Here is a 56,609-nt window from a genome sequence, read left to right on the forward strand (position 1 = left end):
CGGGTCGGCAACCCCCCGTTCGGCGTCGGCGCGGGCGCCCCGCCGTCGCGGCCCCCGGGGCCGCGACCCGGTGGCGGTGGCCCTGGTGGCCCCGGCGGCGACCGTGCGGCCCGTCCCGGTGACGCGCGGCCGGCACCCGGCCCGCGCGGCGGCGGCAACGCGCCGTCCGGCGGCGGCAACCGGCCATCGCCGGGCAACATGCCGCCCCGGCCCAACCCGGGCATGATGCCGCCCCGACCGGCTCGTCCGGCCGGTGGTGGCCGCGGTGGTCCCGGCGGCGGCCGTGGCGGTCCCGGTGGTCCCGGCGGCGGTGCGCGTGGTGGTCCCGGCGGCCCGCGCGGTGGCGGCGGCGGTGGCGGTGGCTTCCGCGGTGGTCCCGGTGGCGGCGGTGGCGGCGGTGGCGGTGGCTACCGCCCCGGCGGTGGCGGTGGCCCCGGCGGTGGCGGTGGCTTCCGCGGTGGCGGTCGTCCCGGTTCCGGCGGCGGTCGCGGCGGTGCCGCGGGCGCGTTCGGTCGCCCTGGTGGGCCGTCCAGGCGTGGTCGCAAGTCGAAGCGGCAGAAGCGCCAGGAGTACATGGAGAACATGCAGGCGCCCAGCGTCGGCGGCGTCCGCCTGCCCAAGGGCAGCGGCGAGACGATCCGGCTGCCGCGCGGTGCCTCGCTGACCGACTTCGCCGAGAAGATCAACGCCAACCCGGCGTCGCTGGTGCAGGTGCTGTTCCACCTCGGTGAGATGGTCACCGCGACCCAGTCGGTCTCCGACGACGTGCTCGAGCTGCTCGGCACCGAGATGAACTACAAGGTGCAGGTGGTCAGCCCGGAGGAGGAGGACCGCGAGCTGCTGGACTCCTTCGACATCACCTTCGGCGAGAACGCCGGTGGCGAGGAGGCGCTCCAGGCCAGGCCGCCGGTCGTGACCGTCATGGGTCACGTCGACCACGGTAAGACCCGCCTGCTGGACACCATCCGCAAGACGACCGTGCACGAGGGCGAGGCCGGCGGCATCACCCAGCACATCGGCGCCTACCAGGTCGCGGTCGACGTCGAGGGCAACGAGCGGCTGATCACCTTCATCGACACCCCGGGTCACGAGGCGTTCACCGCCATGCGTGCCCGTGGTGCCAGCTCCACCGACATCGCGGTGATCGTGGTCGCCGCCGACGACGGTGTGATGCCCCAGACGGTGGAGGCGATCAACCACGCGCAGGCCGCCGAGCTGCCGATCGTGGTCGCGGTCAACAAGATCGACAAGGAGGGCGCCAACCCGCAGAAGGTGCGCCAGCAGCTCACCGAGTACGGGCTGGTCGCCGAGGAGTACGGCGGCGAGACGATGTTCGTCGACATCTCGGCGCGGCAGAACATCAACATCAACGGGCTGCTCGAGGCGGTCGTGCTCACCGCGGACGCGTCGCTCGACCTGCGGGCCAACCCCGAGATGGAGGCGCAGGGCGTCGCCATCGAGGCGCACCTGGACCGCGGTCGCGGCCCGGTCGCCACGGTGCTGGTCCAGCGCGGCACGCTGCGGGTCGGCGACTCGATCGTCGCCGGCGACGCCTACGGCCGCGTGCGCCGGATGGTCGACGAGTTCAACGACGACGTCATCGAGGCGAACCCGTCGCGGCCGGTCCAGGTCATCGGCTTCACGTCGGTGCCGGGTGCCGGTGACACGTTCCTCGTCGTCGAGGAGGACCGCACGGCCCGGCAGATCGCCGAGCGTCGCGCGGCCCGCATGCGCAACGCGGCGAACGCCCAGCGGCGCAAGCGGATCAGCCTCGAGGACCTGGACTCCGCGCTCAAGGAGACCAGCCAGCTCAACCTGATCATCAAGGGCGACAACTCGGGTACCGTCGAGGCACTCGAGGACGCGCTCACGAAGATCGAGGTCGGCGACGAGGTCGAGCTGCGGGTCATCGACCGCGGTGTCGGTGGCATCACCAAGGCCAACGTGGACCTGGCGATCGCGTCCGACGCGATCATCCTCGGGTTCAACGTCCGCGCCGAGGGCAAGGTCACCGAGCAGGCCAACCGCGAGGGCATCGACGTCCGGTACTACTCGGTCATCTACCAGGCGATCGAGGAGATCGAGCAGGCGCTCAAGGGCATGCTCAAGCCGGTCTACGAGGAGGTCGAGCTCGGTCGCGCCGAGATCCGCGAGGTGTTCAAGTCCTCGAAGGTCGGCACGATCGCGGGCTGCATGGTGCTCTCCGGGGAGATCCGGCGCAACGCCAAGGCCCGGCTCATCCGCGACGGCTCGGTCATCCACGAGAGCCTGCCGGTCAGCTCGCTGCGGCGGTTCAAGGACGACGCGGTCGAGGTCCGCGAGGGCTTCGAGTGCGGTCTGACGCTCGGCTCGTACGGCGACCTCAAGGTCGACGACATCATCGAGACCTACGAGCTGCGCGAGAAGCCGCGCGACTGACGTCAGCCACCCGGTCGCCGCGCTCCCTTTCCGGGGGCGTGGCGACCGGGCAAGTTCTCGTGGAAAGTGATACCCGTTGTACGTGGGGGCCCTGGAGCTGGATGTCGTGCTCGGTGACATCCGTTCCCTGAAGGAGAAGCGTTCCGCCGTGCGGCCGGTGATCGCCGAGCTGCGCCGGCGGTTCGAGGTGACCGTGGCCGAGGCCGGTCACCTGGACAAGTACCGCCGGTCGTTGATCGGCGTGGCCGCGGTGGCGGCCGACGCCGGGCACGTCGGTGACGTGCTCGACGCGTGCGAACGGCTGGTCGCCGGGCGCCCCGAGCTGGAGTTGGTCTCGGCGCGCCGGCGCTGGCTCGGCCCGAACGACGAATGACACGGTCAAGGAAGGAACGTCGTGGCTGACGCACCACGCGCCCGCAAGCTCGCCAAGCGCATCGCGCAGATCGTCGCGTCCGCGCTGGAGCACGAGGTCAAGGACCCCCGCCTGGCCCGAGTGACGATCACCGACGCACGGGTCACCGCCGACCTGCACGACGCGACCGTCTACTACACGGTCCTCGGCGACAAGCTCGACGCCACCCCGGACACCCGGGGCGCCGCCGCCGCACTCGAGTCGGCCAAGGGCGTCCTGCGCTCCCGGGTCGGAGCCGGCACCGGCGTGCGCTTCACCCCCACCCTCACCTTCGTGGCGGACACGGTTCCCGAGGACGCCAAGCACATCGACGACCTGCTGGCCCGCGCCCAGGCGGCGGACGCCGAGGTCGCCCGCCTGGCCAACGGCGCCCAGCCGGCCGGCGACGCCGACCCCTACCGAGCCCCCCGCGACCCCGACGACGAGGAGTGATCCCTCACGGCCGCAGGCTCGCCGGATCGAGACTCACCGGCACCGGCGCGGCCGTGATGGTGACCGCGCGGCCCGGTCCGGCAGTGGTGTCCTCGACGTAGCGTCCGCCCTTAAGGACGTGCGTGCTCACGGTGCTGCCGAGGCGGCCTTGGTCGACCATCCAGAGGAACGGCACGCCCGCGTCCGTGTAGGCGGCGGTGATGGTCTCCCGGTCGGCGCGCGTGGCCCGGCGACCAGATCTCCACCACGAGTTCGAGGTCGTCGGGCCCGATGCTCGTACCGCCCGGTCTGGTGTTCAGCACGGCGACGTCCGGGATCAACGCGGTTCGCCAACCGGTGCTGATCCGCACCCCGACTCCACTGACCGCGTACAAGTCGGAGCGGCCGGCATCGCGAAGAGCGTGCTTGAGGACCAGGCGCAGTTCGTCGACGGCGTACTGGTGCTGGCCGGACGGGGGAGGGCTCGTGTGCAGGTGGCCGTAGACCAGCTCGAGGCGCGAGCCATCCGTGGGATGGTCCCGCGCAAACCAGTCATCGACCGTGTTCGGGCCGATGTAGTGATCAAGAGTCACCGGCCCAGTACTACCTGATCGACCTGGGACGTGCCTGTGTCCGCTGGTCATCACGCCACCGTCGCGCAACTGTCGAAAGTCACGAAACCGCCCCGAGTCGAGCACGGCTTCGCTACTCTCGGTGCCGCTGATCCGACGACGACTGCCAGCTTGGGGTGAGACGTGCCTGCAGGCGACCTTCGCCGATCGCGGCGAGACGTCCTGCTTGGTGCTGTCGGCTTGGGCCTCGCGGCCGCCGGCTGTGCATCAGAGCCAGAGGACGTTCCTGTCAGAACCGGCGCTACCAGTTCCGCGCCAGGGACCCTGTCCGCCGCCACTCCCACGGCGCCGCCCGAACCGGTCACCGTCGAGCGGGTGCGGTCGGCGGCCAGGGGCACCGAGGTCGAGCTGGTGGTCATGCGGCCGGAGGACGCCGGCCGGGAGCTGCCGGTGTGCCTGGCGCTGCACGGCCGGAACGAGGGCGCCGGCATGTTCGTCGACCTCGGCCTGCCGGACGTCCTGACCTCGCTGGTCAACTACCAGGGCGTCCCGCCGTTCGCGGTGGTCGCGGTGGACGGCGGGGACTCCTCCTACTGGGTCTCGCGCGACTCCGGCGACGACCCGCAACGGATGCTCCGCGAGGACATGCCGGCCTGGCTGGCCGAGCGGGGCCTGTCCACCAACCCGTTCGCCGTACTCGGCATCTCGATGGGCGGCTACGGCGCGCTCAACTACGCGACGAACGTGCACAACCCGGCGGTCGCGGTACTCAGCCCGGCCCTGTTCCTGAGCTGGCCGGAGGCCGAGGCGCGGGACGTGTTCACCGACGAGCAGCAGTGGCGCGAGACCGACCCGCTGCAGAACCTGGACGACATCACCGGCCTGCCGATCGGCGTCTGGTGCGGCGAGACCGACCCGTTCATCGACGGCGCCCGCCGGCTGATCGAGCAGGCCGGACCGACGGTCGCCGAGGTCGAGCCGGGTGACCACGACGACGTCTACTGGCGCAAGGTCCTCCCCGACGCACTCAAGTTCGTCGGCAGCCACGTGGCCTGACCCGCACAAACAGCATCCGCGCCGTGCGAATGGACCATTCGCACGGCGCGCTCCTTGATCGCCGTGACCCACCGGGCCACGGTGGAGTCATGGCCCAGATCTCAACTCCACAACCATCCACCGCTCGTGCACTGGACGCGGCCGCTCCGTTACGTGAGGCTGTCCGCGTGCCGTCCACCGACCTCGCCGCCGCCACCGACCTGCTGCGCGGCGCAACCGACGTGACCCTGCTGGCACACGTCACGCCGGACGCCGACGCGCTCGGCAGCGCGCTGGCACTGGGCCTGGTCCTGCACCGGCGCGGCGCGGCCGTCCGGGTCTCGTTCGGCGCGCCGGACGAGACGCCGGAGTCCCTGCGCTGGCTCGACTCGGCCGGGCTCGTCGTTCCGGCCGACGCGGTGCCGCCCGCCGCCGACCTCCTGGTCACGGTCGACTGCAGCAGCGTCGACCGGCTGGGCCGGCTCGGCGGCCTGGTCGAGGCCACCGTCGCGGGCGGGGGAGCGGTTCTCGTGGTCGACCACCACGCGAGCAACACCCGCTTCGGCACCCACCACGTGGTCGACGACGGCGCCGAGGCCACGACCGTGCTGGTCGCCGCCCTGCTCGACGAACTCGGTATCCCACTCGACGCCGACCTCGCCCGGTGCCTGTACGCGGGCCTGGTCACCGACACCGGCTCGTTCCAGCGGGCACGACCGGCCACCCACGCGCTGGCCGCCCGGCTGATCGAGGCGGGCGCCGACCCGGCGGTCGCCGCCCGCGAGCTGTTCGGCAACCATCCGTTCGCGTTCCTGCGCATGCTCGGCGCGGTGCTCGGCCGGGCGGAGCTGGAGCCGGACGCGGCCGGCGGGCTCGGGCTGGTGCACACGGCGGTGCGGCTCGACGACCAGGCGGGCGTCCGCGTCGAGGAGGTGGAGTCCGTGGTCGACATCGTGCGGACCACCGCCGAGGCCGAGGTGGCGGCCGTGCTCAAACAGGCGGGGCCCGACACCTGGATCGGTTCGTTGCGCGCCGCCGGAACGGTCGACGTGCGAGCGGTCGCCGCCCGGTTCGGCGGCGGCGGACACCGGCTGGCCGCCGGATTCACCGCGCACGGTGAGCTGCCGGAGGTCCTCGATCGGCTGCGGGACGCGTTGCGGATTCCGGTAACGCCCGCATCGGGTTGAGCACGGTCGGGCGTCGCGGAGTTGAACAGGTGGTATAAACCAATCGCCGCGCGGGTCGGGTGGGCCGGCGGCGACCAGCCAGGCGGACCGGCCCGGCGGAAACGGAGGAGAAGTTGAGGCGCGTCATCAAGGCAGCCGCGGTCGCGACCGTGGCCGCGCTCGGGCTCGCTGCCTGCGGAAGTGAGTCGGGCGGCGAGGGCGGCAAGACCGAACTCGATCTGCTGGTGCCGATCTACAGCGACAAGACCAAGCCGTACTGGGAGAACCTGGTCAAGGCCTTCCAGGAGGAGAACTCGGACATCCAGGTCAACCTGGAGGTCCAGAGCTGGGACAACATCTACACAGTGCTCGACAACAAGATCCAGAACCAGGCCGCGCCGGACATCCTGGAGCTGGACGCGGCCGGCCCGGCCTACGGTTCCGAGGACCTGCTCTACGAGGCCGAGGAGATCGTCTCGCCGGAGACCCTCGCCGACATCGAGCCGACGTTCATCGACAGCGCCAAGATCGACGGCGTCGCGTACGGCCTGCCGACCGTGGCCTCGACCAGGGCCCTGTTCTACAACAAGGACCTGTTGACCCAGGCCGGCGTCACGGCACCGCCGAAGACCTGGGACGAGCTGATGGCCGCCGCGCGGAAGATCTCCGACCTCGGCGGCGGCGTGCACGGCTACGGCATGCCGCTGGGCAGCGAGGAGGCCCAGGCCGAGACCTCGATCTTCGCCTACGGCGCCGGCGCGAGCTGGGAGTCCGACGGCAAGATGACCATCGACACCCCGGAGGCCAGGGAAGCCCTGACCTTCATGAAGGAGATGATCGACGCGGGGGTCACCCAGCCCGACCCGGGCGCCACCGACCGAACCCCGCTGCTCGACGTCTTCATCCAGGGCAAGATCGGCATGATCCAGGGCCTGCCGCCGATCGTCGGCCAGATCAACGAGAAGAACCCGGACCTGAACTGGGACATCGCACCCTCGCCGACCCCGGACGGCGAGCCGTCCACGCTCGGCGTCGCCGACTACTTCGTCGGCTTCGACAAGGGCGAGGAGAAGCAGGAGGCCATCTCGAAGTTCCTCGACTTCTTCTACCAGCAGGACAACTACCTCGAGTTCAACGAGAACGAGGGCTTCATCCCGGCCACCAAGTCCGGTGCCGAGGCGGCGGCGGACAAGCCGGAGCTGCAGGTCTTCCTGGAGACCCTGCCCGATGCGAAGTTCTACCCGGCCACCAACCCGGCCTGGGGCGCGACCTCGGGCGCGTTCAAGGATCTGGTCGGCCAGATCCAGAGCAAGCCGGTGGACGACGTGCTCGCGCAGATCCAGGCGAAGGCCGACGCACCGGCGTGAGCCCCAACCGTCCGGGACCGCCCACGCCGGGCGGTCCCGGACGGCCGACAGCATTCGACGAGGCTAGGAACGAGGCGTGACAGCACCGACCACCGCGCGCCGGTCACGGAACCAGGCGTTGAGACGGCGGGCCAGGCGGCAGACGACCCTGCACGCCCTGCCCTGGCTCGCGCCCGCGCTGATCCTGATCGGCGGCGTGGTCCTGTTCCCGGTCGGGTACATGATCTACACGTCGTTCCGGGACCTCACCCGGTTCGGCACCGACCGGGGCTGGGCCGGCTGGGAGAACTACGAGCGGGTGCTCGACCTCGGCCACCTGCCCAGGGTGCTGGTCAACACCGGCGTCTGGGTCGTCGGCGTGGTAGCGCTGAGCATCGGCTTCGGGCTGGTGCTCGCCCAGTTCCTGAACAAGCGGTTCCCGGGCCGCAAGATCCTCCGCATGGTGGTCATCGTGCCGTGGGCGGCGTCGGTGGTGATGACCTCGACCATCTTCGTCTACGGCCTCGACCCCTTCTACGGCATCATCAACAAGTTCCTGGTCGACGTCGGCATCCTGGACGCGCCGTTCGGCTTCCTGAAGAGCCCGCTGCCCGGTTTCCTGTCCGCGATGGCGGTCGCGGTGTTCGTGTCGGTCCCGTTCACCACCTTCGTCCTCCTCGCCGGCCTGCAGACCGTGCCGCACGACGTGCTCGAGGCGGCGCAGATCGACGGGGCGAACCGCACCCAGACCTACTGGCGCGTGGTGTTCCCGATGCTGCGCGGCGCTCTCGCGGTGGCCACGATCATCAACGTCATCAACGTGTTCAACAACCTGCCGATCCTCAAGACGATGACCGGGGCGATCCCCGGCTACGACGCGGACACCACGACCTCGCTCATGTTCAAGATCATCCAGAGCGACCGCCAGATCGACACCGCGAGCGCGCTGTCCGTGCTCAACTTCGTCGTGGTGGTCGTCGTCATCGGCATCTACCTGCGCGTCGTGCGCCCGATGCGGCAGGAGGACTGAGCCATCAGCACCGTCATCGACCGCCCGACCAGGGTCACCACCGGGGGCGAGGGCACCAGCCGGCCCGTGGCGCGGGAGAAGAAGCGCTGGGGCCTGACGATCGTCGGCACCGTCGTCGCGCTGGTGTTCCTGTTCCCGTACCTGATCATGCTGGTCGGCGCGTTCAAGCCGCGGCGGGAGATCCTCCAGGTCCCGCCGGCCTACCTCCCGGACAACTGGGAGCCCGGCAACTTCCTCACCATGTGGGACACGCCGGAGACGCCGCTGCCGTTCAACCTGCTGTCCACGGTGGTCATCTCGCTCGGCGGCACCGCGCTCGCCCTGCTCGCCGCCCTGCCCGCGGCCTACTACACCGCGCGGCACCGGTTCCGGCTGCGCCTGCCGTTCCTGCTGCTCGTGCTGGTCACCCAGATGCTGCAGCCGACGGTGCTGGCCTCCGGCCTGTTCCGCGAGTTCGTCGAGCTGGGGATCAACGACACCTGGCTGGCGATGATCCTGGTCAACGCCGCGTTCAACCTGTCGTTCGCGGTGTGGATCATGCACAGCTTCTTCGCCAGCGTGCCCAATGAGATCGAGGAGGCGGCCTGGCTCGACGGCTGCTCCAAGGGCCAGTCGCTGCGCCGGATCATGCTGCCGCTGGTGTGGCCGGGCATCGTCACCGCGGTCATCTTCACGTTCATCGCCTGCTGGAACGAGTTCGCGGCCAGCCTGATCCTGCTGCCGACCGACGTCAACCAGCCGTTGACGGTGGCGTTGACCCGGTTCATCGGCCAGTACGAGTCCGCCTGGCAGTACGTCTTCGCGGTCTCGATCATCGGTATTCTGCCGGTCGTGGCGCTGTTCGCGCTGATCGAGAAACACCTCGTCTCCGGCCTCACCGCGGGCGGGGTGAAGTGAGATCGTGATTCTGAATCGTGGTGTTCACGGGTTTGTTCATCTAGATTGTTCTGTGCTCGAGCGCCGGTCTCGCACCGGGCCGACAACGGGGTGCGGTCTCTGACCGGCGATGAAAGGACAGCCATGGCAACTGTGACCTTCGACGGCGCGAGCCGTTACTACGCGGGCAACGACAAGCCCGCAGTCGACCAGCTGGATCTGGAGGTCGAGGACGGCGAGTTCCTGGTGCTCGTCGGCCCGTCCGGCTGCGGGAAGTCGACCACGCTCCGCATGCTCGCCGGCCTGGAGGGCGTCGACGAGGGTGCGATCCGCATCGGGGAGCGCGAGGTCACCAACCTGCCCCCGAAGGACCGGGACATCGCCATGGTGTTCCAGAACTACGCGCTGTACCCGCACATGACGGTGGCCGACAACATCGGCTTCCACCTCAAGATCAAGAAGATGCCGAAGGCGGAGCGCGCCGAGCGGATCCAGGAGGCCGCCAAGCTGCTCGACCTGGAGCCCTACCTCGAGCGCAAGCCGGCCAAGCTCTCCGGTGGCCAGCGCCAGCGCGTGGCCATGGGCCGCGCGATCGTGCGTCGCCCGCAGGTGTTCTGCATGGACGAGCCGCTGTCCAACCTCGACGCCAAGCTCCGCGTGCAGACCCGCACGCAGATCGCCTCCCTGCAGCGCCGCCTCGGCGTCACCACGATCTACGTCACCCACGACCAGGTCGAGGCCATGACGATGGGCGACCGGGTGGCCGTGCTCAAGGACGGCGTCCTGCAGCAGTGCGACACCCCGATCGGCCTGTTCGGCAAGCCGAAGAACCTGTTCGTCGCCGGCTTCATCGGCTCGCCCGCGATGAACCTGATCCCGGCCAAGGTCAACGGCGAGGGCGCGCTCATCGGCGGCCAGACCATCCCGCTGACCCCGGCCCAGCGCAGCGCGCTGACCGGCACCAACGTCGTCGTCGGCGTGCGGCCGGAGGGCTGGACGCTCAAGTCCGACGGCGAGGGCATCCCCGCGATGGTCGAGGTCGTCGAGGAGCTGGGCAGCGACCAGTTCCTGTACTGCTCGACCAGCGCCGAACTGGCTTCGGTCGACACCGAGCCCGCGGACGAGGCCGAGGCCCCGCACACCGTCACCGTGCGCGCGCCGGGCATGTCGGCGTTCCAGCGCGGCGAGAAGGTCGCCCTCGTCCCGCAGCCGGGCGCGGTGCACCTGTTCGACGCCGAGTCGGGCGACCGCCTGCCCGACTGACCGACAACGCGTCAACCGCCGCCGGGTGCCCGTGGTACCCGGCGGCGGTGTTTTATGCTCGATATCGACACAGACCAATCACCTTCAAGCAGGATTCGGGCACCCCGGGGGACCGTGACGTGAGTTTTCTGTCCGAGGAGATCGCCAGCCAGCCGTCGCTGTGGGCCTCGTCCGCGCTCCGCGACCTGGCCGGAAGCGGCGACCTGCCGAAGCCGGGGGAGCGGGTGGCCGTGCTCGGCTGCGGCACCTCCTGGTACATGGCGCAGTCGTACGCGGCGCTGCGGGAGGCCGCCGGCCAGGGCGAGACCGACGCGCTCGCGGCCTCGGAGTTCCCGGCCGACCGGCGCTACGACCGGGTGCTGGCGCTGACCAGGTCCGGCACGACAACCGAGGTCCTGGCCGCGCTCGCCAAGGTCCCCGCCGGCACGCCGACGGTCGCGATCACCGCCGACCCGGCCACCCCGGTCAGCGACGCCGCCGGCGCGGTGGTCGCCCTGGACTTCGCCGACGAGCGCTCGGTCGTGCAGACCCGGTTCGCCACCTGCGCGCTGGTCCTGCTGCGCGCCCACCTCGGCGAGCGGCTGGACGGCCTGGCCGCCGACGGCGAGCGCGCCGTGGCCGCTCCGCTGCCCGCCGAGGTGCTGGACGCCGAGCAGGTCACCTTCCTCGGCACCGGCTGGACGTTCGGGCTGGCCAACGAGGCCGCCCTCAAGCTCCGCGAGGCGGCGCAGGCGTGGACCGAGTCCTACCTCGCGATGGAGTACCGGCACGGCCCGATCTCCATCGCCGCGCCCGGCCGAGTGGTCTGGGTGTTCGGCGAGCCGCCGGCGGGCCTGCTCGCCGACCTGGCCGGCACCGGCGCGCACGTCGAGCACGCGCCGGGAGACCCGCTGGCCGACCTGGTCCGGGCGCAGCGCCTCGCCGAGTCCCTGGCCACGGCACGCGGCCTCGACCCCGATCGCCCGCGCAACCTGGAGCGCTCGGTCATCCTCGGCTGACCCCGCGCCGACCACCGACCCGCCCGCCGTGCTGCACGGCATGCTCGCACCCCTGGGCGACGGCAACGCCGGTACTGCTCCGATCGGCCGTAGCCCTGCTGCATGATCGTGTGTGATAGTGCCTTCACGGACGCAACTTCACGCACAACGGATCGGGGAGTGTGCAATGAGCGAACAGGTGTCCCGCCGGGCGATGTTGCGTGGAGCCGCCGTCGCCGGTGTCGGGCTCGGAGTGGCCGGCACGACCGGGATCGAGGCGGCCGCCGAGGCCCCGCCGGCCAGGGGGCGGACGATGATCGGCGAACCGTTCCGGGCCACCGACGCGCCCCGGTTCGGCATCATCGGGCTCGGCAACCGGGGCGGCGGGATGCTCCCGCTGCTGCTCGCGATCCCGGGCGCCAAGGTCACCGCCCTGTGCGACATCCGCCCCGAGTTCGCCCAGCGCGCGGCGCGGACCGTCACCGAGGCCGGGCAGCCGGAGCCGGCCGTCTACACCGGCGGCGACGACGACTACGAGAACCTCTGCGCCCGCGACGACGTCGACTTCGTCTACATCGCCACCCCGTGGGAGTGGCACACCCCGATGGCGCTCACCGCGATGCGCAACGGCAAGCACGTCGGCGTCGAGTGCCCCATCGGGCTCACCCTCCGCGACCTCTGGGAGCTGGTCGACACCTCGGAGCGCACCCGCCGGCACTGCATCCAGCTGGAGAACTGCTGCTACGGCCAGAACGAGCTGCGCGCGCTGCGCATGGCGCACGACGGCAAGTTCGGCGAGCTGCTGCACGGCTCCGGCGCCTACCTGCACGACCTGCGCGAGCTGCTGTTCTCCAAGACCTACTACGAGGACCAGTGGCGCCGCCGCTTCCACACGAAGATCGACGGCGACCTCTACCCGACGCACGGCCTCGGCCCGGTCGGCGCGTACATGGACCTGCACCGCGGCGACCGGTTCTCCCACATGACCTCGATGAGCACGCCCGCGCTCGCCCTGGCCGAGTACCGCGCCGAGCACATGCCGCCCGGCGACGAGACCTGGCGCGAACGCTACGTCAAGGGCGACGTCACGATGAGCCTCATCCAGACCGCCAAGGGCCGGGTGATCCACCTCGCGCACGGCGTGTCCAGCCCGCACCCGTACTCCCGGCTGAACCACCTGGCCGGCACCAAGGGCGTCTTCGAGGACTACCCGCCGCGCATCTACCTCGAGCCGGACATGAGCGGCCACGAGTGGGGCTCGTTCGACGACTACGCGTCCTACGACCACTGGCTGTGGACCGACGTCGGCCCCGGTCCAGGCGGACACGGCGGTATGGACTACCTGATGCTGTACCGCCTGGTGCAGTGCATGCGGCTTGGCCTGCCGCCGGACATCGACGTCTACGACTCGGCCGCCTGGAACGCGCCGTTCCCGCTGAGCGTGCTGTCGATCCGGCACCGCGGCGCCTCGATCCCGTTCCCCGACTTCACCCGCGGCCGCTGGCGCACCCCGCACCCCGGCACCGACTCGGAGAAGCCCGCCTAGCGCCGCCGGGACCGGAACGCCGCCACGTGCATCCGGTTCGCGCAGCGCGGTGAGCAGAACCGCTTGGTGCGGTTGGACGACGTGTCCAGGTAGTAGTTCGCGCACCCGTCGGCGCCGCAGCGGCCCCACCGGTCGAGCCCGTGCCGGACGACGCCCTGCGCCATTCCCCACGCCGCCGCGGCCGCGACCTCGGTGGCCGGGGCGGCGTCGACGTCGGCGACGTGCACGTGCCAGTCCGCGATCTCGCCGTGCCCGGCCGACAGCCTCGGCCGCAGCGGGTGCGCGGACAACAGCGCGTTGACCTCGCGCAGCACGCCCTCGCCGTCGCCCGCCGCCGCCCGGTCGAGCACCCGGCGCAGGCCGGCCGCCACCGGAACGAGTGCCGCGACGTCCTCCGGTGTCGCCCGCTCGGACCACCACGGCTCGTCGTGCAGCGCGGCCCGCAGCGCGTCGACGCCGGTCAGCTCGATGTTGGCCAGGCGCAGCGCGACGTCGATGTAAGCGGCGTTGTCCATCCGCGGTCCTTACGGCTATCGTCAGGGGCGAAACCCACTTCAGTACCTTACCGGGGGAGTCCGTGGGACAACCGCTGCGGCAGGTTCTCGGGCTCGCCGTGCCGGCGCTCGGCGTGCTCGCCGCCGAACCGCTGTACCTGCTGGTCGACACCGCCGTGGTCGGGCACCTCGGCGCGGTGCCGCTCGGTGGGCTGTCGGTCGGGGCGATCGTGCTCGCGCAGGTCTCCACCCAGCTGACCTTCCTGTCCTACGGCACCACCGCCCGCGCCGCCCGCCTGCACGGCGCCGGCCGCCGGACCGAGGCGGTCGCCGAGGGCGTGCAGGCCACCTGGCTCGCGATCGTCGTCGGGCTGGTGCTGGTCGCCGCCGGGCAGGCGCTCGCCGGGCCGGTCGCGCGGCTGCTCGCCGGGCCGGGGGAGGTGGCCGACGCGGCAGTGTCCTGGCTGCGGATCGCGTTGTTCGGCATCCCGTTCATCCTGGTCACGATGGCCGGCAACGGGTGGATGCGCGGCGTCCAGGACACCCGCAGGCCGCTGCGCTACGTCCTGGCAGGCAACGGGATCTCCGCCGTGCTGTGCCCGGTCTTGGTCTACGGCGCCGGCTGGGGCCTGGAGGGCTCCGCGGTCGCGAACGTCGTCGCGCAGCTGATCGCGGCCTCGCTGTTCTTCCGCGCGCTCGCCGTGGAGAAGGTGCCGCTGCGGCCCCGGCCGGCGACCATGCGCGCCCAGCTCACGCTCGGCCGCGACCTCGTGCTGCGCAGCCTCGCCTTCCAGGCCTGCTTCGTCTCGGCCACCACGGTCGCCGCGCACACCTCGGTCGGCGCGGTCGGCGCGCACCAGATCGTGCTGCAGCTGTGGACGTTCCTGTCCCTGGTGCTCGACTCGCTGGCCATCGCGGCCCAGCAACTCGTCGGGGCGGCCCTCGGCGCGAACGACGACCGCCGGGCCCGCGGCCTGGCCCGGCAGGTCACCGGCTACGGCCTGGTGTTCGGCGCCGCGCTCGGCGTGCTGTTCGCCGCCCTGTCCGGGCCGCTGCCCGGCGTGTTCACCTCCGACGGCGCGGTGCTCGCGGAGATTCCGCACGCGTGGTGGTTCTTCGTCGCCCTGCAACCGGTCGCGGGCGTGGTGTTCGCGCTGGACGGCGTGCTGCTCGGCGCGGGCGACGCGGCGTTCCTGCGCACGGCCACGATCGGCGCGGCGGCCGTCGGGTTCCTGCCGATGGTGTGGCTCTCGCTCGCGTTCGACTGGGGTCTGGTCGGCATCTGGACCGGGCTGACCGCGTTCATGCTGCTGCGGCTGGCCTCACTGCTGGGCCGCACCCGTTCCGGCCGCTGGGCGGTGGTCGGCGCCGTGCGCGTCTAGCGGTGCCAGGTAGCCGACCAGGGCGCGCTTCAGCTCGGCCACCCAGGCGTCCCGGTCGTCGCCCGCGCCCAGGATCGTGCCGAGCAGCGCGCCGAAGATCTGGGTGGCCACCACCGCGGTCCGGTGCACCTCGCCGGCCGGCAGGTGCGGCAGCCGGGCCGCGATGACCGACCCGATCCGGCCGGCGACCGCCGCGTGCAGCTCGCGGGCCGGGGCGGCCACGTGCGCCGGCATGTCGGCGGCGGTGAACAGGGCCTTGAACCCGGGGTTGGCGACGTTGACCGCGATCATCGGGTCGACCATCCGGTCCACCAGTTCCGCCAGCGGCAGCGTCGCGAACCCGGGGTCGAACGCCTGCTCGTGCGCGTCGGCCAGGGCCGCCCGGTACCGCTCGGCCAGGCCCGCGGCCAGCGCCTCCTTGTTGCCGAAGAACTGGTACAGCGTGCCGGGCGACACACCGGCCCTGGCCGCGACCGCGTTGGTCGTGCCCTTCGCGTACCCGTGCTCGGCGAACACCTCCGCCGCCGCGTCCAGCAGCTGCGCCATCCGCCGTTCCCCCCGCGCCTGACGCTTCCGTTCGGTCATACAACTCCTTCGGGTTTGACAAACACGAGCAAACGCTCGTAATTTCGATTGCGAGCGATCACTCGTGTTCCTGTCGACCTTACCCCCTGGAGTCACCCGTGTCCCGTCCCGTGCTGGCCCGTCTCGGTCGGTTCGCCTACCGCAGACGCCGCCCGGTCCTCGTCGTCTCCGTCCTGCTCACCCTGCTGGTCGGCGTGTTCGGCGCCGGCGCGCTGAACGCCCTGTCGCTGTCGCGGATCGACGCGCCGGGCTCGGAGTCCGACCGGGCCCGCGCCGTGCTCGCCGACCAGTTCGACACCGGCCCGCCCAACCTCGTCCTGCTGGTCACCGCCAAGGACGGCACGGTCGACGACATCCGCGCCGACGGCGAGCGGCTGACCAGGGAACTCGCCGCCGAGCCCGGGGTCGCCGAGGTCGGCTCCTACTGGTCGCGCGGCGACTCACCGGCGCTGCGCAGCGAGGACGACACCGCCGGGCTGGTCCTCGCGCGCGTCCCCGGCGAGGTGAACGCCGCCCGCGAACGGGTCGGCGAGCTGGCCGAGCGATTCACCACAGAGACCGCCACCGTGCGGGTCGAGGCCGGCGGGCAGGACGTGGTGTTCCGCGAGATCGGCGCGCAGGCCAGGACCGACTTCCTGCGCGCGGAGCTGATCGTCATCCCGCTCGTGCTGGCGTTGCTGCTGCTGTTCTACCGCCGGATCACGCTCGCCCTGGTCACGCTCGGGGTCGGGGTGTTCTCCATCCTCGGCACGCTGGCGCTGCTCCGGCTGGTCGCCTCGGTCACCCCGGTGTCCACGTTCGGCGCCAACATCGCCCTGGTCATGGGGCTCGCGCTCGGTGTCGACTACTGCCTGTTCGTCATCGCCCGGTTCCGCGAGGAACTCGGCCGGGGCGCGACCGTCGAGGACGCGGTCGCCGGCGCGGTGCGCACGGCCGGACGCACGGTCCTGTTCAGCGGCATCACGGTGGCCACCTCGTTGCTCGCCCTGCTGCTGTTCCCGCTGTCGTTCCTGCGGTCCTTCGGCTACGCGGGCGCGTTCGTGGTGCTGACCGCGGTCGTCGGCGCGCTGGTGATCCTGCCCGCCGCGCTCGCCGTGCTCGGCCGGCGCGCGCTGCCGCGCCGGGAACGCGCGCCGAGGAACCTCTGGTACCGCCTGGCCAACGCCGTGATGCGCCGGCCGGTGCTGACCGGCGGCGCGATGCTGGTCCTCGTGCTGGTGGTCGCCTCACCGGCGCTCGGCCTGCGGTTCGGCATGCCGGACGCGCGGATCCTGCCCGCCGACTCGCCGGGCCGTGCCACCGCCGACGAGATCCGCGAGGGCTTCGGCCAGGAGGAGTCCGACGCCGTCTACCTCGTCGCGCCCGAGGCCGGTACCGGCGACGTGGCCACCTACGCCGCCCTGCTGTCCGACGTGGACGGCGTGGCCCAGGTCGACTCCTCGGCCGGCTCCTTCGCCGGCGGCGACCCGATCGGACCCGGCAGCGACCGCTTCACCTCCAACGGCGGCACCTACCTGGCCGCCATCCCCACCCAGGACGCCCTCCACGGCGACCCCGGCGACCTGATCGCCGACCTGCGCGCGGTTCCGGCCCCGTTCGACGTGCTCGTCGGCGGCAACCCGGCCGAGACCGTCGACTGGCGTGACGCGATGACCGAACGGTTGCCGCTCGTGCTCGCGGTGGTCCTGCTGCTGACCTTCGCCGTGCTGTTCCTGATGACCGGGAGCCTGTTGCTGCCGCTCAAGGCCACCGTGCTGAACCTGCTCAGCCTCGGGGTGATGTTCGGCGTGCTCGTCTGGGTTTTCCAGGACGGAAACCTCGCCGACCTCCTCGGTTTCACCGCGACCGGCACCCTGGAGTCGAGCATCCCGATCCTGATGTTCTGCATCGTCTACGGGCTGTCCATGGACTACGAGGTGTTCGTCGTATCGCGGATCCGCGAGGAGTACCTGTCCGGGAAGGACGGCCGCTCGGCGGTGGCACTCGGACTGCAGCGCAGCGGTCCACTGGTGACGGTCGCCGCGGTGATCCTGGCGGCGTCGTTCGCGGTCTACGCGACCGGCGGCGTGGTGTACCTCAAGATGATCGGCGTCGGCATGGCGGTGGCCGTGCTGGTCGACGCGGTACTGATCCGCGGCGTGCTGCTGCCCGCGTTCATCCGGCTGGCCGGCGACGCCAACTGGTGGGCGCCGGCCTGGCTGCGGCGCGTACACGAGCGGTTCGGGATCTCCGAGCAGGATGTGGGCAATCGCACGCTTAGCGATGCTAACGATGCGGGCCGCCGAGACGCTGTAGCCACGGGGACCTGAACCGGAGCGATCACGAAACGGAGCATTGTGCGCACGCAGCGGGGAGCACTGTCCATCTGGGCCATCGCGGTCCTCGTCTACCTGGCGGCGGTGTTCCACCGCACCTCGCTCGGCGTGGCGAGCCTCGAGGCCTCCGTGCGCTTCGGGGTCGGCCCGGCCGCGCTCGGCACGTTCACCGTGCTGCAGATCGGCGTGTACGCACTCATGCAGGTGCCCACCGGGCTGCTCGTCGACCGGTACGGTCCGCGCCGGGTGCTGACCGTCGCCGCGCTGCTGATGGGTGCCGGGCAGCTGCTGTTCGCGTTCGCCGTCTCCTACCCGCTCGGGCTGCTCGCCCGCGGGGTGCTCGGCGTCGGCGACGCGATGACGTTCGTCAGCGTGCTGCGCCTGGTCGCCGCGCACTTCCCGGCCAGGCGGTACGCGGCGCTGGCCGCGCTGACCGCCGCGCTCGGCGCCATCGGCAACCTGGTCTCGACGGTGCCGCTGAGCGCACTGCTCGACGGCGCCGGCTGGACCGCGACCTTCGCGGTGGCCGGTGCGGCGACCGTGCTGTACGCCGTCGTCCTGGCCACGCGGGTGCGTGACGGGGCGGCGGCGGAGCCGGACCGGGCGCCCGCCCGCACCGCCGGCATGGTGCCGTTGCTGCGATCGGTGCTCGGCCAGGTCCGGCTCGCGTGGTCCACCCCGGGCACCCGTCTCGGCTTCTGGGTGCACTTCTCCACGATGTTCGCCCCGGCCATGCTCGGGCTGCTCTGGGGCTTCCCGTACCTGGTGCAGGCGCAGGGGATGAGCGAGCCGGCCGCCGGCCTGCTGCTCGGCGTCCTGGTGGTCGGGGCGATCGTCGGCGGGCCGCTGGTCGGCACGGTGGTCAGCCGGTGGCCGGAGTGCCGGACGCCGCTGGTGGTCGCGTACCTGGTCACGGCGCTCGCGGTGTGGTCGGTGCTGCTCGGCTGGCCAGGTGGCCGGGTGCCGGCCGGCGTGCTGGTGGCCGGCTTCGCGCTGCTGTCGTTCGGCGGACCGGCGTCGTCGATCGGGTTCGCGCTCGCGCGGGACTACAACCCGCTGCGCCGCGTTGGCACCGCGACGGGCGTGGTGAACGTGGGCGGCTTCGTCGCGATCACGGTCTCCGCGCTGTCGGTCGGGGTGCTGTTGGCGGCGTTCGGGCCGCTCGGGCCGCAGACCGCGTTCCGGATCGCGCTGCTGTCGGTGGTCGTCGTGCTGGTGGTCGGCCTGTGGCGGACGTCGGTGTGGTGGCGGCGGGCGCGGGCCGCGGTGTTCGACGCGGAGGCCCGTGGCGAGGCCGTGCCGGTCCAGATCCGGCGCCGGGCCTGGGACCTGGCCCGGGCCTGAGCGAACGCTGCTGAATAATGGCGCGGTGCCCCCTCCCGCCACCAAACAGCGTGTCGTCGTGCCCCCCGGCCTGGTCGTGGTCGACAAGCCGGACGGCCTGACCTCGCACGACGTCGTCGCGCGGGTCCGGCGGATCATGGGCACCCGCAAGGTCGGCCACGCCGGCACGCTCGACCCGATGGCCACCGGGGTGCTGGTGCTCGGCATCGAGCGGGCCACCAAGCTGCTCGGCCACCTCGCCCTGGACACCAAGGCGTACCTGGCCACCATCTCGCTCGGCTCGGCCACCACCACCGACGACGCCCAGGGCGAGGTGCTGTCGACCGCGCCGGTCGACCAGGTCACCGACGAGGCGATCACCGCCGGGATCCGCGCGCTGACCGGATCCATCCAGCAGGTGCCGAGCGCGGTGTCTGCGGTGAAGGTCGACGGCAAGCGCGCCTACGCGCGGGTGCGGGCGGGGGAGGAGGTCGCGCTGGCGGCGCGGCCGGTCGAGGTCTCCCGGTTCGACCTGCTGGCCGCGCGGCGTACCGGCGAGACGATCGAGCTGGACGTGATGGTCGAGTGCTCCTCCGGCACCTACGTCCGCGCACTGGCCAGGGACCTCGGTGCCGCGCTCGGCGTCGGCGGGCACCTCGCGGCACTGCGCCGGACGAGGGTGGGCCCGTTCGACCTGCGGGTGGTGACCACGCTGGACCGGCTCGCGGACGCACCCGGCCTGTCGCTGCCGATGGACGCCGCGGTGGCCGCCGCGTTCCCCCGCCGGGACGTCGACGAGCGGTCGGCGGCCGCCCTGCTGCGCGGCCGGCGGCTGCCGGCGGCGGGCATCGCCGGCACCTACGGCGTGTTCGACCCCGCCGGCCGGGCGGTCGCGCTCGCCGTCGACGAGGGCGACGCCAGCCGTTCCCTCGTGGTGCTCACCCCGGCCTGAACCCGCTTTCCCCGCGATGAAAGCGACGGGAAAGCGTCGCCGAGATCCTCTTCCCACCACCGAGAGAGGGGAGAGCGAACATGAAGAGAACGACCAAGCGGGCCGGCCTGGTGGTCACGCTGCTGACGATGGTGACCATGCTCGTGCCGGCGACCGCTTCGGCCTCCGTGCCGATCTGGTACTCCAACCCGGCCAACTGCACAAAGGTCTCCACCGTCGCCGAGAAGACGTCCAACGGCAGGTTCGTCCAGCTGCGCCGGGGCATCTGCGGCGGTACGCACTACGTCTGGGCCCGCGCGAACGGCGGTTACGTCGTCGAACTGGGCGTCATGAACGGCAGTGGCCGCATCATCGCGACCGACAAGACGCAGAACGGGAGCGGGAACACGCACTACACCCGGGGCTACCGGTCCTACTCGAGCAACATCTACCTCGGTGAGGTCAGCTGGACCACCCCGGTCGCCTTCTGAGCCGGAAAGCGGTTCGGCATAGGGTGGGGGCGTGCAACGCTGGCGCGGGTTGGAGTTCGTCCCCGGTGGCTGGGGGCGCTGTGTCGCCACCATCGGGGTCTTCGACGGGGTGCACCTCGGGCACCAGGAGCTGATCAACCGGGCGGGGGGGGGGGCCCCCCCCCCCCCCCCCCCCCCCCCGGGGGGGGGCCCCCCCCCCCCCCCCCCCCCCCGGGGGGGGGCCCCGGGGCCCCCTGGCGGTGATCACCGGGGGGGTCGCGCGCGCCCGCGCGCGCGACGTCCCCAGCGTGTTGGTCACCTTCGACCCGCACCCCGCCGAGGTGGTGCGCCCCGGCAGCCACCCCGCCCAGCTGACCACCCTGAGCCGCAAGGCGGAGCTCGTGGAGGGGCTCGGCATCGACGTGTTCTGCGTGCTGCCGTTCACCCCCGAGCTGTCCAAGGTGCCGGCGGACGAGTTCGTGCACGAATTCCTGGTCGACCGCCTGCACGTCGCCGCGGTCGTCGTGGGACAGAACTTCACCTTCGGCCACCGGGCGCTCGGCAACGTCGAACTGCTCACCCAGCTCGGGCAGCGGTTCGGGTTCGCCGCCGAGGGGGCCAAGCTCGTCACCGTGCCCAACCACGGGGCCGCCGACGAGATCACGTTCTCCTCCACCTACATCCGCGCCTGCGTGAACGCCGGCGACGTGCGGGCGGCCGCCGCCGCGCTCGGCCGCCCGCACCGGCTGGAGGGCATCGTCGTCCGGGGCGACCGGCGGGGCCACGAGCTCGGCTTCCCGACCGCCAACCTGTCCACCCCCCGCTACGCCGCGGTTCCGGCCGACGGCGTCTACGCCGGCCGGTTCTCGCTGCTCAACGCGGCGAACCGGCCACCGCTGATGGCCGCGATCTCGGTCGGCACCAACCCGACCTTCTCCGGCCGGGAGCGTCGCGTGGAGGCGTTCGTGCTCGACGTCGACGAGGACTTCTACGGGCAGCGGGTGGCCGTCGACTTCGCGGACCGGCTGCGGGACATGGAGCGTTTCGACTCCTCCGATGCGCTGGTCGAGCGCATGCACGACGACGTGCGGCGGACCCGCGAACTCCTCTCCTGATCCGCCCATCACCCCTCCGGGTTACCCGGTGCCCGTGCAGAAGCGAAGAGCTGTCGGGATTTGCCGCGCGATCGCCCACGGGGCTGGCAAGATGCTGATTGATCCGGCGGCGGGGCACGGGTCGGTTACCCAGGGGAGAGGCGAAGGTGGAGGACCACAAGATCGTCCAGCGCAATCTCGCACTGCAGCGGGAGTGGTATGGCGAACCGCTCGGTGACCGGGTCCGCCGTCTCGTGGTCGCGTTCGACATCTCGCAGGCCTTCCTGGCCGACGTACTCGGCATCAGCGCGCCGATGCTCAGCCAGGTCATGTCCGGGCGCCGCGCCAAGATCGGCAACCCGGCGGTCCTCGCCCGGCTGATCATGCTGGAGCGCAAGGTCCTGGTGCCCGACGTCGCCGCCGGCAAGAAGGAAGCCATGATGCGGGCGCTCGACGAGGTCCGCAGCTCCCGCCCCTCGGTGACCAGGGACAACCTGCCCGTCGACATCGGGCGCAACGACCGCGTCGCCGTCGCCGCGCTGCGCCGGGTCGCCGAGGCGAACGACCTCACGGCCGCCGCGACCCTGCTCAACGCCCGCTTCCCCGAGCTAGCGGACCTGCTGCGGCGGGCTGGCCAGCCCCAGTGACGCGCCCCGGCGGCTGACCGCCATGGCCCGGCTGTTCTCCGCGATCGAGCTGCCCGCCACCGTGCGCGCCGAGCTCGCCGACCGCCTGCGCGACCTGCGCGCGAGCGATCCCGAGCTCGAGCGCGAGCTGACCTGGTCGCCGCCGCACGGCTGGCACATCACCCTCGGCTTCTACGGCGACCGCGAGCACGTGGACCGCCGCGGCGCGTGGTTCCGCCGGCAGGCCGCCGGGCTCGACCCCGCCCGGCTGCGGCTGCGCGGTGCGGGCCGGTTCCCCGGCGTGCTGTGGATCGGGGTCAACCCGATGGGCGAGCGGGACGCGGGCGCGCTGTCCGGCCTGGCCGGTGCGCTCGGTGCGGACATCACCGCCGACCAGTTCGACTTCGCCCCGCACGTCACCGTCGCGCGCTGGCGGCGCGGCGGCGTGCGCGGCGAGCGCGCGATCCAGGCGTCCGCGGCGCTGGCCGACTTCGCCAGCAGCTGGTGGCCGGTCACCGAGGTCGCCCTGTTCCGCTCCGACCGGGACGGCTCCGCGCCGGTCTACACCGCCGTCGACCGGGTGCCCCTGGCCAGTACGCAGCGTTAACGACCCACCTGCTAACCTCGGTGTTTGGGTCCGGCTGCGGTCCGTGGCGGCCGGTACCTGCATTCCCGTTCCGGGACCGCACGGCACATCTCAACCTCGAGGAGTACACGAGTGGCGCTGTCCACTGAGCAGAAGAAGACCATCCTCACCGAGTACGGCGTCCACGACAAGGACACCGGCTCGCCGGAGGCCCAGGTCGCGATGCTGACCAAGCGCATCAGCGACCTGACCGAGCACCTCAAGGTGCACAAGCACGACCACCACTCGCGTCGGGGTCTGCTGCTGCTGGTCGGCCGTCGCCGCCGGCTGCTCAACTACCTGACCAAGGTGGACATCGAACGCTACCGGTCGCTGATCCAGCGACTCGGCCTGCGCCGATAGACCCCGTCGGGGGAGCGGTCACCGCGACCGCTCCCCCGACGTCTATGTAAAACGAAACACCCAAGGGCGCCGCGCGCCGCGTACGGGGATCAGTCCGCCGGTCCTCGGTAGTGGTTCCCGGGTTTCGAACCCGAGGACTTCGATCGAAGACCGGCTCCGTGATCGCGAATTCCTGTGCCCCGTATGGGGTGAGCGCCCGCGATGAGAACGAGGAGCAACCGCATGACCGACTTCAGCGAAGCTGGAGTTCACGAGACCACCGCCGTCATCGACAACGGCAACTTCGGCAAGCGCACCATCCGCTTCGAGACCGGGCGCCTCGCGCGCCAGGCCGCCGGCAGCGTCGTGGCCTACCTCGACGAGGAGACCATGCTGCTGTCCGCCACCACCGCGTCCAAGCACCCGAAGGAGCACTTCGACTTCTTCCCGCTGACCGTGGACGTCGAGGAGCGGATGTACGCCGCGGGCCGCATCCCCGGCTCGTTCTTCCGCCGCGAGGGTCGTCCCTCCACGGACGCGATCCTGACCTGCCGGCTGATCGACCGGCCGCTGCGCCCGTCGTTCGTCGACGGTTTGCGCAACGAGATCCAGGTCGTCATCACCGTCCAGAGCCTCAACCCGGTCGACCTGTACGACGTGGTCGCGATCAACGCCGCCTCCGCGTCCACCCAGCTCGCCGGCCTGCCGTTCTCCGGCCCGGTCGGCGCGACCCGCGTCGCCCTGGTCGGCGAGCAGTGGGTCGCCTTCCCGACCCACGAGCAGCTGGGCAAGGCCGCCTTCGACATGGTCGTCGCCGGCCGGGTCGTCGGTGACGACGTGGCCATCATGATGGTCGAGGCCGAGGCCACCGAGAACGTGCTGGACCTGGTCGCCGAGGGTGCCACCGCGCCGACCGAGGAGGTCGTCGCCCAGGGCCTGGAGGCCGCGAAGCCGTTCATCAAGGTGCTGTGCGAGGCCCAGTCGCGGCTCGCCGAGGTCGCCGCCAAGGAGACCAGGGACTACCCGACCTACCCGGCCTACCAGCCGGACGCCTACGCCGCGGTCGAGGCCGCCGTCTCCGACGAGCTCGCCCAGGCGCTGACCATCGCCGGCAAGCAGGAGCGCGAGACCAGGATCGACGAGATCAAGGCCGCCACCCTGGAGAAGGTCGGCGCGGTCGACGGCGGTGCGTTCGAGGGCCGCGAGAAGGAGGTCGGCGCCGCGTTCCGGTCGCTGAACAAGAAGCTGGTCCGCCAGCGGATCCTGCGCGACAAGGTCCGCATCGACGGCCGGGGCCTCACCGACATCCGCCAGCTGTCGACCGAGGTGGCGCTGATCCCGAGGGCGCACGGCTCGTCCCTGTTCGAGCGCGGCGAGACCCAGATCCTCGGCGTCACCACGCTGAACATGCTCCGCATGGAGCAGCAGATCGACTCGCTGTCCCCGGAGACGCACAAGCGCTACCTGCACCACTACAACTTCCCGCCGTTCTCCACCGGCGAGACCGGCCGGGTCGGCTCGCCGAAGCGCCGGGAGATCGGCCACGGCGCGCTCGCCGAGCGGGCCCTGGTGCCGGTGCTGCCCAAGCGCGACGAGTTCCCCTACGCGATCCGCCAGGTCTCCGAGGCGCTGGGCTCCAACGGCTCGACGTCGATGGGCTCGGTGTGCGCGTCCACCATGTCGCTGCTCAACGCCGGCGTGCCGCTGAAGGCCCCGGTCTCCGGCATCGCCATGGGCCTGGTGTCCGACGAGGTCGACGGGAAGACCGAGTACGTCGCGCTGACCGACATCCTCGGCGCCGAGGACGCGTTCGGCGACATGGACTTCAAGGTCGCCGGCACCAAGGAGCTGGTCACCGCGCTGCAGCTGGACACCAAGCTCGACGGCATCCCGTCCGAGGTGCTCGGCGCGGCGCTCTCCCAGGCGCGCGACGCGCGGCTGACCATCCTCGAGGTGATGGCCGAGGCCATCGCGTCGCCGGACGAGATGAGCCCGTACGCGCCGCGGGTCACCAGCGTGAAGATCCCGGTCGACAAGATCGGCGAGGTCATCGGACCCAAGGGCAAGATGATCAACTCGATCACCGAGGAGACCGGCGCCGACATCTCCATCGAGGACGACGGCACCATCTACGTCGGCGCGGCCGACGGCCCGTCCGCGGAGGCCGCGATCGGCAAGATCAACGCCATCGCGAACCCGCAGCTGCCCAAGATCGGCGAGCGGTTCCTCGGCACGGTGGTCAAGACCGCCGCGTTCGGCGCGTTCGTCTCGCTGCTGCCGGGCAAGGACGGCCTGGTGCACATCTCCAAGCTGGGCAACGGCAAGCGCATCGGCAAGGTCGAGGACGTGGTGAAGGTCGGCGACAAGCTCCGGGTGGAGATCGCCGACATCGACCAGCGCGGCAAGATCAGCCTGGTCCCGGTCAAGGAGGACGCCGACCAGCCGGCCGAGGAGCCGGCGGCCCCGGCGGACGAGTCGACCAAGGCGTAGTTCGTTGGCACCGAGCAACACGAGCACCCGGGTCCTGGAGCGGACCGACGGCGGCAGCGTGGTGAAGCGCACCGTCCTGCCCGGCGGCCTGCGGGTGATCACCGAGCAGGTCCCGGGTGTCCGTTCGGCCTCGGTCGGAATCTGGGTCGGGGTCGGCTCCCGCGACGAGCAGCAGTCCGTCGCGGGGGCCGCCCACTACCTGGAGCACCTGCTGTTCAAGGGCACCGGGCGGCGCTCTGCGGTGGCGATCGCCGAGGAGATCGACGCGGTCGGCGGCGAGCTCAACGCGTTCACCGCCAAGGAGCACACCTGCTACTACGCGCACGTGCTCGACGAGGACCTGCCGCTGGCCATGGACCTGGTGTCCGACGTGGTCTTCGACGCCCTGCTGGCCACACAGGACATGGAGACCGAGCGCGGCGTGGTCCTCGAGGAGATCGCCATGCGCGACGACGACCCCGAGGACCTGCTGCACGACACGTTCGTCGAGGCGCTGCTCACCGACCACCCGCTCGGCCGCCCGGTGCTCGGCACCGAGCAGTCGATCTCCTCGATGAGCCGGACCGCGTTGCACGGTTTCTACAAGCGCCGCTACACCATGCCGAAGATGGTGCTCGCCGCGGCCGGCAACATCAGTCACGGCGAGGTGCTGCGGCACGCGCGCCGGCTGCTGCGCGACCGCCTGGTCGGCGACCGGCCGCCGGGCACCCCGCGCACCGGCCGCGCCCGGCTCGCGAAGCCGAGGAAGCTGGTCCTGCACACCGACGACACCGAGCAGGCGCACCTGATGCTCGGGGTCCGGGCGCTCGACCGGCACGACGAGCGCCGGTGGGTGCTCAGCGTGCTGAACGCGGCGCTGGGCGGCGGCATGAGCTCGCGGCTGTTCCAGGAGGTCCGGGAGCGGCGCGGCCTGGCGTACCAGGTGTACTCGTCGGTCGCGTCCTACGCCGACACCGGGCACCTGTCGGTCTACGCGGGCTGCCAGCCGGACCGGCTCGGCTCGGTGGCCGGCGTCGTGCACGAGGTGCTCGGCGACGTCGCCCGGGACGGTCTGTCCGACGGCGAGGTGGCGCGGGCGAAGGGTCAGCTGCGCGGCGGGCTCGTGCTCGGCCTGGAGGACACCAGCTCGCGGATGTCGCGGATCGGCAAGGGCGAGCTGTCCTACGGCGAGTACCTGACCGTCGAGCAGACGCTGGCCAGGATCGACGCGGTCACCGGTGACGAGGTCGCCGCGTTGGCCCGGCAACTGCTGGCGCGTCCGGTCGCCACCGCGCTCGTCGGGCCCTACGCTCACCCCGACGACGTGCCGGCCGAAGTGGTGAGGTGAGGATGGCCTCGGAACCGATCCGGGTCGCGGTGCTCGGTGCGCGCGGGCGGATGGGCGCGGAGGTCTGCCGCGCCGTCGAGGCCGCGGCGGACCTGGAGGTCGTCGCCAGGATCGACGCCGGCGACTGGCTGTTCGACGTCGCCGACGCCGGCGCGCAGGTCGTGGTCGACTTCACCCACCCGGACGTCGTCATGGACAACATCCGGTTCTGCGTGGACCAGGGCATCAGGTGTGTGGTCGGCACGTCCGGCTTCGACGCCGAGCGGCTGTCCACTGTGGAGGGCTGGCTGGCGGCCAAGCCGGAGCTGGCGGTGCTGGTCGCGCCGAACTTCGCGCTCGGCGCGGTGCTGTCCATGCGCTTCGCGCAGCTGGCGGCCAGGTACTACCCGTCGGTGGAGATCATCGAGCTGCACCACCCCGGCAAGGCCGACGCGCCGTCCGGCACCGCCGCGTACACCGCCCGGCTGGTCGCCGAGGCGCGGTCGGCCGCGGGCCTCGGGCCGGCCCCGGACGCCACGACGTCGGAGGCGCCCGGCGCGCGCGGCGCCCTGGTCGACGACGTGCGGGTGCACTCGGTGCGCCTCACCGGGCTGGTCGCCCACCAGGAGCTGCTGTTCGGCGGCGAGGGCGAGACGCTGACCATCCGCCACGACTCCCTGGACCGGGCGTCGTTCATGCCCGGCGTGCTGCTGGGCGTCCGCGAGATCATGGGCCGGCGCGGCCTGACCGTCGGGCTGGAGAACCTGCTGACGCTCTGAGCGCGTGAAACGTTTCTACTGGGAAAACGTCACCCGGTTTGCGCCGTTTGCGATGCAACGCTACTCCGCTTGGCTGGTGTGATCAGACGGTCACGCAAGTAGCGTCAGCACCCGTCAGAGGCTAACCAACTCCCGTCTGTTCGTGCGAAAGTCCCACCCTGCCATCGTCACCGGGACCGCGCGCGATGAGGGCCAGACGAGAGACAGGGTGGGCTCGCGTGGTCCCCGCGCGGGCCCACCCCAGCTCGTCATGCTCTCGATCCCGCACGGGTCGGTAGCGGTGCCAGGGCACCCCCGAAGGGAATGTCCCATGGCAGCACCTCCCGACGTCGGCGCGATGGCGCCGACCACCGCCGAGACCTCGTGGTTCTGCTGCGGCGCCGGTTGGGGCCCCTGCGGCTCCGCGGGCGGCGGCGCGTGCGGCAACTGCCAGTCCGGCAGCCGGCACTGCGCCTGGCCGAACACCTCCGACGCCTGCTTCGACATCACCAGACCGGACCGCTGCGGCGACAACCTGCTGCGCCGGACCTGCGGACACACGTTCTACGTCGAGCACCTGTGCGGCACCACCGAGATCGCCGTGCAGATCGCCGACTGCGGCCCGCAGACCGACCTGTGGTGCGGCGAGCAGTCGTGCTGCTCGGGCAACTGCGCCACGAACCGCCTGCTCGACCTGACGCCGTCGGCCTACAGCGCGATCGGCAACCTGTCCAGCGGGATCATGCCGGTCCGGATCAGGAGCTGAGAGACCATGGATTCGTTGGGACGCAGGAAGTTCCTCACCGGCGCGGTGCTCGGCACCACGGCCGCCACGGTCGTCGGCGCCAGCACGATGGGCTCGTTCGCCCCCGAGGCCGCGGCGGGCCAGCGGCGTCCGCTCGACGTCGAGGCGGGCGCGCACGACCCGAACTTCATCGAGGGCCGGATCACCGGGCTGCGCAAGGGAATGCTGATGGTCACCAGCTCGGACCGCAGCATGCACCGGATCCACCTGACCGGTGCGACGAGCGTCTGGAAGCTGCGCCCGACCTCGTCGGACGCGGCGAAGGTCGGCGATGGCCTCTACGCCCGCGGCGTGCGCATGCCGGACGGCACGCTCGCCGCCGACGCGGTGTGGCTGAACATCGTGAACCTCCAGGTGCACATCACCTCGATCGGCCGGAACGTGATGCACCTCGACCACCACGGCGACCGGATCGTCGGGCACGTGGTCGCGGGCACCACCGCCGCTGTCTACAACAGCACCCCCGCGGTCAGCGACCTGTCGCTGCTGCAGGTGGGCAAGCACGCCCAGGTGATCGGCGCGTGGCGGCCGGACACCAACGAGGTCGACCTGGCCACCGTGTACGCGGCGGCCTGATCCCCGCCCGGGCCGCCGTGCCGGGCGGCCCGGGCCCCACCTCTTGTCGTGGAGGACGAACGTGATCGAGTGGTTCGCCGGCGCGCAGCAGCTCGTGTTGGCCGGGGTGCTGGTCTGGGCCGGCACGGTGAAGTTCCGGGCGACCGCACCCGAGGCGGCGCGCCGCTCGGCGTTGCGGAAGCTGGTCGGCGAGCGCCGCGTGGTGACCGCCTACCGGGCGGTGGGCACGGCCGAGCTGACGCTGGGCGCCCTGCTGCTGGCCCCACCGATGTTGGTGATCGAGTCGTACGCGGCGGTCGCCCTGTTCACCGGGATGCTCGGCTACCTGGTGTACGCGAAGCGGAAGGCACCCGAGTCCGGCTGCGGCTGCCTCGGTGACAAGCAGACCCCGATCCGCGGCCGGGCGTTCGCACGCACCGCCGTGCTGCTGGCCGCCGCACTGGCGACCCTGGGCGCCGCCTGGTGGCCCGCGGCGCTCGCCGACCGCCCGCTCGCGACCGTCGCCGTGCTGGTGGCCGAGGCGGCGCTGGTGGTGGCGTTGTCGCCGGAGCTGGACCACCGCTGGCTGCTGCCGCTGCGCCGGTGGCGGGTCCGGGTCCGCCACCCCCTGGCCACCGGTCCGACGGTGGTGCCGCTGGAGTCCAGCGTGCAGCGCCTGCAGAAGAGCGACGCCTACCGGTCGGTGGCCGGGCTCCTGCGCTCGGACCTGCTCGACTGGTGGGAGGAGGGGGAGTGGCGCCTGCTCACCTACGCCGCCACCACCTCCGACGGCCAGGTCACCGCGGTCTTCGCGGTGCCCCTGCGCGACCACGGCCCGGCCGACGTCCGCGTCGCCCTGGTCCCCGACCCGGAGCCGGCGCCCGCGTGACGCGGCGTCAGAGGATCCAGCCGGCGACCAGGGCCGGGGACGCGGCGATCGCGCTGAACCGGATGAACCGCCCCAGCAGGCCGGCCGACACGAAGGCCGACAGGCTCATCCTGGCCATGCCCGCGAGCACTGCGGTCGCCATGTACGGCGGGAGTCCGATCAGGGAGCTGACTCCATAGGTCCCGACCATCCAGCGGGGATGCCGGTGGCACTTCTCCCGCAGCGCCTCGACCCAGCCGCGGATCCGCTTGGTGCGCAGCTCCCAGCGGATCCGCCTGGCCGTCATCGGCCGCTCGGCCCTGCGGCGCCGGTGCATCCACCGGGGAAGGTGCAGCTGGCCGCGGGCGGCGTAGTAGTACACGAGCTTCCCGCCGACCTGGCCGACCGCGACCACGGCGCCGAGTGCCAGCCACGAGATGTGCGGCTCCTGCAGGGCGAGCCCGACCAGGAAGACCTCGACCGACACCAGCGGGATCAGCGCCGAGCCGAACGCGACGCCGAGGGTGACGCACAGCCACGCAACCACCAGCACAACCCCTAAGTTCGGAGACCGGCGTGAAGAGTATCTGTTATCAATACGTGTCGGAAGTCAGGCCAGTTCGATACGAAGCGTGCCCGTCAGCCTGAGCTCCCGCAGCGGCCGCCCTCCGGCGTCCAGTGTCCGGACCGTACCGTCCCGCACCCAGGACGCACGCTCGAAGAACGCCAGCGACGCCTTGTCCTGCTCCGGCACCCAGGTGATCCCGCGCGTCGCCCCGGCCGCCCGCATCGCCTCGCCCGCCATCGCCAGCAGCCGGCCGCCGTGGCCGCGCCGCCCCCACCTCGGCTCCACCAGCAGGGTGCTGACCAGCGCGACGGTCTCGACGTCCTTGGCCGGGGTGCCGGCCGCGTCGGCGGTCTCGTCCTGCGGGGCGGGTCCGGCCGCGCAGAAGCCGACCCGGTACGCGCCCTCGACGGCCACGAACACCTGGGCGGGCCCCTGCTCGATGGTCTGCCGCCAGGCCAGGGCGGCCTCGTCGTCCGAGAGCGCCTCCACCACGGCGGGCGGCAGCAGGTCGGTGTAGGCGGCGCGCCAGGTCTCGAGCTGGATCCGCGCGATCTCCTCGGCGTCGGAGGGCACGGCGGGGCGCACGGAGGCTTCGGCCATGGCCGGCAACCCTACCCGCACGATTCTGTCGGTGCGGCATGCGAGGGTGGTGCGGTGAACGAGGGACGTCGATGATCGGGGCCGAGGTGGCCCGCCGGATCGCGCTGGCCGCGCAGGGTTTCGCGGACGCCCGGCCCGGCGGCGAGGTGACCAGGCGGCACCTGCGCCGGGTGCTCGACCGCGTGCGGCTGATCCAGCTGGACTCGGTGAACGTGGCCGTGCGCGCGCACTACATGCCGCTGTTCAGCCGGCTGGGCCCGTACCCGGCCGAGCTGGTCGACGACGCCGCGTGGGCGCACTCGGCGCGGCGGCCGAGGCTGCTGGTCGAGTACTGGGCGCACGAGGCGAGCCTGCTTCCGGTGGCGGACTGGCCGCTGTTCCGCTGGCGGATGCGCGACTACGAGCGGCGGCTCGGGTCCCGCTACCGCGAGCTGTTGCGGGCGTCCCCCGGCCTGCTCGACGACGTGCTGGCCGCGGTGAAGGACCTCGGTCCGGTCGGCGCCGGCCCGCTCGAACGGGAGCTCGGCGTCGAGGGCCGCCGGGCCGCGGGCGGATGGTGGAACCGTTCGTCGGTGAAGCACGCGTGCGAGTACCTGTTCGCCGTGGGGGAGCTGACCACCGGCGCCCGCCGCGGCTTCCAGCGCCTCTACGACCTGCCCGAACGGGTGCTGCCGCCGGAGGTGCTCGGCACGCGGGTGTCCGACGAGGACGCGATCCGCGAACTGACCCGCCGCGCGGCGACCGCGCACGGTGTCGCCACCGAGCCGGACCTGCGGGACTACTACCGCATCCGCCCGCCGGAGGCGAGCCGCCGGGCGGTCGCCGAGCTGGTGGAGGCGGGGGAGCTGGCGGAGGTGCGGGTGGACGGGTGGCCCGGGCCGGCGTACCGGCACGTGGACGCACGGGCGCCGAGGCGGGTGTCCGGCCGGGCGCTGCTGGCGCCGTTCGACCCGCTGGTGTGGGAGCGGGCGCGGACGGAGCGGATCTTCGGGTTCCACTACCGGATCGAGATCTACGTGCCGGAGCCGAAGCGGGTGTACGGGTACTACGTGTTCCCGTTCCTGCTGGACGGCGAGCTGGTGGCACGGGTGGACCTGAAGACCGACCGGGCGGCGGGGGTACTGCGGGTGCGCGGCGCGTTCGCCGAGCCGACCGCGCGCGAGCCGAGGGTGGCCGCCGAACTGGCCGCCGAACTCCAGGTGATGGCCGCTTGGCTGGAACTGGACGGTGTGACGGTCGAGGACCGCGGCGCCCTGGCCCCGGCACTACGAGCCGTCCTGCCCTGACGGCCGCGAGTACGGCCCGCGACGCTCCGAACGCCGCAGCCGCGCTGATCCCAGCGAATCACCCGCATCCGCGCGGTCAACACCTCCGCGAGATCGCCGAACATGTCCCACAAAACCCGGACCCCCATGACACGTGATCACCGGGTCCCCGCGGCCAACGTCGGACGCCCACAGTCGACACCCGTCATCCGTCACGAGGTCCGGCTCCGTCACCACCCCTGCGCGCTGCTCACGCGCTCGTCCGGCCATCGTGAGGTGCTCGGTCGTTCGACGGACGTGCCGGACGTGCCGTGCTCGTTCGGTCCTGGCTGGGGCGCAGGCGCCGCGGGCCACAACGCGACGGCGGCGATCACGACGAGCAGCACCGTCATGATCGCCGCCACGACGGCGATCACGACGGTGCGCTTTCGGTCAGTCTCCTGCGGCATCATCGTAAATCGACTGTACCTTGTCGTCGAAGTAAGGACTGTCGATCCATTCGGGTCCGTCATCGGTGCCCGGCCACGTGCTGCCTACGCCGTTGACATATCCGAGCAGGGTGTCGTCGGAGTATTCCCGGAACCACGGTCCACCACTGAAACCGCCGGTCCAAGCGCAGTACAAGGTCGGCCGGTAGTCTGGAAATCCGTAGTTCGTTGTGCCTTCGCAAGTCCATGGAATCTCGCCGCCGTCGCGATTTCCCGGATAGCCGAACGTGACGGAGTCGAACGATCCCGGATAGTTGTATGAGATTCCGTTACCGCCGACCGTCTCGACCAGTAGTTGGTTGTTCTCGTTGGTGTAGGTTGTGACGATGGCGATGTCGTAGTCCCAGTCGCAGTCCGCTATCCAGGTATCGAAGGTGCGGAGCGCGCGCACCTGAAAAGTCCCGTATGGACGGTCTCCGCTCCAGTACAGGGGTACGAACTCGGCTTCGGTCATCCACGCCGCGGAGCCGGGGTTGCCGTTGCAGCCGGCCGGTCCCGTGTGCACGCAGTGAGCAGCTGTGATGATCTGGCTCAGATTTCCTGAATTGATCGCGCTCGCCGTACAGTAGCCGTCGCGTCCGGTATTGGGATTGTGCAGAAACAGCTTGCCGGTGGTGGGTGTGGCATTCGTCAGCGGAGCGATGCCTTGTGGCGCATTGGTTGGCAGCCGGGGCTCAATTTTTCCGCGATTCGCAGGCGCGTCCGGTTCCGTGCCATGGCGAGTTCCAGTGTCCGGTTTGATGTTGTCGAAAGATATCGCTGCCGCCATCCGCGCCGCGCTCCATGCGCCCTCGCGCTTGGTGATTGTCACGGACGACGTTTGATCCAGCCGTGTTGGTGACGGCTCGGCGAACGCGAGTGGCTGAAAAATGAACGAAGCAACGATGATGACGGCGCACGTGACCGCGACTCTTCGCATGATTGGAACCCCCATGACGCGTAGCCTCAAAATGAGGTTACGCCAGGTTCTCCCAGTGTGTCAACGGTTGGATATTAACGCGCGAATCCTGGGTATTGATCAGTTCGGGATATTGATCTAGTACGGCAAGCTGTGCGTCCGGTGAGCTGATCTCAGCAAACTGATCTTCGCGACACGGGTGTTTCCCATTGAGCTCAACGCGGGCGCGGACATCCCGAACAGCGGGCCGAACCGCCGCATTTGAGATCACCCGCACCCATCCATGATCAAACTACCGGCACACCGACCCAACAGCCGACCCCATCGATTTGCGAGACGTCCTTTACCGTCGGACATCGACGGTTCCGGCGGTACGCAAGAAGCCGGGCGGCGCGTTGGAGCCACGCGCCGCCCGGCTTCGTCCCCTGCTCACCGAGTGGTCAGTCAACCGCCTTCGTCACCAGGGCGGAGCCGGAGCCGGTGCGTCCGCGCAGCCGCAGCGCAGGCGCGGACTCCGGTGGGGTCGTGGTCAGGTCCAGGTCGCTGTGGGCCTCGCCCGAGCCCGACGACAGGTCGATCTCCGCGCGGCTGCCCTCGCGCACGCCGATCCGCAGCTCGCCGGAGCCTGTGTGCAGCTCCAACTGCCCGGCGGACGCGTTCGCGATCGTCAGGTTGCCGCTGCCCGTCCTGGCCAGCACGTCGCTGGTCACCGCGCCGAGCCACACGTCGCCACTGCCCGTGATCACCGTGCTCGCGCCGCCGACCGCGGAGATCTCCACGTCGCCGCTGCCCGTCTTCGCGCGAACCCCGGCGGCCATCGGGCCGAGGCGCACCACGCCCGAGCCAGTGTCGACCTTCGCCGCGGCCGTCGCCTGGTCGGCGTTGACCCGGCCCGAGCCCGTGGTCAGCTCCAGGCGACCCGCGGCACCGGAGACCATCACGTCGCCGGAGCCGGACCGCGCCGCCACGTGACTGCCGACCGGCGCCTGGACCGACACCGCGATCGCCACGTTGCGCAGGTGCATGTCCTTCGGCGTGCGCACCACCAGCCGGCCGGCGGTGAAGTCGACCCTGGTCTGGCGCACCGCCTCGGCCGGGATGCTGCCCTCGGCCTGGTCCAGGTTGCCGAACTGGTAGCCGATCCAGTTCATCAGGTTCGACACGCCCTGCGCGAACGGGTTGTCGCCGTCCTGGTCGTGCCGCACCTCCACGTGCACGCCCGGCTCGTCGACCAGCCGCACGTCGATCCGGCCCGCGCCGGTCCCCAGACTGAGCTCGATCGGGCCCTCGGCCTCGAAGCTCTGCCGCCGCACCAGTTCCTCGGTGTCCCGCGCTTCCGTCATGCCGCTCACCCCTCGTACCAGCCGTGCACCCGCGACGAGCCGGACGCCCCGGACGCACCGTCGCGGTTCTCGTGCGGCCACTCGCCCCACCGGGCGCCCCAGTCCTTGGCCCGCTGCTTCCCCTTGCCGTGCAGCGCGCCCTGCACCGCCTGCTGCACGAACGTGTTCAGCGACACGCCCTGCGCCGCGGCCGCCTGCTCGGCCTTGCTCTTCAGCTGCTCGAACAGCCGCAGCGTCATCCGGCTCATGTCGCCGGACATGTCGGCGCCATCGTGCGGCGGCGGCTGCTCCTCCGCGCGCGGCTCCTCGCGGCCGGACCCGGTGCCGGTGACGACCACCTGCACGTCCCGGCCGTCCAGCCGCACCTCCACGACGTGGTCGTCCAGCGAGGCGGTGACCTCGGCGGCCAGGTCGGACAGCGCGTTCATGATCGCGAGGCGGGCGGCGGGCTCCAGCGCGGCGGCCAGCACCGCGGCCGCGCGCCGGGTGTTCTCGTCGCCGGCGGAGGCGGCCGTGGTGAGGTCCTCCCGCATCGAAGCGACATACGGTGTGAGATCCATGATGTCATCATGACGTCACAAGTGACATCAGTCAAGGTGAAGTTGGTGTCACGGGTCGCGACCGCCGGTCGCGGACCTCGGCGGTTAGGCTGCGGGGCATGACGGAGAGGGTGTCGCCCGAGGTGCGGCTCATCGCGAAGACCGAGTTCTTCCCGCCGGCCGAGGTGCCGTGGTCGACCGACGCGGAGGGCGGCGAGGCACTCGCCGAGTTCGCCGGCCGCGCCTGCTACCAGTCGTGGAAGAAGCCCAACCCCGCGACCGCCACCAACGCCGGCTACCTGCGGCACATCCTCGAGGTCGGCCACCTGTCCGTGCTCGAGCACGGCACGGTCAGCTTCTACCTCACCGGCATCTCCCGCTCGCTGACCCACGAGCTCATCCGGCACCGGCACTTCTCCTACTCCCAGCTCTCCCAGCGCTACGTCCCCGAGCGCGACGCCGCCATGGTCGAGCCGGACGTGATCGCCAACGACCCCGTCCTGCACGAGAAGTTCGTCGCCGCCACCGAGGCCAGCGTCGCCGCCTACACCGACCTGCTCGAAGGCCTCCAGGAGCGCTTCGCCGACGTGCCCAACGCGACGCTGCGCCGCAAGCAGGCCCGCCAGGCCGCCCGCGCCGTGCTGCCCAACGCCACCGAGACCCGCATCGTGGTCACCGGCAACTACCGCGCCTGGCGGCACTTCATCGCCATGCGCGCGAGCGAGCACGCCGACGTCGAGATCCGCGAGCTCGCCGTGGAGTGCCTGCGCCAGCTGCAGAAGGCCGCCGCGAACGTGTTCGACGACTTCGTCATCTCCGCGCTCCCGGACGGCACCGAGGTCGCGTCCAGCCCCTACGTCACCGAGGGCTGAGCGGGTGCGCCGGCTCGTCGTCGAGGTCGCGCCGGGGGAGTACACGGTGCTGCGCCTGCCCGCGGGCACCCCGCCCCCGGTCGCCCTGTTCACCGACGCGCCCGGCCTGGTCTCGGTGGTCAGCGCGCCCGACGGGCTCACCGTCGTCTGCCCGACGGACCTGGCGCTCGAGGCCGACCCCCGTGAGGACGGCTGGCGCCTGCTGTCGGTCCGCGGTCCGCTGGACTTCGCCCTGACCGGGATCATGGCCGCCATCGCCGGCGAGCTCGCCGCCGCCGGGGTCAGCCTGTTCGCGGTGTCCACCTACGACACCGACCACGTGCTGGTGAAGGCCGCCGACCTGGACCGCGCGGTCGCCGCCCTGCGGGAGGCCGGGCACGAGATCGGCTAGAACTCCGCCCGCACCCCCAGCAGCCGCACCGGGCGGTCGTCGGTGAACAACGCCAGCACCGCCAGCGCCGCGCGCTCCAGCTCGTCGGCGTCGCTGGTGGGTTCGGGCAGCGTCATGCTCCTGGTGTGGGTGAAGAACGGCGCGAACCGCACCTTCACCGCCACCCGCGCCGCCGGCCGCCCCTCCGCCACCACGTCCTCGGCGACCCGCCTGGCCAGCGCCGCCACCGCCGCGCCGATCTCCGCCCGGGTGGTCAGGTCCTCCTGGAACGTGGTCTCCCGGCTGCGTGAACGCGGCACGTACGGGGTGGCGCTGACCTCCGTGCTCCCCGCGCCGAGCGCGAGCGTGCGGTACCAGGGGCCCATCGTCGGCCCGAGCCGCGCGGCCAGCACCCCCGGGTCGGCGCCGGCCAGCTCGCGGACCGTGGTGAACCCGAGCCCGGCGAGCTTGCGGGCGGTCTTGCCGCCGATGCCCCACAGCGCCTCGGTCGGCCGCTCACCCATCACCGCGACCCAGTTGTCCCTGGTCAACCGGAAGATCCCGGCCGGCTTGGCGAACCCGGTGGCGAGCTTGGCGCGCAGCGTGTTGTCGCCGATGCCGATCGAGGCGGACAGGCTCGTCGCGGCCAGCACCGCCCGCTGGATCTCGCCGGCCAGCGCCTCCGGGTCGTCGACGGACACCCCGAGGAACGCCTCGTCCCAGCCGAGCACCTGCACCACGGCGTCGAACTCGCGCAGCGTCGCCATCACCTCCGCCGACGCCGCCTCGTACACGGGCGGATCGTGCGGCAGGAACACCGCGTCCGGGCAGCGCCTGGCCGCCAGCCGCAGCGGCATCCCGGAGTCGACGCCGAACGCGCGCGCCTCGTAGGACGCCGTCGCCACCACGGCCCGCTTCGTCGGGTCGCCGGTGCCGCCGACGATCACCGGCCTGCCCCGCAGCTCGGGCCGCCGCAGCACCTCGACCGCCGCGATGAACTGGTCGAGATCGACATGCAGTATCCACGTCGCCATGCCGACATTCTGGCTGGCAGTAGCATTTCAGGAGTGACCAAGCAGTCGGAGCCGACGGCGCATCAGCGGACGATCGCGGGGCGGTACGCCGTCATCCGCGAGATCGGCCGTGGCGGCATGGGCATCGTCTGGCTCGCCGAGGATCGCACGATCGGGCGACAGGTGGCGATCAAGGAGCTGCACCTGCCGGCCGGGGTGGGGTCCACCGAACGGCGGGTGCTCGAGGAGCGGGTGCTGCGGGAGGCGCGGACCGCGGGCCGGCTGAACGACCCGGCGGTGGTCACGGTGTTCGACGTCGTGCAGGAGGACGGCAACACCTACATCGTGATGGAGCTGATCGAGGCCCCCACCCTCAGCCAGATCGTCAACCAGCAGGGCCCGCTGCCGCAGGAGGCCGTCGCCCGGCTCGCCGAGCAGCTGCTCTCGGCGCTGGAGTCCGCGCACGCCGCCGGGATCGTGCACCGCGACGTCAAGCCCAGCAACATCATGGTGCTGCCCAACGGCCGGGTGAAGCTCACCGACTTCGGCATCGCCCAGTCCACCGACGACCCCCGGCTCACCACCAGCGGCATCCTCGTCGGGTCGCCGAGCTACATCGCGCCGGAACGCCTCCGCGGCTCCGAGGCCGACCCGGGTTCGGACCTGTGGGCGCTCGCCGCGGTGCTGTACTTCGCCGTGGAGGGCCATTCGCCGTTCGAACGCGCGTCCACCGCCGCCACCATGAACGCGATCCTCAACGAGGTGCCGTACCTGACGCGCTCGCACGGCCCGCTCGCCTCGGTGATCATGGGCCTGCTCAACAGCGTGCCCGACGCGCGGCTGTCCGCCACCCAGGTCCGCGGCCTGCTCGCACACGCCACCGCGACCCCGCCGTCCGGCACCCAGACCGTCGGCGTCGGTGCCTACACCGCGCCGCCGACCCAGCGCACCGACCGCGTGCGGGGACCGCGCAGGCGGAACCTGGTGATCGCCGGCCTGGTCGCCGCGCTCGTCGTCGGCCTGGCCGGCGGCTTCTTCGGCGCCCGCGCGTTGCTGGCCGAGGAGGTCGACCCGGCCAAGGGCGCGACCCTGACCTACGGCCGGGGCGGGGACATCGAGCAGTTCGAGATCGGCGACGGACAGTGCTCCTCGGCCCGGATCGAAGCCGGCCGGCAGTACCCGTCGAGCAGCCAGTCCGACTGCGACGAGCCGCACGAGTTCGAGGCGATCCAGGCCGACGTGTTCAACAACGTCGAGCTCGACCACCCCGGCGAGGACGTGCTGCGGCCCTACGCCGAGCACATGTGCGCGCTGCTGTTCGCCAGCGACCTGGTCGCCGCCGAGGACAAGGACCAGACGCTGAGCTACGTCACGCTCGTGCCCACCCCGGGTTCCTGGGCGGACGCCGGCGACGACGACTCGGAGAACGGCGGCGACCGCAGCACCTGGTGCCTGATCACCAGCCGCGACACCAGCCAGTTGGAGGGCCCCCAGCTCCGCCAGGAGTGAGCCGCCGCCGGACTAGGCTGCCCGGCATGTCCGTCTCCACCGACGAGCGTCTGGCGCTCAGCGACCTGTTCACCGAGCTCGGCCCGGACGCGCCCACCCTGTGCGCCGGCTGGCGGACCAGGGACCTCGCCGCCCACCTCGTGCTCCGCGAACGCCGGCCGGACGCCGCGCCGGGGATCCTGCTCGCCCCGCTCGCCGGCCACACCAAGCGGGTGCAGGACGCCTTCGCCCGCCGCCCGTGGGCCGAGCTCGTCGACCTGGTGCGCGGCGGGCCGCCCGCGTTCTCGCCAACCCGGATCCCGCTGGTGGACCGGATCGTCAACTCCGTCGAGCTGTTCACCCACCACGAGGACGTCCGCCGCGCCCAACCCGGCTGGGAGCCCCGCCCCGCCGACCCGGCCCGGGACGCCGCCGCCTGGAACGGGGTGTCCCGCGCGGGCCGGATGACGCTGCGGCGCAGCCCGGTCGGCATCGTGCTGCGCCGCCCGGACGGCGAGGAGGCGGTCGTCCGCCGCGGCCCCAACACCGTCGTCGTCGCCGGCCCGCCCGGGGAGCTGCTGCTCTGGGCGTTCGGACGTGACGAGGTGCGCGTCGACTTCGACGGCGAGCCGTCCGCGGTCGATGTCGTCCGCGGCCTGCGCCGGAGCCTGTAGTACCCGCTTGGCGGGAACCTGACATTCTTCCGCGCGTCGAAGCGGTGTGGCGAGGAGGACACGGTGACGCAGGAACCGGTGCCGGCGACGGCCCACCTGTCGACCGACCGGCGCGAGGTCGCCGGCCGGTACGCGCTGCTCGAGGAGATCGGGCGCGGCGGCATGGGCATCGTCTGGCTCGCCGAGGACCGGATGATCGGGCGCCGGGTCGCGGTCAAGGAGCTGCAGCTGCCGGCCGGGGTTCCGCCCGACGAGCGGCGGATCCTCGAGGAGCGGGTGCTGCGGGAGGCACGGACGGCGGGCCGCCTGAACGACCCGGCGGTGGTCACGGTGTACGACGTGGTGCAGGAGAGCGGCACCACGTTCATCGTGATGGAGCTGATCGAGGCGCCGACGCTCTCCTCGCTGGTGTACCGCCAGGGCCCGCTGCCGCAGGACGCCGTGGCGCGGCTCGCCGAGCAGCTGCTGTCCGCGTTGGAGTCCGCGCACGCGGCCGGGATCGTGCACCGCGACGTCAAGCCGAGCAACATCATGGTTCACCCGAACGGGCGGGTGAAGCTCACCGACTTCGGCATCGCGCAGGCAGCCGACGATCCCCGGCTGACCTCCAGCGGTGTGCTCGTCGGCTCCCCGAGCTTCCTGCCGCCCGAGCGCATCCAGGGCGCGGAGGCCGACCCCGCCTCCGATCTGTGGGCGCTGGCCGCGGTGCTGTTCTTCGCCGTCGAGGGGCACTCGCCGTTCGAGCGCTCGTCGACGGCCGCGACCATGAACGCGATCCTCAACGAGGTGCCGTACCTGACGCGGACGCACGGCCCGCTCGCCTCGGTGATCATGGGCCTGCTCAACACCGTGCCGAGCGCGCGGCCGTCCGCCGAACAGGTCCGCGGCCTGCTCGCCCAGGTGACCAACACGCCTGCCGGCGGGATCACCACAGCGCTGACCAGCCAGATCGTGGCCCCGACCACGGCCGTCGCCCGCCCGGACCGCCGACGCCGCCGCGGCCCGGTGCTCGCGCTGGTCGCGGTCCTGGGCGTGGCGGTGTTCGCCGGTGGCTTCCTCACCAGCGAGGCCCTCGGATCCGCCTCGGCGGACGAGCGGCCGCCCGGCATGGCGGACACCGTCACCTTCGGTGAGGGCGGCACCCTGCCCGAGTTCACCTACAACGACTACTACCCGGAGGGCGGGTGCCTGAACGGGCGGGTCGAGCCGGGGCAGCGGATCGGCGAGAACGCCCAGGTCGAGTGCACCGAGCCGCACGACCTGCAGGTCTACGCGAACGCCTGGACGATGGACATCCCGGAGGAGAACGACGAGTTCCCCGACGTGGGCTACCCCGACCCGGCCGTGTTGAACGCCTACGCCGAGCGCTACTGCACGATGGCGTTCGACTCCGAGCTCGTCGCCGGCGACGCGGCCGACAAGGAGAATCTGCGCTACCGCGCGCTCGTGCCGTCGGAGCGGGCGTGGGAGGAGTGGCGCGGGGTCTACTGCGTGCTCGGCGCCGCCGACGGGGGTCAGCTGACCGAGTCATACCTCGCGTCGAAGTGATAGTCGTTTGTCGTTCGGGGTAGTTTCTTGCCCATGAACACGTGCCCGACCGCCAGGCCAGGTAGACCGTTCGGCCAGGTGCTCACCGCGATGGTGAGTCCGTTCGACGCCGGCGGGAAGCTCGACCTGGACGCGGCCCAGCGGCTCGCCACCCACCTGGTGGACCTCGGCAACGACGGTCTGGTGGTCAACGGCACCACGGGCGAGTCGCCCACCACCTCCGACTCGGAGAAGTCCGAGCTGGTCCGCGCGGTGGTCGACGCCGTCGGCGACCGCGCCACGGTGGTCGCGTCGGTCGGCACGTACGACACCGCGCACTCGATCCACCTCGCCCGCGAGGCCGAGCAGGCGGGCGCGCACGGCCTGCTCGTGGTCACCCCGTACTACTCGCGGCCCCCGCAGGCCGGCCTGCTCGCGCACTTCACCGCGGTCGCCGACGCCACCGGCCTGCCGAACATGCTCTACGACATCCCGCCGCGCTCGGTCGTGCCGATCGAGGTCGACACGCTGCGCCGGCTCGCCGAGCACCCGCGCATCCAGGCGGTGAAGGACGCCAAGGGCGACCTGTTCGCCGGCAGCGAGGTCATCGCCAGCACCCCGCTCGCCTACTACTCCGGCGACGACGCGCTGAACCTGCCGTGGCTGTCGGTCGGCGGCGTCGGGTTCGTCAGCGTCATCGGGCACGCGGTGGCCGGGCGGCTGCGCCGGATGCTGGAGACCTACGAGAACGGCGACGTGAGCACCGCACGGACCGTGCACCGCGCGATCCTGCCGGTGTGCCGGGCGATGGGCCGGGTCGGCGGCGTGATCTTCGCGAAGGCCGCGCTGCGGCTGCGCGGGCAGGACGCCGGCGAGCCGAGGCTGCCGCTGCCGCCCGCCACCGAGGAGCAGACCGCCCTGATCGCCAGCGACCTGGCCGACGCGGGCGTGCCGCTGGCCGACGCGCCGCCGTCGTCGGTGGCAGCCGCCCGGGTGGCCCGCGCGGACGCCGCCGCCGCGTACGTCGCCACCACCACCCACACCAGCGCCGGCGAGGTTCATCGGTGACCTACGGACAGTTGGAGCCGCCGAAGCGGTTGACCGACGGCGGCCTCCGCGTCGTCGCGCTCGGGGGGATCGGCGAGATCGGCCGCAACATGACCGTGTTCGAGTACGGCGGCCGGTTGCTGGTCGTCGACTGCGGCGTGCTGTTCCCCGAGGACCAGCAGCCCGGCGTCGACCTGATCCTGCCGGACTTCCGGGCGATCGAGCCGCGGCTGCACGACATCGACGCGATCGTGCTGACCCACGGGCACGAGGACCACATCGGCGCGGTGCCGTTCCTGCTGCGCCAGCGCCCGGACCTGCCGGTCGTCGGCTCCCGGTTCACCCTCGCGCTGGTCGCCGCCAAGTGCCGGGAACACCGGCTGGACCCGGTGCTGGTCGAGGTCGCCGAGGGCGGGCGGAGCGTGTTCGGCGATTTCGACTGCGAGTTCTTCGCGGTCAACCACTCGATCCCGGACGCGCTCGCGGTCGCGATCCGCACCCCGGCCGGGCTCGTGCTGCACACCGGGGACATCAAGCTCGACCAGCTGCCGCTGGACGGCCGGCTCACCGACATCGCCGGCTTCTCCCGGCTCGGCGACGAGGGCGTCGACCTGTTCCTGGTCGACTCCACGAACGCCGAGGTCCCGGGCTTCGTGATGAGCGAGCGGGAGATCGGTCCGGTGCTGGACAGCGTGATCAGCCGCGCCGACCAGCGGGTGATCGTGGCCTGCTTCGCCAGCCACGTGCACCGGGTGCAGCAGGTGCTCGACGTGGCGCTCGCGCACGGCCGCCGGGTCGCGCTGGTCGGCCGCTCGATGGTGCGCAACATGGGCATCGCCGCCGAGCTGGGAATCCTGCGGGTGCCCGACGGGCTGCTCGTCGACCTGGACGAGGCGATGGCGATGCCGGAGAGCCAGGTGCTGTTCGTCTCCACCGGATCGCAGGGCGAGCCGCTGTCGGCGTTGTCCAGGATGGCCCGCGGCGAGCACCGGCAGATCCGCATCCGCCCCGGCGACACCGTGGTGCTCGCCAGCTCGCTCATCCCGGGCAACGAGACCGCCGTGTTCGGCGTGGTCAACGGGCTCGCCAGGCTCGGCGCCTCGGTCGTGCACCAGGGCAACGCGAAGGTGCACGTCTCCGGGCACGCGTCGGCGGGCGAGCTGCTGTTCCTCTACAACGCGGTGCGCCCGTCGAACGTCATGCCGGTGCACGGCGAGTGGCGGCACCTGCGCGCCAACGCCGCGCTCGCGGTCGCCACCGGGGTGCCGGCGGAGAACGTGGTGCTTGCCGAGGACGGCGTGGTGGTGGACCTGGTCGACGGCCGGGCCAGGATCAGCGGCCGGGTCGAGGTCGGCCACGTGTACGTCGACGGGCTGTCCGTCGGCGACGTTGGCGAGTCGACGCTGTCGGACCGGCTGATCCTCGGCGAGGGCGGGTTCATCGCGATCACGGTCGCCGTCGAGTCCGCCACCGGACGCGCGCTCGGGCCGCCGACGATCTCCGGCCGGGGCTTCTCCGACGACCCGAAGGCGCTCGACGAGGTGGTCTCGCTGGTCGAGATGGAGCTCTCGCACACCGAGAGCGAGGGCATCACCGACACGCACCGGATCGCGCAGTCGGTGCGCCGCGTCGTCGGCCGCTGGGTCGCCGCGACCTACCGCCGCCGACCGATGATCGTGCCGACGGTCATCCCGGTGTGACCGGCTTGCGCGAGGCCACCTGCACCAGGCCCGCGCCGCCCAGCAGCACCGCCGCGCCGGCGATCTGCACGACCGTGAGCGTCTGGTCGAGCACCAGCCAGGCCATGGTCGTGGCGACCACCGGCTCGCAGAGCGCGAGCACGCTGGCCACGTTGGCCGGCAGGTGCCGCAGCGCGCTGATCGAGAACAGGTAGGCGAGCGCCGTGCTCATCACCGCGCAGGCCACCAGCAGCGTCCACACCGGGACCCGCCAGGCGCCGAAGTCGGTGACCCGCGCCAGCGTCTCGCCGGGCAGTGACCACGGCGGCGCGATCACCGCGATCGCGACCGCGCCGGCGACCATGCCCCAGGTCACCATGCCGATCGGGGTGAGGGTCCTCGTCGCCGTGGTCATCCCGTGCTCGCCGAGCAGGAAGTACCCGGCCGAGCACAGCGCGGCGCCGATGCCGGCGAGCAGGCCGACCGCGTCCAGCCGCAGGCCCTGCCAGACCTGGGCGACCATCGCCAGCCCGACCAGCGCCAGGATCGTGCCGGCCCACATCCGGGCGGGCATGACCGTCCGGCGCACGAACCGCACCCACAGGGCGACCAGGACCGGCGAGGTGAACTCGAGCAGCAGCGCGACGCCGATCGGGATCCGGGCCACCGCGGCGAAGTAGAGCAGCTGCACCCCGGCGACGCCGACCAGCCCGTAGGCGACGAGCAGCCGCAGGTCCGCGCGCCGCACCCGCAGCAGCGCGGGCCGGGTCAGGCCGACCACGACGAGCAGCACCAGCGCGGCCAGCCCGATGCGCACGCTGGCCACCTGCTGCGGGCTCAGCCCGGCGTCCATGGCCGGCTTGGCGAGCACCCCGGAGCTGCCGAAGCAGAACGAGGCGACGATCACGAGGAGCGTGCCCCTACGCCTAACCAGCGTCTCGCTTTCGGTGGTTGAGCGGCGCGCGTCCGCGACCGTGCCGGATGTCGTCATCGCGACGGAGACCTTTCCTGCCAGTGGATTCCCCACTCGAAGGCTATGTCAGCCGGCGCGAGCGCCGATTGAATTCTGTCCCGGGATCACGCAAGATTTTTGCGTGAAGAAGTCCCAGATCGTGCTCGACGACACCGACCACCACCTGCTCGACGAACTCCAGGCCGACGCGGGCCGCACCCTGCGCGAACTCGGCGACCTCGTCGGCCTTTCCCCGAGCGCGGTGCAGCGCAGGATGGGCCGCTACCGCGCCTCGGGTCTGCTGTCCCGCACCGCCGCCGTGCTCGACCCGAGCGCCAGCCCCGACCTCGTACTCGCGGTGTGCCTGGTGCAGGTGGAGCGCGAGTCCCGCCGGCTGCACGAGGCGTTCAACCGCCGTCTGCTGGCGACCCCGGAGGTGCAGCAGGCGTACACGGTGTACGGCGAGTGGGACTACGTCGTGGTGCTGGCCGCCGGCGGGATGGCGCACTTCAACGAGGTGTCCGAGCGGCTGTTCATGGACGCCCACAACGTGCGCAAGTACTCCACGCTGTTCGTCGTGGACCCCGTCCGCACCGGCGCCGCGATCCCCACCCGCGCGCTCAGGCCGTAGGCCGCCACGGGCTCGTGCTGTCCGTCGGCCGGGTCGGGTCGTAGAAGCGGGGCGTGTCCGGCTCGTCCGCGCGCAACGGCACCAGGTCGTCGGTGATCGCCCGCATGATCCGCTTGTGCGCGCGCACCGCGTCCCCCGGCTTGCCCGCGGCCAGGTCCGACAGGTCCACGCGCTCGCCGAAGTGGACCCGGAACAGCGGCCGGTCGCGGATCGCGCGCAGCCCCGAGGTCACCAGCGGCATGAGGTCCCGCCAGCTGTTCACCCGCTCGGTGCCCCAGTACACCGCCTCGTGCGCGCCCCACTGGCTGATCGTCATCACCGGCACGTCGGCCGCCAGCGCCATCCTGGCCAGGCCCGTCTTGCCGCGCTCCGGCCACAGGCCGGGGGTCCGGCTGATCCGGCCCTCCGGGTACACCAGCACCGGACCTGACGCGGACCGCAGCGCGTCGATGGTCCTGGTGAACGCCTCGGCGACGTTGCTCTTGCCCCGGTCGACCCGGATCGAGCCGCCCTGCTTGAGCCCCCAGCCGATCACCGGCGTGTCGAGCAGCCCGGCGGTCAGCAGGAACCGCGGGTTCACCCCGGCCTCGCGCAGGGCCGCGGTCAGCACGAACGCGTCGAACATGCCGATGTGGTTCGCCGCGATCAGGCCGGGCCGGTCGCGCAGCTCCGGCGGGATCGTGCCGGTGACCTCCAGTCGCCCGAGCAGCCGGACGAGCCCCCGGTCGACCTGGGTCATCGCCCACCAGGCCGGGGAGGCCCCGGATCGGCGTGTCGGCTCGGTGTTGTGGTGGAACAGCGCGACCATGGCGGGAGCATCGCACGACCCCCTCCGGCGGAGATCATGCGGGCGGGGACCCGTGTGGCACGAGTGACTCATGGGGTGGGGGCCGACTACCGTGGAGAACATGGCGAACCGGACTGCAGCCTCGAAGACCGCCAAGAGCCGCGGGGGCTCCGGGTCCGGCCGTTCGTCGACCAGGCCCTCCTCGTCCCGGACGACGTCGAAGTCGGCGTCGAAGTCGGGAGCGTCGAAGTCTTCCTCGGCCCGCACCGGCACCACCCGCGCCAAGAGCTCCGCCACCCGCCGTCCGCCCGCGCGCCGCAAGGGCGGGGTGGGCCGCACGGTCGGCCGCGGCCTGCGCGGAAGCTGGAACCTGGTGGCCAAGGGCGCCGGCGGAATCGCCCGCACGGTCGGCCGCACCAAGGACCTCGACCCGGCGCACCGCCGGGACGGTCTCGCGTTCGCGCTGATCGCCGTCGGAGTCATCGCCGGCGCCGGCATCTGGTGGAAGGCGGGCGGCCCGGTCGGCGGCTGGCTCGAGATCGGCGTGCGGTCCTCGATCGGCGCGGCGGCGATGGCGCTGCCGATGGTGCTGCTGGTCATCGGCGTCACGCTGATGCGCTCGGACCCACAGCCGGAGAAGCGGCCCCGGCTGGTGGTCGGCACCCTGCTGTTCGCCATGGCGTTCCTGGGGATCCTGCACGTGTTCAGCGACCTGCCCGAGGACAACGCCGGCCGGATGTACGGCGGCGGCGCGCTCGGGTACTTCTCCGGCGGGATGCTGGCCAAGGGCGTGACGTCCTGGGTGGCGGTGCCGCTGCTGGTGCTGGTGCTCGGCTTCGGTGTGCTGGTGTTCACCGGTACGCGCTTCCGCGACATCCCGACCCGGCTGCGCGAGCTCGGCATGGAGCCGGAGGACGACGTCGACGTCGACGACCGCCTCGACCTGCCCGGCGAGGAGGAGGCCCCCGCGGCGGAAACCAAGCTGCGACGCCCGTCGCGCCGCCGCCAGGCGTCGATGGCCGACGACCCGCCGGCGGACGACCAGGCCGAGTCCGCGGTCGAGGTCCCCGTGGAGGTGGCCAAGCCGACCCCGAGCCCGCGCAAGCGCCCCACCGTGCGGCCCGAGCAGGTCAAGGAGACCCAGCCGGCCAAGGAGCCGACCGGCCAGCTCGCGCTCACCCGGGCCGTGGACGGCGACTACACGCTGCCCGACCCGTCGATCCTGGCCGGCGGTGACCCGCCCAAGTCCCGCAGCCGCGCCAACGACGCCATGATCGAGGCGATCACCGGCGTGCTGGACCAGTTCTCGATCGACGCGCAGGTCACCGGCTTCACCCGGGGCCCGACGGTCACCCGGTACGAGGTGGAGCTGGGACCGGGCGTGAAGGTCGAGAAGATCACCGCGCTGACCAAGAACATCGCCTACGCCGCCGCGACCGACAACGTGCGGCTGCTGGCCCCGATCCCCGGCAAGTCCGCGGTCGGCATCGAGGTGCCGAACAGCGACCGCGAGATGGTCCGCCTCGGCGACGTGCTGCGGTCGACCACCGCGGTGTCCGACACCCACCCGATGGTGATCGGCCTCGGCAAGGACATCGAGGGCCACATGGTCACCGCGAACCTGTCGAAGATGCCGCACCTGCTGTGCGCCGGCTCGACCGGTTCCGGCAAGTCGAGCTTCGTCAACTCGATGCTGGTGTCCCTGCTCGCCCGGGCCACCCCGGACGAGGTCCGGATGGTCCTGATCGACCCCAAGATGGTGGAGCTGACCCCGTACGAGGGGATCCCGCACCTGATCACGCCGATCATCACGCAGCCGAAGAAGGCCGCGGCGGCGCTGGCGTGGCTGGTCGAGGAGATGGAGCAGCGCTACCAGGACATGCAGGCCAACCGGGTGCGCCACATCGACGACTTCAACCGGAAGGTGCGGTCGGGCGAGATCACCGCGCCACCCGGGTCGGAGCGCGAGTACCGCCCGTACCCGTACATCCTGGCCATCGTCGACGAGCTTGCCGACCTGATGATGACCGCGCCGAGGGATGTCGAGGACGCCATCGTCCGGATCACCCAGAAGGCCCGGGCGGCCGGCATCCACCTGGTCCTGGCGACCCAGCGCCCGTCGGTCGACGTGGTCACCGGCCTGATCAAGACCAACGTCCCGTCCCGCCTGGCGTTCGCCACGTCGTCCCTGACCGACTCCCGCGTCATCCTCGACCAGCCGGGCGCCGAGAAGCTGATCGGCATGGGCGACGGCCTGTACCTGCCGATGGGCGCGTCGAAGCCGGTCCGCATCCAGGGCGCGTTCATCACCGACGACGAGATCAACGCGATCGTGTCGTTCGTCAAGGAGCAGGCGCAGCCCGAGTACACCGAGGGCGTCACCGCGGCCAAGGCAGGCGAGAAGAAGGAGATCGACGAGGACATCGGCGACGACCTGGACGTGCTGCTCCAGGCGGCCGAGCTGGTGGTCACCTCCCAGTTCGGCTCGACGTCGATGCTCCAGCGCAAGCTCCGCGTCGGCTTCGCCAAGGCAGGCCGCCTGATGGACCTCCTGGAGAGCCGAGGCGTCGTCGGCCCGTCCGAGGGCTCCAAGGCCCGCGACGTCCTCATCAAACCGGACGAGCTGGACAGCATCCTCTACCTCATCCGCGGCGGCGACCCCACCGGCGGAAGCTCCGACGACTAGTCAGCCGGCCATGGCGAGGTCGAAGTCGTGGACGCGGTCCAGGTTGCCGGCGGTGGCCAGGTGGATGTCGCCGGCGCGGAGGCCGTAGACCACGGACCACTGGGTGTGGTTCTGCCGCACCCGGTCGAGCAGGTCCATCGCCGAGCGCCAGTCGGTCGCTCCGGGCAGGCCTTCGGTGGCGGTGCGGTAGCGGCGGTCGGCCTGGCGGGACTCCTCGGTCGATTCGGCCATCGTGAAGTTGACGGCGGTGCGGACCGGCAGCACGGACACCTCACCGTCGACGAACTCGATCACGACCGAGCGGCCGGTGGCGTCCGCGACCAGGTAGTGCAGGGACGGGCCGCCGGAGAAGTCGATGTTGTGCTCCTCGAAGACCGCTACCGCCTCGTCGACGGTCGACGCCTCGTCCAGGACCAGGCGGATCGCTCGGAGGCCGCCCACCGTCGGGCGCTCGGGGCCGGTGCCGGTGTCGGCCTCCGGGACGGCGGCCAGGCCGATCGCCAGGCCCTCGGCGTTCATGCCGTCCACCGGGAGCAGCGGGGCGTCGACCAGCAGGTCGCGGTCGGCTCCGGCCGGGTCGGCGGCGCCCAGGATCCGCAGGTCGACCATCGACACCGACGCGTGGCCGTCCGGCGGGTCGGTGAACAGCAGCATCGCGGGGCCGTGGTTCCAGTCGAAGTTGCGGGCGAACAGCGGATCCGCCTCGGCGCCGGCCAGGAACAGTGAGCAGCCGTACGGGGTCGCCGGTGGGGGAGTGGTCACGCCCTTCATCCGGTCGTAGCCGCCCTCGTACCGCATCGTCCACAGTGGATGGTCGTCGAGCTTCTCCAGGGAGTCGAGGGAGGCTCGCCAGTCGGGCGCGGTTCTCGGGGCGGCCGGGCTCGTCTGGCAGCCAGACAGCGCCAGGACGACCAGTGCGACCACCGCGACGAGGCGCCTCATGGCGAGATGATAAGAGTCTTTACCAGAAGTGATCAAGTCGTTACGGTGAGGTCATCCGAACCATGTGCCAAAGGGGGCACCATGCGTCGTCTGCTCGTCGGAACCCTGCTCGCCGCGTTGGCCGTCACCGGTCCGCCGGCCGCCGCCGAGGAAGTCGTCCAGAACACCGCCGAATCCACCGTCGAATCCTCCGCGCCCGGTGATGTCGTCACCGCTCGCCAGATCTCCGCGCCGGGCTTCTTCTACGCCCGCACCTGGTCGATCACCTACACCTCGACCTCCGCCACCGGCCAGCCGATCACGGTCAGCGGCACCGTCATCGTCCCGTACGGCGCCGACGAGGACACCCCGGTCGTCGGGTACGCGCCCGGCACCCACGGCCTCGGCGACCAGTGCGCTCCGTCCCGCCACCTGGAGGCCGGGGACGAGACCGAGGGCCTGCTCATCCACCAGTACGCGATCCGCGGGTTCGCCGTCGCGGTGACCGACTACGAGGGCCTGGGCACCCCGGGCGAGCACACCTACATCGCCGGCCGCGCCGAGGGCAACGCCACGCTCGACGTGGTCCGCGCCGCGCTCCGGCTGCCCGGCACCGGCCTGTCCCCGTCGACCGACGTCGCCGTCGTCGGGTACTCGCAGGGCGGGCACGCCTCCGGCTGGGCGGCCGAGCTCGCCCCGACCTACGCCCCGGAGCTGAACATCGCCGCGTACGCGGTCGGCGCCCCGCCCGCGCACCTGCGCACGGTCGCCGAGCACAACGACGGCGGCGACAACGTCGGGCTGGTCATGGCCGCGGGCTTCGGCATGGACGTCACCTACCCGGAACTCGACCTGGCCCCGTACCTGAACGACGAGGGTCGCGCCGCGTTCGCCGACATCCGCGACGACTGCACCGCCGACCTGACGAAGTACGCCGGGCACTCGATGGCCGACTACACCACCGAGGACGTGCTCGCCCGCCCGGAGTGGACGGCGAGGGTCGACGAGCAGAACCTCGGCGGCGGCACCCCCGAGGCCCCGGTGCTGCTCTACCACTCCAACGGCGACGAGATCCTCCCGGTCCAGGTCAGCGTCGACCTCCGCGCCGACTGGTGCGGCGACGGGGCCAACGTCACCTTCTGGCGCACGCACACCGGCGCCCACTTCACCACGGCGGCCGTCATGAGCCCGGCGGTCACCGACTGGGTCGCCGACCGCCTGGCCGGCCGCTCCACGGGAGGCAACTGCTAGTCGATCGGGGGCACGCCCGGCGTGCCCCCGATCAACGAACCGTCACCGCGCGGCGGCCACGGCGGCCTTCCGCACCGACGGCTGGTCCAGGATCTCGGCGGTGGTCATCGAGCTGCCGCCGAACTGGCGCACGGCCGCGTAGTACACGTCGGCGAACCGGTTGCACGCCCAGTTGCCGTCGCACACCACGTACATGTCGGACTTGAACCTGTTGTCGATGGTCAGCCGGTTGCCCTCGGTGAACCGGGCCTGCCGCTTGTAGTTGCGGTAGCCGAAGTCGTGCCGGTGGCAGGCCCGCACCAGGTTGAACCCGAACGGGTTGTCCGGCGAGTTCGAGCAGCCGTCGGACGACCAGTCGAGCTGGTTGCCGTACGGCCGCTGCGCGCGCAGGTCCTGGAACCCGCCCAGGCTGGTGCTGAACATGTACCGGTCGGTGACGGTGCGGAGGTCGCCGGGGCTCAGATCGGCCTGGGCGGTTCCCACTCCGACGAGCAGGGTGCCCGCCATCGCGATCGCGGTGACGAGTGCACGGGCGGCACGACGCAGGGTTGACGTGGCCACGCTTGATCTCCCTCGTGAGGCACGGACCCGCCCGGTGCGGGCCCTGATCAATTACGCCGTGGCCGCGTGAACTTCGTAACCCCCCAACAGGCTAATAATGGGTATCGAAAGTGATTCACAGCTCCAGCAGCATCCGGCTGTTCCCCAGCGTGTTCGGCTTGACGTAGGGCAGGTCGAGGAACTCCGCCACCCCCTCGTCGACCGACCGCCGCATCTCCTCGTACACCTCCGGGCTCACCGGCGTCCCGTCGATCTCGACGAACCCGTGCCTGGCGAAGAACTCGGTCTCGAACGTCAGCACGAACACCCGCGCCAGGCCCAGCTCGCGCGCCACCCCGATCAGCGCCTCCACGATCCGTCCGCCCGCGCCGAGCCGCAGCGCGTGCGGCAGCACCGCGATCGACCGGATCTCCGCGATGTCCTCCCACAGCACGTGCAGCGCCCCGCAGCCGACGATCTCGCCGTCCACCTCGGCAACCCAGAACTCCTGCACGTCCTCGTACAGGCTGACCAGCTCCTTGGCCAGCAGCACCTTGCCCACGTAGGTGTCGACGACCGACTTGATCGCCCGCACGTCACCGATCCGCGCGCGGCGGACCACCACCTGACTCACCCGACCAAACTATCCGGCGTCATCCGCGACCTCGCCGGTTACCCTGAGAGCCGTGCCCACTCCACCACCGTCGCGCCGTGCCGCCCTGCTCACCCTCGGATGTGCCCGCAACGAGGTCGACTCCGAGGAACTCGCCGGGCGGCTCGCCGACGGCGGCTGGCAGCTGACCCAGGACGCCGAGGGCGCCGACGTCGTCGTCGTCAACACCTGCGGCTTCGTCGAGTCGGCCAAGAAGGACTCCGTCGACACCCTCCTCCAGGCGGCCGACACCGGCGCGAAGGTCGTCGCCGTCGGCTGCATGGCCGAGCGGTACGGCGCCGAGCTCGCCGAGAGCCTCCCCGAGGCCGCCGCCGTGCTCGGCTTCGATCACTACCCGACCCTGGGCGAGCGGCTCGACGACGTGGTCGCCGGCCGCGCGGTCGCCGCGCACACCCCGACCGACCGCCGCACCCTGCTGCCGATCAGCCCGGTCCAGCGCCCGGCCGTCGACCTCGCCGTTCCCGGCCACGGCTGGGGACCCCGCGTGCTGCGCAAGCGCCTCGACGACGCCCCGGTCGCCGCGCTCAAGATCGCCTCCGGCTGCGACCGGCGGTGCTCGTTCTGTGCGATCCCGTCGTTCCGCGGCGCGTTCGTCTCCCGCCCGCCGGAGGAGATCCTGGCCGAGGCGGCCTGGCTCGCCGGCCAGGGTGTCCGCGAGCTGTTCCTGGTCAGCGAGAACTCCACCTCCTACGGCAAGGACCTCGGTCGCGAGCACGGCGGCCCGGAGGCGCTCGAGCGGCTGCTGCCCCGGCTCGCCGCGCTCGACGGTGTCGAGCGGGTGCGGGTGTCCTACCTGCAGCCCGCCGAAACCCGCCCCGGCCTGCTGCGCGCGATCGCCGGCACCGAGGGCGTGGCGAACTACTTCGACATGTCCTTCCAGCACGCCAGCTCGACCGTGCTGCGCCGGATGCGCCGCTTCGGCGGCACCGAGTCCTTCCTCGCCCTGGTCGAGCAGATCCGCGAACTCGCGCCGGACGCCGGCATCCGCAGCAACGTGATCGTCGGCTTCCCGGGCGAGACCGAGGACGAACTGGCCGAGCTGGAGCACTTCCTGACCGAGGCCCGCCTGGACGTGGTCGGCGTGTTCGGCTACTCCGACGAGGACGGCACCGAGGCCGAGCGGCTCGGCGGCAAGCTCGACGAGGACGAGGTCGCCGAGCGGGTGACGCGCGTCTCCGACCTGGTCGAACAGCTCACCACCCAGCGCGCGGAGGACCGGATCGGCGACGAGGTGCTGGTGCTGGTCGAACGCGTCGAAGAAGGTGAGCGCGCGGGCCGGGCCGCCCACCAGGGTCCCGAGGTGGACGGCGAGTGCCTGCTCACCGGCGACCAGGACCTGGCGGTCGGCGACCTGGTCCGGGGCAAGGTGGTGGGGTCGGAAGGCGTCGACCTGGTGGTCGCGCCGGCCGAGGTCGTCAAGGGCTCCCCGTGAACGCGTCCCCCGCCGGGGGCGGGTCGTCCAAGCCGGTCGTCGCCGCGGTCCCGCCGATCCTCAACATCGCGAACGTGCTGACCGTGACCCGGCTCGTGCTGGTGCCGGTGTTCCTGCTGACCCTGTTCGCCGCGCCGGAGTCCACCGGGTGGCGGCTGATCGCGACGCTGGTGTTCGCGGTCGCGTCGGTCACCGACCACATCGACGGCACCCTGGCCCGCCGGCTCGGGCTGGTCACCGACTTCGGCAAGGTCATCGACCCGATCGCGGACAAGGCGCTGACCGGGTCCGCGCTGATCGGCCTGAGCGTGCTCGGCGAGCTGCCCTGGTGGGTCACCATCACCATCGCCGGCCGCGAGGTCCTGATCACCCTGCTGCGGTTCTGGGTGATCCGCTACGGCGTGATCGCCGCGAGCTACGGCGGCAAGCTCAAGACGATCGCGCAGATCCTCGCGATCGGGCTGTTCCTGCTGCCGCTGCCCGCCGGGTTCGACCCGCTGAACTGGGTCGTCATGGCGGTCGCGCTGGCCCTGACCGTCGGCACGGGTGTCGACTACGTCGTCCGGGCCGTGCGCCTGCGTGCTCGTGCGAGCCGGAACGATGGCTAGGAACCCGCTCGCCGACACCCTCGGCGTCCCCGCCGACGACCTGGCCGGCCTGGTCGCCACGCTGCGTGCGCGCGGCGAGACCGTCGCGACCGCGGAGTCGCTCACCGGCGGGCTGGTCGCCGCGGCCCTGACCAGCGTGCCCGGCTCCAGCGCGGTGGTGCGCGGCGGCCTGGTCGTCTACGCCACCGAGCTCAAGGCCCGGCTGGCCGGCGTGGACCCCGCGCCGCTCGCCGAGCACGGGCCCGTGCATCCGGCGGTGGCCGAGCAACTCGCCGAGGGTGCCCGCCGCACCTGCGGGGCGAGCTGGGGGATCGGGCTGACCGGGGTCGCCGGCCCCGACCCGCAGGACGGGATCGAGCCGGGCGTCGTGCACCTGGCCGTGTCGGGACCCGGTGTCACCGCCGTTCACACGATCGGGGTGGACGGTAACCGCCACCAGGTCCGTGCGGCCGCCGTGCGCGCGGCGTTCGACCTGCTCAGGGCCCAGTTCGAGGAGCCGGCGGCTGGCTGAGCTCAACCGGGGCTCAAGTCGCCGCCCGTAACGTTCGGGAACACCCGGGCGCGCTCGCACGTTCGCTTGTGGCGGACGCACGGTGATGCCGCTGCCGATGATCGTGCTCGCTCGGTAACGTTGTCACTGTGTTCGACCATGAAGGGAGGCACGCGCGATGACCGTGCTGTTGCGCGAGGCGATCGGTGATCGGCTCCGGCATGCCCGCACGAACCAGCGACGCACCCTGCGCGAGGTCTCCCGGGCCGCCCGGGTGAGCCTGGGCTACCTCTCCGAGGTCGAGCGGGGACGCAAGGAGGCGTCCAGCGAACTGCTCGCCGCGATCTGCGACGCGCTCGAGCTGCCGCTGTCGCAGCTGCTGCACCACGTCGCCAGCGACATGGGCGCCGTCGACTCGATGCCCGACGCGGCCGAGACCCCCGAGCGCGAGACCGTGGACCACGCCGCCGACGCGGGCGCCCGCGCCTCCGTCGACGGTGTCGAGGGCGGCCGGCTGGTGCCGGCGGTCATCGGCGACAACCTGGCCGACCTGCGGATGCAGCCGGTGCTGAGCCACCGTATGGAGACCTCGCTCGGCGGGCACCGGATGGGCGCGGTGTTCGCCGCCTGACAGTGCCCACCACCGTTGTCATCGTCGTCCTCGTCGTGATCGGCGTCGCGGCGCTGGTGACCGTGCCCCTGATGATCAGGAGCACCCGCCGGCAGGTCGTCGAGGACGTGCCGGCCGACGGCCCGCGCCCCGCCCTGGACAGCCCCGCCCGCGTGTGGACCGAGCGCGGCGAACGGGTGGTGCGCGAGCTGGGCGACACGCTCGGGGAGCACGCCGACCCGCTCGGGATCTCCACCGACGCCGCGCACGTCGTCGCCGAGCTGCGGCTGACCGCGAGCCGGGTGGCCGAACTGGACCACGCGCTCGCCCGGATCCCGGTGCCGAGCCTGGAGGAGGAGCTGCGCACCCTCGGCGTGGCGCTCGCCGAGGCCGAGGCGTCCGGACGTCCCGCTGCCACCGACCTGGCCCGCTCGCACGAGGCCGTCACCGCCCGCCTGGCCGCCGCCGCCCGCGGCCGGGACGCCCGGGAGGCGCTGCTGGCGAGGATGCGGGCGACGGTCACCGAACTGGAACTGGCGCGTGACGAGCTGACCGAGCTGGTCGCGGATCTCGGCGGCACGTCGCGCGCCGATCACGTGGAGGACACCGCGGCTGGCCGGCTCGCAGGTAGGCTCG

Annotated in this window: 58 protein-coding genes and 1 pseudogene (1 of these 59 running past the window's edge); 43 read left to right on the forward strand and 16 right to left on the reverse strand. The window is 71.9% G+C overall.

Annotated features, from left to right (window positions below; translation table 11 throughout):
- The 3 genes from infB to rbfA all read left to right on the forward strand — a co-directional run.
- On the forward strand, positions 1-2,418 hold a 2,418-nt coding region (infB, locus tag JT362_RS18825), incomplete at its 5' end, for a translation initiation factor IF-2 (RefSeq protein WP_260192648.1).
- 76 nt (positions 2,419-2,494) lie between these two features.
- Positions 2,495-2,791 carry a DUF503 domain-containing protein gene (locus tag JT362_RS18830; RefSeq protein ID WP_260192649.1) on the forward strand — a complete coding sequence of 99 codons (297 nt, stop codon included), beginning with the start codon at positions 2,495-2,497 and terminating at the stop codon, positions 2,789-2,791.
- Positions 2,792-2,812: 21 nt separating this feature from the next.
- Complete coding sequence (gene rbfA / locus JT362_RS18835) at positions 2,813-3,262, forward strand: 30S ribosome-binding factor RbfA (protein WP_260192650.1); 450 nt, start codon at positions 2,813-2,815, stop codon at positions 3,260-3,262.
- A 4-nt stretch (positions 3,263-3,266) separates the two neighbouring features.
- Here rbfA and JT362_RS18840 read toward each other — a convergent pair whose 3' ends face one another.
- Complete coding sequence (locus JT362_RS18840) at positions 3,267-3,437, reverse strand: hypothetical protein (protein ID WP_260193249.1); 171 nt, start codon at positions 3,435-3,437, stop codon at positions 3,267-3,269.
- Positions 3,373-3,885 carry a Uma2 family endonuclease gene (locus tag JT362_RS18845; protein ID WP_260192651.1) on the reverse strand — a complete coding sequence of 171 codons (513 nt, stop codon included), beginning with the start codon at positions 3,883-3,885 and terminating at the stop codon, positions 3,373-3,375. Before JT362_RS18845 ends, JT362_RS18840 begins: the two co-directional genes overlap by 65 nt.
- 303 nt (positions 3,886-4,188) lie before the next feature.
- Here JT362_RS18845 and JT362_RS18850 point away from each other — a divergent pair, with 303 nt between their 5' ends.
- From JT362_RS18850 to JT362_RS18885, 8 genes are all read left to right on the forward strand, one after another.
- Positions 4,189-4,869: an alpha/beta hydrolase gene (locus JT362_RS18850; protein WP_260192652.1), complete on the forward strand. Its 681-nt coding sequence runs from the start codon at positions 4,189-4,191 to the stop codon at positions 4,867-4,869.
- A gap of 167 nt (positions 4,870-5,036) precedes the next feature.
- Positions 5,037-6,035 (forward strand): DHH family phosphoesterase, encoded by a 999-nt coding sequence (locus JT362_RS18855; RefSeq protein WP_260192653.1) that lies wholly within the window; start codon positions 5,037-5,039, stop codon positions 6,033-6,035.
- Between the two features lie 113 nt (positions 6,036-6,148).
- On the forward strand, positions 6,149-7,381 hold the full coding sequence (locus JT362_RS18860) for an extracellular solute-binding protein (protein WP_260192654.1): 1,233 nt from the start codon (positions 6,149-6,151) through the stop codon (positions 7,379-7,381).
- Between the two features lie 76 nt (positions 7,382-7,457).
- Complete coding sequence (locus JT362_RS18865; RefSeq protein WP_260192655.1) at positions 7,458-8,390, forward strand: carbohydrate ABC transporter permease; 933 nt, start codon at positions 7,458-7,460, stop codon at positions 8,388-8,390.
- A 66-nt stretch (positions 8,391-8,456) separates the two neighbouring features.
- Entirely contained in the window at positions 8,457-9,287 is an 831-nt protein-coding gene (locus JT362_RS18870) for a carbohydrate ABC transporter permease (protein WP_260192656.1), read from the forward strand.
- 123 nt (positions 9,288-9,410) lie between these two features.
- Entirely contained in the window at positions 9,411-10,529 is a 1,119-nt protein-coding gene (locus tag JT362_RS18875; protein WP_260192657.1) for an ABC transporter ATP-binding protein, read from the forward strand.
- A 119-nt stretch (positions 10,530-10,648) separates the two neighbouring features.
- The gene (locus JT362_RS18880) at positions 10,649-11,527 is read left to right on the forward strand and encodes an SIS domain-containing protein (protein WP_260192658.1); all 879 of its coding nucleotides are present in this window, start codon (positions 10,649-10,651) and stop codon (positions 11,525-11,527) included.
- Between the two features lie 166 nt (positions 11,528-11,693).
- The gene (locus JT362_RS18885; protein ID WP_260192660.1) at positions 11,694-13,052 is read left to right on the forward strand and encodes a Gfo/Idh/MocA family protein; all 1,359 of its coding nucleotides are present in this window, start codon (positions 11,694-11,696) and stop codon (positions 13,050-13,052) included.
- On the opposite strand, the gene JT362_RS18890 is transcribed toward JT362_RS18885, so the two are convergent.
- On the reverse strand, positions 13,049-13,567 hold the full coding sequence (locus JT362_RS18890; RefSeq protein ID WP_260192661.1) for a CGNR zinc finger domain-containing protein: 519 nt from the start codon (positions 13,565-13,567) through the stop codon (positions 13,049-13,051). The genes JT362_RS18885 and JT362_RS18890 overlap by 4 nt on opposite strands.
- A gap of 62 nt (positions 13,568-13,629) precedes the next feature.
- Between JT362_RS18890 and JT362_RS18895 the strand changes: the two genes are divergently transcribed.
- Complete coding sequence (locus JT362_RS18895; protein ID WP_260192662.1) at positions 13,630-14,928, forward strand: MATE family efflux transporter; 1,299 nt, start codon at positions 13,630-13,632, stop codon at positions 14,926-14,928.
- Here the strand turns inward: JT362_RS18895 and JT362_RS18900 are convergent.
- The gene (locus JT362_RS18900) at positions 14,869-15,513 is read right to left on the reverse strand and encodes a TetR/AcrR family transcriptional regulator (RefSeq protein WP_260192663.1); all 645 of its coding nucleotides are present in this window, start codon (positions 15,511-15,513) and stop codon (positions 14,869-14,871) included. The two genes, JT362_RS18895 and JT362_RS18900, sit on opposite strands and share 60 nt — an antisense overlap.
- A gap of 98 nt (positions 15,514-15,611) precedes the next feature.
- Between JT362_RS18900 and JT362_RS18905 the strand changes: the two genes are divergently transcribed.
- The 15 genes and pseudogenes from JT362_RS18905 to JT362_RS18975 all read left to right on the forward strand — a co-directional run bounded on the left by JT362_RS18905 (position 15,612) and on the right by JT362_RS18975 (position 30,042).
- Complete coding sequence (locus JT362_RS18905) at positions 15,612-17,822, forward strand: MMPL family transporter (RefSeq protein WP_260192664.1); 2,211 nt, start codon at positions 15,612-15,614, stop codon at positions 17,820-17,822.
- A gap of 27 nt (positions 17,823-17,849) precedes the next feature.
- On the forward strand, positions 17,850-19,172 hold the full coding sequence (locus tag JT362_RS18910) for an MFS transporter (RefSeq protein WP_260192665.1): 1,323 nt from the start codon (positions 17,850-17,852) through the stop codon (positions 19,170-19,172).
- A 25-nt stretch (positions 19,173-19,197) separates the two neighbouring features.
- On the forward strand, positions 19,198-20,103 hold the full coding sequence (gene truB / locus JT362_RS18915; RefSeq protein ID WP_375546524.1) for a tRNA pseudouridine(55) synthase TruB: 906 nt from the start codon (positions 19,198-19,200) through the stop codon (positions 20,101-20,103).
- Between the two features lie 80 nt (positions 20,104-20,183).
- Entirely contained in the window at positions 20,184-20,573 is a 390-nt protein-coding gene (locus JT362_RS18920) for a hypothetical protein (RefSeq protein WP_260192667.1), read from the forward strand.
- A gap of 31 nt (positions 20,574-20,604) precedes the next feature.
- Positions 20,605-20,718: pseudogene (locus JT362_RS18925) on the forward strand (bifunctional riboflavin kinase/FAD synthetase); the annotation flags it as partial.
- Between the two features lie 88 nt (positions 20,719-20,806).
- A complete protein-coding gene (locus tag JT362_RS18930; RefSeq protein WP_260193217.1) occupies positions 20,807-21,667 on the forward strand; it encodes a bifunctional riboflavin kinase/FAD synthetase in 861 nt (286 codons plus the stop codon).
- Positions 21,668-21,813: 146 nt separating this feature from the next.
- Positions 21,814-22,293: a helix-turn-helix domain-containing protein gene (locus tag JT362_RS18935; RefSeq protein WP_260192669.1), complete on the forward strand. Its 480-nt coding sequence runs from the start codon at positions 21,814-21,816 to the stop codon at positions 22,291-22,293.
- 22 nt (positions 22,294-22,315) lie between these two features.
- Positions 22,316-22,879: an RNA 2',3'-cyclic phosphodiesterase gene (gene thpR, locus JT362_RS18940; RefSeq protein ID WP_260192670.1), complete on the forward strand. Its 564-nt coding sequence runs from the start codon at positions 22,316-22,318 to the stop codon at positions 22,877-22,879.
- 111 nt (positions 22,880-22,990) lie between these two features.
- Entirely contained in the window at positions 22,991-23,260 is a 270-nt protein-coding gene (gene rpsO / locus JT362_RS18945) for a 30S ribosomal protein S15 (RefSeq protein WP_260192672.1), read from the forward strand.
- A 222-nt stretch (positions 23,261-23,482) separates the two neighbouring features.
- A complete protein-coding gene (locus JT362_RS18950; protein WP_260192674.1) occupies positions 23,483-25,729 on the forward strand; it encodes a polyribonucleotide nucleotidyltransferase in 2,247 nt (748 codons plus the stop codon).
- A 4-nt stretch (positions 25,730-25,733) separates the two neighbouring features.
- Positions 25,734-27,056: a M16 family metallopeptidase gene (locus tag JT362_RS18955; protein ID WP_260192675.1), complete on the forward strand. Its 1,323-nt coding sequence runs from the start codon at positions 25,734-25,736 to the stop codon at positions 27,054-27,056.
- Positions 27,057-27,058: 2 nt separating this feature from the next.
- The gene (gene dapB, locus JT362_RS18960) at positions 27,059-27,814 is read left to right on the forward strand and encodes a 4-hydroxy-tetrahydrodipicolinate reductase (RefSeq protein ID WP_260192677.1); all 756 of its coding nucleotides are present in this window, start codon (positions 27,059-27,061) and stop codon (positions 27,812-27,814) included.
- Between the two features lie 310 nt (positions 27,815-28,124).
- Entirely contained in the window at positions 28,125-28,559 is a 435-nt protein-coding gene (locus JT362_RS18965) for an RlpA-like double-psi beta-barrel domain-containing protein (protein WP_260192679.1), read from the forward strand.
- 15 nt (positions 28,560-28,574) lie between these two features.
- Positions 28,575-29,174 (forward strand): cell wall protein, encoded by a 600-nt coding sequence (locus JT362_RS18970; RefSeq protein ID WP_260192680.1) that lies wholly within the window; start codon positions 28,575-28,577, stop codon positions 29,172-29,174.
- A gap of 61 nt (positions 29,175-29,235) precedes the next feature.
- Positions 29,236-30,042 (forward strand): MauE/DoxX family redox-associated membrane protein, encoded by an 807-nt coding sequence (locus JT362_RS18975; protein WP_260192681.1) that lies wholly within the window; start codon positions 29,236-29,238, stop codon positions 30,040-30,042.
- 7 nt (positions 30,043-30,049) lie between these two features.
- Here JT362_RS18975 and JT362_RS18980 read toward each other — a convergent pair whose 3' ends face one another.
- Positions 30,050-30,568, reverse strand: coding sequence for a YqaA family protein (locus tag JT362_RS18980; RefSeq protein ID WP_260192683.1), 519 nt, complete (start codon positions 30,566-30,568; stop codon positions 30,050-30,052).
- A gap of 63 nt (positions 30,569-30,631) precedes the next feature.
- Positions 30,632-31,189, reverse strand: a complete 558-nt coding sequence (locus JT362_RS18985; protein ID WP_260192684.1) for a GNAT family N-acetyltransferase — start codon at positions 31,187-31,189, stop codon at positions 30,632-30,634.
- Positions 31,190-31,260: 71 nt separating this feature from the next.
- On the opposite strand from JT362_RS18985, the gene JT362_RS18990 reads away from it, so the two are divergent.
- Positions 31,261-32,475: a winged helix-turn-helix domain-containing protein gene (locus tag JT362_RS18990; protein WP_260192685.1), complete on the forward strand. Its 1,215-nt coding sequence runs from the start codon at positions 31,261-31,263 to the stop codon at positions 32,473-32,475.
- 209 nt (positions 32,476-32,684) lie between these two features.
- Here JT362_RS18990 and JT362_RS18995 read toward each other — a convergent pair whose 3' ends face one another.
- From JT362_RS18995 to JT362_RS19010, 4 genes are all read right to left on the reverse strand, one after another.
- The gene (locus tag JT362_RS18995; protein WP_260192686.1) at positions 32,685-32,906 is read right to left on the reverse strand and encodes a hypothetical protein; all 222 of its coding nucleotides are present in this window, start codon (positions 32,904-32,906) and stop codon (positions 32,685-32,687) included.
- Positions 32,887-33,861, reverse strand: a complete 975-nt coding sequence (locus JT362_RS19000) for a trypsin-like serine peptidase (RefSeq protein WP_260192687.1) — start codon at positions 33,859-33,861, stop codon at positions 32,887-32,889. Before JT362_RS19000 ends, JT362_RS18995 begins: the two co-directional genes overlap by 20 nt.
- A 419-nt stretch (positions 33,862-34,280) precedes the next feature.
- Complete coding sequence (locus JT362_RS19005) at positions 34,281-35,183, reverse strand: DUF4097 family beta strand repeat-containing protein (protein ID WP_260192688.1); 903 nt, start codon at positions 35,181-35,183, stop codon at positions 34,281-34,283.
- Between the two features lie 5 nt (positions 35,184-35,188).
- Positions 35,189-35,743 carry a toxin-antitoxin system HicB family antitoxin gene (locus tag JT362_RS19010; RefSeq protein ID WP_260192689.1) on the reverse strand — a complete coding sequence of 185 codons (555 nt, stop codon included), beginning with the start codon at positions 35,741-35,743 and terminating at the stop codon, positions 35,189-35,191.
- A gap of 98 nt (positions 35,744-35,841) precedes the next feature.
- On the opposite strand from JT362_RS19010, the gene thyX reads away from it, so the two are divergent.
- On the forward strand, positions 35,842-36,594 hold the full coding sequence (gene thyX, locus JT362_RS19015; RefSeq protein ID WP_260192691.1) for an FAD-dependent thymidylate synthase: 753 nt from the start codon (positions 35,842-35,844) through the stop codon (positions 36,592-36,594).
- Positions 36,595-36,598: 4 nt separating this feature from the next.
- On the forward strand, positions 36,599-36,985 hold the full coding sequence (locus JT362_RS19020; RefSeq protein WP_260192693.1) for an ACT domain-containing protein: 387 nt from the start codon (positions 36,599-36,601) through the stop codon (positions 36,983-36,985).
- Here the strand turns inward: JT362_RS19020 and JT362_RS19025 are convergent.
- Positions 36,982-37,998, reverse strand: coding sequence for a DNA polymerase IV (locus JT362_RS19025; RefSeq protein WP_260192694.1), 1,017 nt, complete (start codon positions 37,996-37,998; stop codon positions 36,982-36,984). The genes JT362_RS19020 and JT362_RS19025 overlap by 4 nt on opposite strands.
- A gap of 33 nt (positions 37,999-38,031) precedes the next feature.
- On the opposite strand from JT362_RS19025, the gene JT362_RS19030 reads away from it, so the two are divergent.
- The 5 genes from JT362_RS19030 to JT362_RS19050 all read left to right on the forward strand — a co-directional run bounded on the left by JT362_RS19030 (position 38,032) and on the right by JT362_RS19050 (position 44,413).
- Entirely contained in the window at positions 38,032-39,486 is a 1,455-nt protein-coding gene (locus JT362_RS19030) for a serine/threonine-protein kinase (RefSeq protein WP_260192695.1), read from the forward strand.
- A gap of 26 nt (positions 39,487-39,512) precedes the next feature.
- The gene (locus JT362_RS19035; RefSeq protein ID WP_260192696.1) at positions 39,513-40,139 is read left to right on the forward strand and encodes a TIGR03085 family metal-binding protein; all 627 of its coding nucleotides are present in this window, start codon (positions 39,513-39,515) and stop codon (positions 40,137-40,139) included.
- A 63-nt stretch (positions 40,140-40,202) separates the two neighbouring features.
- Positions 40,203-41,687, forward strand: coding sequence for a serine/threonine-protein kinase (locus JT362_RS19040; protein ID WP_260192697.1), 1,485 nt, complete (start codon positions 40,203-40,205; stop codon positions 41,685-41,687).
- A 33-nt stretch (positions 41,688-41,720) separates the two neighbouring features.
- Complete coding sequence (dapA, locus tag JT362_RS19045) at positions 41,721-42,734, forward strand: 4-hydroxy-tetrahydrodipicolinate synthase (protein ID WP_260192698.1); 1,014 nt, start codon at positions 41,721-41,723, stop codon at positions 42,732-42,734.
- Positions 42,731-44,413 (forward strand): ribonuclease J, encoded by a 1,683-nt coding sequence (locus JT362_RS19050; RefSeq protein ID WP_260192699.1) that lies wholly within the window; start codon positions 42,731-42,733, stop codon positions 44,411-44,413. The genes dapA and JT362_RS19050 overlap by 4 nt, the downstream gene beginning before the upstream one ends.
- On the opposite strand, the gene JT362_RS19055 is transcribed toward JT362_RS19050, so the two are convergent.
- Entirely contained in the window at positions 44,400-45,383 is a 984-nt protein-coding gene (locus JT362_RS19055; protein WP_260192700.1) for an EamA family transporter, read from the reverse strand. The two genes, JT362_RS19050 and JT362_RS19055, sit on opposite strands and share 14 nt — an antisense overlap.
- Positions 45,384-45,486: 103 nt before the next feature.
- Between JT362_RS19055 and JT362_RS19060 the strand changes: the two genes are divergently transcribed.
- Complete coding sequence (locus JT362_RS19060) at positions 45,487-45,975, forward strand: Lrp/AsnC family transcriptional regulator (protein WP_260192701.1); 489 nt, start codon at positions 45,487-45,489, stop codon at positions 45,973-45,975.
- Here the strand turns inward: JT362_RS19060 and JT362_RS19065 are convergent.
- Positions 45,965-46,783 (reverse strand): lysophospholipid acyltransferase family protein, encoded by an 819-nt coding sequence (locus JT362_RS19065; protein WP_375546525.1) that lies wholly within the window; start codon positions 46,781-46,783, stop codon positions 45,965-45,967. The two genes, JT362_RS19060 and JT362_RS19065, sit on opposite strands and share 11 nt — an antisense overlap.
- Before the next feature lie 100 nt (positions 46,784-46,883).
- Here JT362_RS19065 and JT362_RS19070 point away from each other — a divergent pair, with 100 nt between their 5' ends.
- Complete coding sequence (locus JT362_RS19070; RefSeq protein WP_260192702.1) at positions 46,884-49,448, forward strand: FtsK/SpoIIIE family DNA translocase; 2,565 nt, start codon at positions 46,884-46,886, stop codon at positions 49,446-49,448.
- On the opposite strand, the gene JT362_RS19075 is transcribed toward JT362_RS19070, so the two are convergent.
- A complete protein-coding gene (locus tag JT362_RS19075; protein WP_260192703.1) occupies positions 49,449-50,390 on the reverse strand; it encodes a carcinine hydrolase/isopenicillin-N N-acyltransferase family protein in 942 nt (313 codons plus the stop codon).
- 81 nt (positions 50,391-50,471) lie between these two features.
- Between JT362_RS19075 and JT362_RS19080 the strand changes: the two genes are divergently transcribed.
- Positions 50,472-51,620: a lipase family protein gene (locus tag JT362_RS19080; protein WP_260192705.1), complete on the forward strand. Its 1,149-nt coding sequence runs from the start codon at positions 50,472-50,474 to the stop codon at positions 51,618-51,620.
- 42 nt (positions 51,621-51,662) lie between these two features.
- On the opposite strand, the gene JT362_RS19085 is transcribed toward JT362_RS19080, so the two are convergent.
- Both JT362_RS19085 and JT362_RS19090 read right to left on the reverse strand, forming a co-directional pair.
- Positions 51,663-52,181, reverse strand: coding sequence for a phospholipase (locus tag JT362_RS19085; RefSeq protein WP_260192706.1), 519 nt, complete (start codon positions 52,179-52,181; stop codon positions 51,663-51,665).
- A gap of 115 nt (positions 52,182-52,296) precedes the next feature.
- On the reverse strand, positions 52,297-52,794 hold the full coding sequence (locus JT362_RS19090) for an amino-acid N-acetyltransferase (RefSeq protein WP_260192707.1): 498 nt from the start codon (positions 52,792-52,794) through the stop codon (positions 52,297-52,299).
- 52 nt (positions 52,795-52,846) lie between these two features.
- Here JT362_RS19090 and rimO point away from each other — a divergent pair, with 52 nt between their 5' ends.
- The 5 genes from rimO to JT362_RS19115 all read left to right on the forward strand — a co-directional run.
- Complete coding sequence (gene rimO, locus JT362_RS19095; protein WP_260192708.1) at positions 52,847-54,265, forward strand: 30S ribosomal protein S12 methylthiotransferase RimO; 1,419 nt, start codon at positions 52,847-52,849, stop codon at positions 54,263-54,265.
- On the forward strand, positions 54,262-54,873 hold the full coding sequence (pgsA, locus tag JT362_RS19100) for a CDP-diacylglycerol--glycerol-3-phosphate 3-phosphatidyltransferase (protein WP_260192709.1): 612 nt from the start codon (positions 54,262-54,264) through the stop codon (positions 54,871-54,873). Before rimO ends, pgsA begins: the two co-directional genes overlap by 4 nt.
- Entirely contained in the window at positions 54,866-55,384 is a 519-nt protein-coding gene (locus JT362_RS19105) for a CinA family protein (protein ID WP_260192710.1), read from the forward strand. Before pgsA ends, JT362_RS19105 begins: the two co-directional genes overlap by 8 nt.
- Before the next feature lie 157 nt (positions 55,385-55,541).
- A complete protein-coding gene (locus tag JT362_RS19110; protein ID WP_260192711.1) occupies positions 55,542-55,994 on the forward strand; it encodes a helix-turn-helix domain-containing protein in 453 nt (150 codons plus the stop codon).
- Between the two features lie 2 nt (positions 55,995-55,996).
- Positions 55,997-56,609 carry the 5' portion of a hypothetical protein gene (locus JT362_RS19115; protein ID WP_260192713.1) on the forward strand. Its footprint extends 74 nt past the window's final position, so the window shows 613 of its 687 coding nt (coding positions 1-613); it begins with the start codon at positions 55,997-55,999; its stop codon lies beyond the right edge, outside the window.

Source organism: Actinophytocola gossypii (assembly GCF_025165815.1).
In the GTDB taxonomy this organism is placed as follows: Bacteria; Actinomycetota; Actinomycetes; order Mycobacteriales; family Pseudonocardiaceae; genus Actinophytocola; species Actinophytocola gossypii.

Bases quoted from the DNA above. Each gene is read 5' to 3' on its own strand.
- JT362_RS19010 (WP_260192689.1), bottom strand. From the start codon at position 35,743: ATGGATCTCACACCGTATGTCGCTTCGATGCGGGAGGACCTCACCACG.
- JT362_RS19055 (WP_260192700.1), bottom strand. From the start codon at position 45,383: ATGACGACATCCGGCACGGTCGCGGACGCGCGCCGCTCAACCACCGAA.
- thpR (WP_260192670.1), top strand. From the start codon at position 22,316: ATGGCCCGGCTGTTCTCCGCGATCGAGCTGCCCGCCACCGTGCGCGCC.
- JT362_RS19105 (WP_260192710.1), top strand. From the start codon at position 54,866: ATGGCTAGGAACCCGCTCGCCGACACCCTCGGCGTCCCCGCCGACGAC.
- JT362_RS19005 (WP_260192688.1), bottom strand. From the start codon at position 35,183: ATGACGGAAGCGCGGGACACCGAGGAACTGGTGCGGCGGCAGAGCTTC.
- JT362_RS18965 (WP_260192679.1), top strand. From the start codon at position 28,125: ATGGCAGCACCTCCCGACGTCGGCGCGATGGCGCCGACCACCGCCGAG.
- dapB (WP_260192677.1), top strand. From the start codon at position 27,059: ATGGCCTCGGAACCGATCCGGGTCGCGGTGCTCGGTGCGCGCGGGCGG.
- JT362_RS19110 (WP_260192711.1), top strand. From the start codon at position 55,542: ATGACCGTGCTGTTGCGCGAGGCGATCGGTGATCGGCTCCGGCATGCC.
- JT362_RS18885 (WP_260192660.1), top strand. From the start codon at position 11,694: ATGAGCGAACAGGTGTCCCGCCGGGCGATGTTGCGTGGAGCCGCCGTC.
- JT362_RS19065 (WP_375546525.1), bottom strand. From the start codon at position 46,783: ATGGTCGCGCTGTTCCACCACAACACCGAGCCGACACGCCGATCCGGG.
- JT362_RS19025 (WP_260192694.1), bottom strand. From the start codon at position 37,998: ATGGCGACGTGGATACTGCATGTCGATCTCGACCAGTTCATCGCGGCG.
- JT362_RS18875 (WP_260192657.1), top strand. From the start codon at position 9,411: ATGGCAACTGTGACCTTCGACGGCGCGAGCCGTTACTACGCGGGCAAC.
- JT362_RS18890 (WP_260192661.1), bottom strand. From the start codon at position 13,567: ATGGACAACGCCGCTTACATCGACGTCGCGCTGCGCCTGGCCAACATC.
- thyX (WP_260192691.1), top strand. From the start codon at position 35,842: ATGACGGAGAGGGTGTCGCCCGAGGTGCGGCTCATCGCGAAGACCGAG.
- JT362_RS18845 (WP_260192651.1), bottom strand. From the start codon at position 3,885: ATGACCAGCGGACACAGGCACGTCCCAGGTCGATCAGGTAGTACTGGG.
- JT362_RS18990 (WP_260192685.1), top strand. From the start codon at position 31,261: ATGATCGGGGCCGAGGTGGCCCGCCGGATCGCGCTGGCCGCGCAGGGT.
- JT362_RS18995 (WP_260192686.1), bottom strand. From the start codon at position 32,906: ATGATGCCGCAGGAGACTGACCGAAAGCGCACCGTCGTGATCGCCGTC.
- JT362_RS19000 (WP_260192687.1), bottom strand. From the start codon at position 33,861: ATGCGAAGAGTCGCGGTCACGTGCGCCGTCATCATCGTTGCTTCGTTC.
- JT362_RS18985 (WP_260192684.1), bottom strand. From the start codon at position 31,189: ATGGCCGAAGCCTCCGTGCGCCCCGCCGTGCCCTCCGACGCCGAGGAG.
- JT362_RS19070 (WP_260192702.1), top strand. From the start codon at position 46,884: ATGGCGAACCGGACTGCAGCCTCGAAGACCGCCAAGAGCCGCGGGGGC.
- JT362_RS19080 (WP_260192705.1), top strand. From the start codon at position 50,472: ATGCGTCGTCTGCTCGTCGGAACCCTGCTCGCCGCGTTGGCCGTCACC.
- JT362_RS19035 (WP_260192696.1), top strand. From the start codon at position 39,513: ATGTCCGTCTCCACCGACGAGCGTCTGGCGCTCAGCGACCTGTTCACC.
- dapA (WP_260192698.1), top strand. From the start codon at position 41,721: ATGAACACGTGCCCGACCGCCAGGCCAGGTAGACCGTTCGGCCAGGTG.
- JT362_RS19075 (WP_260192703.1), bottom strand. From the start codon at position 50,390: ATGAGGCGCCTCGTCGCGGTGGTCGCACTGGTCGTCCTGGCGCTGTCT.
- JT362_RS18950 (WP_260192674.1), top strand. From the start codon at position 23,483: ATGACCGACTTCAGCGAAGCTGGAGTTCACGAGACCACCGCCGTCATC.
- JT362_RS18920 (WP_260192667.1), top strand. From the start codon at position 20,184: ATGAAGAGAACGACCAAGCGGGCCGGCCTGGTGGTCACGCTGCTGACG.
- JT362_RS18900 (WP_260192663.1), bottom strand. From the start codon at position 15,513: ATGACCGAACGGAAGCGTCAGGCGCGGGGGGAACGGCGGATGGCGCAG.